This window comes from Shewanella chilikensis (assembly GCF_002836945.1).
In the GTDB taxonomy this organism is placed as follows: Bacteria; Pseudomonadota; Gammaproteobacteria; order Enterobacterales; family Shewanellaceae; genus Shewanella; species Shewanella chilikensis.
On sequence record NZ_NIJM01000029.1, the window covers coordinates 1 to 57,350 of the forward strand.

45 protein-coding genes and 1 riboswitch are annotated in these 57,350 nt (G+C 52.7%); of the genes, 31 read left to right on the top strand and 14 right to left on the bottom strand.

Features of this window, described 5'->3' with window-relative positions; translation table 11 throughout:
- The first annotated feature begins 549 nt into the window (after positions 1-549).
- The gene (locus tag CX651_RS12220; RefSeq protein WP_101056277.1) at positions 550-1,743 is read left to right on the top strand and encodes an amino acid aminotransferase; all 1,194 of its coding nucleotides are present in this window, start codon (positions 550-552) and stop codon (positions 1,741-1,743) included.
- Between the two features lie 81 nt (positions 1,744-1,824).
- Here the strand turns inward: CX651_RS12220 and yvcK are convergent, their stop codons facing one another.
- Complete coding sequence (gene yvcK / locus CX651_RS12225; RefSeq protein ID WP_101056278.1) at positions 1,825-2,727, bottom strand: uridine diphosphate-N-acetylglucosamine-binding protein YvcK; 903 nt, start codon at positions 2,725-2,727, stop codon at positions 1,825-1,827.
- Between the two features lie 150 nt (positions 2,728-2,877).
- On the opposite strand from yvcK, the gene CX651_RS12230 reads away from it, so the two are divergent.
- Together CX651_RS12230 and CX651_RS12235 are read left to right on the top strand one after the other, a co-directional pair.
- A complete protein-coding gene (locus tag CX651_RS12230; protein WP_101056279.1) occupies positions 2,878-3,705 on the top strand; it encodes a glucosaminidase domain-containing protein in 828 nt (275 codons plus the stop codon).
- Positions 3,683-4,312, top strand: a complete 630-nt coding sequence (locus CX651_RS12235) for a DUF2987 domain-containing protein (protein WP_101056280.1) — start codon at positions 3,683-3,685, stop codon at positions 4,310-4,312. The genes CX651_RS12230 and CX651_RS12235 overlap by 23 nt, the downstream gene beginning before the upstream one ends.
- A gap of 157 nt (positions 4,313-4,469) precedes the next feature.
- On the opposite strand, the gene CX651_RS12240 is transcribed toward CX651_RS12235, so the two are convergent.
- The gene (locus CX651_RS12240) at positions 4,470-4,955 is read right to left on the bottom strand and encodes a LabA-like NYN domain-containing protein (protein ID WP_101056281.1); all 486 of its coding nucleotides are present in this window, start codon (positions 4,953-4,955) and stop codon (positions 4,470-4,472) included.
- On the bottom strand, positions 4,952-5,467 hold the full coding sequence (locus CX651_RS12245; protein WP_101056282.1) for a GNAT family N-acetyltransferase: 516 nt from the start codon (positions 5,465-5,467) through the stop codon (positions 4,952-4,954). Before CX651_RS12245 ends, CX651_RS12240 begins: the two co-directional genes overlap by 4 nt.
- Positions 5,468-5,963: 496 nt before the next feature.
- On the opposite strand from CX651_RS12245, the gene CX651_RS12250 reads away from it, so the two are divergent.
- Complete coding sequence (locus CX651_RS12250) at positions 5,964-8,186, top strand: GGDEF/EAL domain-containing response regulator (protein ID WP_101056283.1); 2,223 nt, start codon at positions 5,964-5,966, stop codon at positions 8,184-8,186.
- Positions 8,187-8,296: 110 nt separating this feature from the next.
- Positions 8,297-10,138, top strand: coding sequence for a sensor histidine kinase (locus CX651_RS12255; RefSeq protein WP_167398140.1), 1,842 nt, complete (start codon positions 8,297-8,299; stop codon positions 10,136-10,138).
- Between the two features lie 280 nt (positions 10,139-10,418).
- Here the strand turns inward: CX651_RS12255 and CX651_RS12265 are convergent, their stop codons facing one another.
- A complete protein-coding gene (locus CX651_RS12265; RefSeq protein WP_025009626.1) occupies positions 10,419-10,676 on the bottom strand; it encodes a GrxA family glutaredoxin in 258 nt (85 codons plus the stop codon).
- 50 nt (positions 10,677-10,726) lie between these two features.
- Complete coding sequence (locus tag CX651_RS12270) at positions 10,727-12,475, bottom strand: DEAD/DEAH box helicase (protein WP_101056309.1); 1,749 nt, start codon at positions 12,473-12,475, stop codon at positions 10,727-10,729.
- Between the two features lie 365 nt (positions 12,476-12,840).
- On the opposite strand from CX651_RS12270, the gene pheS reads away from it, so the two are divergent.
- The 4 genes from pheS to lpxM all read left to right on the top strand — a co-directional run bounded on the left by pheS (position 12,841) and on the right by lpxM (position 17,624).
- Complete coding sequence (gene pheS, locus CX651_RS12275) at positions 12,841-13,821, top strand: phenylalanine--tRNA ligase subunit alpha (RefSeq protein ID WP_101056286.1); 981 nt, start codon at positions 12,841-12,843, stop codon at positions 13,819-13,821.
- Between the two features lie 15 nt (positions 13,822-13,836).
- A complete protein-coding gene (gene pheT, locus CX651_RS12280; protein WP_101056287.1) occupies positions 13,837-16,224 on the top strand; it encodes a phenylalanine--tRNA ligase subunit beta in 2,388 nt (795 codons plus the stop codon).
- Between the two features lie 3 nt (positions 16,225-16,227).
- Positions 16,228-16,524, top strand: a complete 297-nt coding sequence (gene ihfA, locus CX651_RS12285) for an integration host factor subunit alpha (RefSeq protein WP_025009628.1) — start codon at positions 16,228-16,230, stop codon at positions 16,522-16,524.
- A 146-nt stretch (positions 16,525-16,670) separates the two neighbouring features.
- Positions 16,671-17,624, top strand: coding sequence for a lauroyl-Kdo(2)-lipid IV(A) myristoyltransferase (gene lpxM, locus CX651_RS12290; protein ID WP_101056288.1), 954 nt, complete (start codon positions 16,671-16,673; stop codon positions 17,622-17,624).
- A 156-nt stretch (positions 17,625-17,780) separates the two neighbouring features.
- Here the strand turns inward: lpxM and nikR are convergent, their stop codons facing one another.
- The gene (nikR, locus tag CX651_RS12295) at positions 17,781-18,191 is read right to left on the bottom strand and encodes a nickel-responsive transcriptional regulator NikR (RefSeq protein ID WP_101056289.1); all 411 of its coding nucleotides are present in this window, start codon (positions 18,189-18,191) and stop codon (positions 17,781-17,783) included.
- A 592-nt stretch (positions 18,192-18,783) separates the two neighbouring features.
- On the opposite strand from nikR, the gene CX651_RS12300 reads away from it, so the two are divergent.
- The 4 genes from CX651_RS12300 to CX651_RS12315 are packed head-to-tail and all read left to right on the top strand — an operon-like array spanning position 18,784 to position 23,973.
- Positions 18,784-20,340 carry an ABC transporter substrate-binding protein gene (locus CX651_RS12300; RefSeq protein WP_101056290.1) on the top strand — a complete coding sequence of 519 codons (1,557 nt, stop codon included), beginning with the start codon at positions 18,784-18,786 and terminating at the stop codon, positions 20,338-20,340.
- The gene (locus tag CX651_RS12305; protein WP_226563994.1) at positions 20,331-21,392 is read left to right on the top strand and encodes an ABC transporter permease; all 1,062 of its coding nucleotides are present in this window, start codon (positions 20,331-20,333) and stop codon (positions 21,390-21,392) included. Before CX651_RS12300 ends, CX651_RS12305 begins: the two co-directional genes overlap by 10 nt.
- Positions 21,389-23,269: an ABC transporter permease subunit gene (locus CX651_RS12310; protein ID WP_101056291.1), complete on the top strand. Its 1,881-nt coding sequence runs from the start codon at positions 21,389-21,391 to the stop codon at positions 23,267-23,269. Before CX651_RS12305 ends, CX651_RS12310 begins: the two co-directional genes overlap by 4 nt.
- Complete coding sequence (locus CX651_RS12315) at positions 23,266-23,973, top strand: ATP-binding cassette domain-containing protein (protein WP_229839793.1); 708 nt, start codon at positions 23,266-23,268, stop codon at positions 23,971-23,973. Before CX651_RS12310 ends, CX651_RS12315 begins: the two co-directional genes overlap by 4 nt.
- Before the next feature lie 73 nt (positions 23,974-24,046).
- Here the strand turns inward: CX651_RS12315 and asnS are convergent, their stop codons facing one another.
- A complete protein-coding gene (gene asnS / locus CX651_RS12320; protein ID WP_039035280.1) occupies positions 24,047-25,447 on the bottom strand; it encodes an asparagine--tRNA ligase in 1,401 nt (466 codons plus the stop codon).
- Between the two features lie 201 nt (positions 25,448-25,648).
- Between asnS and CX651_RS12325 the strand changes: the two genes are divergently transcribed.
- A complete protein-coding gene (locus CX651_RS12325; RefSeq protein WP_039035279.1) occupies positions 25,649-25,984 on the top strand; it encodes a hypothetical protein in 336 nt (111 codons plus the stop codon).
- A 19-nt stretch (positions 25,985-26,003) separates the two neighbouring features.
- On the opposite strand, the gene CX651_RS12330 is transcribed toward CX651_RS12325, so the two are convergent.
- Together CX651_RS12330 and pabB are read right to left on the bottom strand one after the other, a co-directional pair.
- Positions 26,004-26,573 carry a CoA pyrophosphatase gene (locus CX651_RS12330; RefSeq protein WP_100143750.1) on the bottom strand — a complete coding sequence of 190 codons (570 nt, stop codon included), beginning with the start codon at positions 26,571-26,573 and terminating at the stop codon, positions 26,004-26,006.
- A gap of 96 nt (positions 26,574-26,669) precedes the next feature.
- Complete coding sequence (pabB, locus tag CX651_RS12335; RefSeq protein WP_101056292.1) at positions 26,670-28,079, bottom strand: aminodeoxychorismate synthase component 1; 1,410 nt, start codon at positions 28,077-28,079, stop codon at positions 26,670-26,672.
- Between the two features lie 255 nt (positions 28,080-28,334).
- Between pabB and CX651_RS12340 the strand changes: the two genes are divergently transcribed.
- Together CX651_RS12340 and CX651_RS12345 are read left to right on the top strand one after the other, a co-directional pair.
- Positions 28,335-29,852 carry a fumarate hydratase gene (locus tag CX651_RS12340; RefSeq protein WP_039035276.1) on the top strand — a complete coding sequence of 506 codons (1,518 nt, stop codon included), beginning with the start codon at positions 28,335-28,337 and terminating at the stop codon, positions 29,850-29,852.
- A 66-nt stretch (positions 29,853-29,918) separates the two neighbouring features.
- Positions 29,919-31,964: a dipeptidyl-peptidase 5 gene (locus tag CX651_RS12345; RefSeq protein ID WP_101056293.1), complete on the top strand. Its 2,046-nt coding sequence runs from the start codon at positions 29,919-29,921 to the stop codon at positions 31,962-31,964.
- A 421-nt stretch (positions 31,965-32,385) separates the two neighbouring features.
- Here CX651_RS12345 and fadE read toward each other — a convergent pair whose 3' ends face one another.
- Positions 32,386-34,836, bottom strand: coding sequence for an acyl-CoA dehydrogenase FadE (fadE, locus tag CX651_RS12350; RefSeq protein WP_101056294.1), 2,451 nt, complete (start codon positions 34,834-34,836; stop codon positions 32,386-32,388).
- Positions 34,837-35,088: 252 nt separating this feature from the next.
- Between fadE and CX651_RS12355 the strand changes: the two genes are divergently transcribed.
- A complete protein-coding gene (locus CX651_RS12355) occupies positions 35,089-35,889 on the top strand; it encodes a class II glutamine amidotransferase (RefSeq protein ID WP_025009668.1) in 801 nt (266 codons plus the stop codon).
- On the opposite strand, the gene CX651_RS12360 is transcribed toward CX651_RS12355, so the two are convergent.
- Positions 35,833-36,561: a DUF3108 domain-containing protein gene (locus CX651_RS12360; RefSeq protein ID WP_229839794.1), complete on the bottom strand. Its 729-nt coding sequence runs from the start codon at positions 36,559-36,561 to the stop codon at positions 35,833-35,835. The two genes, CX651_RS12355 and CX651_RS12360, sit on opposite strands and share 57 nt — an antisense overlap.
- Before the next feature lie 19 nt (positions 36,562-36,580).
- Positions 36,581-36,943 carry an MGMT family protein gene (locus CX651_RS12365; protein ID WP_224866581.1) on the bottom strand — a complete coding sequence of 121 codons (363 nt, stop codon included), beginning with the start codon at positions 36,941-36,943 and terminating at the stop codon, positions 36,581-36,583.
- A 176-nt stretch (positions 36,944-37,119) separates the two neighbouring features.
- Here CX651_RS12365 and def point away from each other — a divergent pair, with 176 nt between their 5' ends.
- Entirely contained in the window at positions 37,120-37,614 is a 495-nt protein-coding gene (gene def / locus CX651_RS12370; RefSeq protein ID WP_093982982.1) for a peptide deformylase, read from the top strand.
- On the opposite strand, the gene CX651_RS12375 is transcribed toward def, so the two are convergent.
- Positions 37,611-39,038, bottom strand: a complete 1,428-nt coding sequence (locus CX651_RS12375; protein WP_229839792.1) for a HAMP domain-containing sensor histidine kinase — start codon at positions 39,036-39,038, stop codon at positions 37,611-37,613. The genes def and CX651_RS12375 overlap by 4 nt on opposite strands.
- 152 nt (positions 39,039-39,190) lie before the next feature.
- On the opposite strand from CX651_RS12375, the gene CX651_RS12380 reads away from it, so the two are divergent.
- From CX651_RS12380 to CX651_RS12400, 5 genes are read left to right on the top strand one after another with little or no spacing between them, the layout of a single operon-like run.
- Complete coding sequence (locus CX651_RS12380; protein ID WP_101056297.1) at positions 39,191-40,303, top strand: ImuA family protein; 1,113 nt, start codon at positions 39,191-39,193, stop codon at positions 40,301-40,303.
- Between the two features lies 1 nt (position 40,304).
- Positions 40,305-42,014: a Y-family DNA polymerase gene (locus tag CX651_RS12385; RefSeq protein ID WP_101056298.1), complete on the top strand. Its 1,710-nt coding sequence runs from the start codon at positions 40,305-40,307 to the stop codon at positions 42,012-42,014.
- Positions 42,014-42,283, top strand: a complete 270-nt coding sequence (locus CX651_RS20360) for a PHP domain-containing protein (protein ID WP_101056299.1) — start codon at positions 42,014-42,016, stop codon at positions 42,281-42,283. Before CX651_RS12385 ends, CX651_RS20360 begins: the two co-directional genes overlap by 1 nt.
- Positions 42,283-45,234, top strand: a complete 2,952-nt coding sequence (locus CX651_RS12395) for an error-prone DNA polymerase (RefSeq protein ID WP_380667778.1) — start codon at positions 42,283-42,285, stop codon at positions 45,232-45,234. Before CX651_RS20360 ends, CX651_RS12395 begins: the two co-directional genes overlap by 1 nt.
- A 30-nt stretch (positions 45,235-45,264) precedes the next feature.
- Entirely contained in the window at positions 45,265-45,861 is a 597-nt protein-coding gene (locus CX651_RS12400; RefSeq protein ID WP_229839791.1) for a tRNA-uridine aminocarboxypropyltransferase, read from the top strand.
- A gap of 74 nt (positions 45,862-45,935) precedes the next feature.
- On the opposite strand, the gene trhA is transcribed toward CX651_RS12400, so the two are convergent.
- Positions 45,936-46,616, bottom strand: coding sequence for a PAQR family membrane homeostasis protein TrhA (gene trhA / locus CX651_RS12405; protein WP_101056302.1), 681 nt, complete (start codon positions 46,614-46,616; stop codon positions 45,936-45,938).
- A 605-nt stretch (positions 46,617-47,221) separates the two neighbouring features.
- Here trhA and CX651_RS12410 point away from each other — a divergent pair.
- The 8 genes from CX651_RS12410 (at position 47,222) to CX651_RS12445 (ending at position 57,138) form a co-directional block, all read left to right on the top strand.
- On the top strand, positions 47,222-48,115 hold the full coding sequence (locus tag CX651_RS12410) for a hypothetical protein (RefSeq protein ID WP_146226009.1): 894 nt from the start codon (positions 47,222-47,224) through the stop codon (positions 48,113-48,115).
- A gap of 164 nt (positions 48,116-48,279) precedes the next feature.
- Positions 48,280-48,379, top strand: a riboswitch (TPP riboswitch).
- Positions 48,380-48,607: 228 nt separating this feature from the next.
- The gene (gene thiC, locus CX651_RS12415) at positions 48,608-50,710 is read left to right on the top strand and encodes a phosphomethylpyrimidine synthase ThiC (protein ID WP_101056304.1); all 2,103 of its coding nucleotides are present in this window, start codon (positions 48,608-48,610) and stop codon (positions 50,708-50,710) included.
- A gap of 1 nt (position 50,711) precedes the next feature.
- Entirely contained in the window at positions 50,712-53,267 is a 2,556-nt protein-coding gene (thiE, locus tag CX651_RS19865) for a thiamine phosphate synthase (protein WP_110691255.1), read from the top strand.
- Positions 53,257-53,457, top strand: a complete 201-nt coding sequence (gene thiS / locus CX651_RS12425) for a sulfur carrier protein ThiS (RefSeq protein ID WP_039035260.1) — start codon at positions 53,257-53,259, stop codon at positions 53,455-53,457. The genes thiE and thiS overlap by 11 nt, the downstream gene beginning before the upstream one ends.
- A gap of 1 nt (position 53,458) precedes the next feature.
- Positions 53,459-54,238, top strand: coding sequence for a thiazole synthase (locus tag CX651_RS12430; RefSeq protein WP_101056305.1), 780 nt, complete (start codon positions 53,459-53,461; stop codon positions 54,236-54,238).
- Complete coding sequence (thiH, locus tag CX651_RS12435) at positions 54,231-55,388, top strand: 2-iminoacetate synthase ThiH (protein WP_101056306.1); 1,158 nt, start codon at positions 54,231-54,233, stop codon at positions 55,386-55,388. Before CX651_RS12430 ends, thiH begins: the two co-directional genes overlap by 8 nt.
- A gap of 124 nt (positions 55,389-55,512) precedes the next feature.
- Positions 55,513-55,767, top strand: a complete 255-nt coding sequence (locus tag CX651_RS12440; RefSeq protein WP_101056307.1) for a chemotaxis protein — start codon at positions 55,513-55,515, stop codon at positions 55,765-55,767.
- Positions 55,768-56,169: 402 nt separating this feature from the next.
- A complete protein-coding gene (locus tag CX651_RS12445) occupies positions 56,170-57,138 on the top strand; it encodes a putative metalloprotease CJM1_0395 family protein (RefSeq protein WP_157822683.1) in 969 nt (322 codons plus the stop codon).
- Positions 57,139-57,350: the final 212 nt, after the last annotated feature.

Consider the following 57,350-nt stretch of genomic DNA (forward strand, 5'->3'; position numbering starts at 1 on the left):
AACAGGCGGGCTTTTTCGCATCTCAGTTTTGATGATAGCGATTAGCCTGGTATAGGCGGTTAGCGGATTGCTGGCTTTCTCGCGCCGTCATCCAGGGTTGAAATCCCTGCTCCTTTGCCATATTCAGAGAAGCCCGCTTGTGTAAACAGGCGGGCTTTTTCGTATCTCAGTTTTGATGATTGTTATTCGTTTGGTGTTGTTTGGGGAGATTTCAGGGGATTGCTGGGTTTATAGCCCTAGCTACGGGGCAGTCCCAGCATATTTTCCCACCTAGATTGATAATGACCAATTCAACTCGACCACTACAGGGGCTGGATTACAGAGGTTACAGTTTTTGATTATGGTTCTAAGTTGGTGTTACTGCAGCTTCCACTCAATCAGCTAGCTATTTTCTTATCATATCCATGGTAAATCCGGTTTTTGAGTGAATATCCTTCAAGTAATAAATTAAATGACTCAGAATCTGCCAAGGAGACTATAACCTGGGAGAGGACAATGGTATAAATGGAGCCGATTTGTCCCTACATGTCCAATTACAGGAAAGCTGTCATGATTTTTTCTCAGATTACCGCCGCGCCGGCCGATCCCATTCTTGGTTTAACTGAGGCTTTTAAAGCCGATCCCCGCACGGATAAAGTCAACCTGGGTGTTGGCATCTATAAGGATGAGGCTGGCCAGACCCCGGTACTCAAGTCGGTCAAGTTGGCAGAGGCCAAGTTGCTCGAAGAGGAAAAGACCAAGAGCTATCTCGGTATCGAAGGGGTTGCCCTGTATAACCAAGCGGTTCAACAACTGCTATTCGGTAAAGATAGCGCCATAATCGCCGCTGGCCGGGCAGTAACGGCTCAGGCTCCGGGAGGTACAGGCTCATTGCGGGTCGCTGCGGAGTTTGTCCTTAGCAATACAGACAGTAAAACTATCTGGATCAGCAACCCAACCTGGGCCAATCATAAGAACATCTTTGAAACCGCCGGGCTTGAGATCAAAGAGTACAGCTATTATCAGGCAGAAACCCATGATCTCGACTTCGATGCTATGATGACAGATCTGCAACAGGCGAGTGAGGGGGATCTTGTGCTGCTGCACGGCTGTTGCCACAACCCGACCGGTATCGATCTGAATATCAATCAATGGCAACAAGTTGCCAAACTGTGTGCCGAAAAGGGCCTTGTCCCCCTGTTTGACTTTGCCTATCAGGGCTTTGGCACTGGAATTGAAGAAGATGCCCAAGGGCTCAGAGCCGTTGCCGCCATGGTGCCTGAGCTGCTGGTTGCCAACTCTTTCTCGAAAAACTTCGGGCTTTATAATGAGCGTATCGGTGCCGTGACTCTGGTGGCCAAAGACAGTGAGTGCGCTGCACGGGCTTTCAGTCAGGTTAAGCGCACCATTCGTGCCAACTACTCCAACCCGCCGGCTCATGGCGCCATGATTGTCAGCACTATTCTTAATGACGGTGAACTGAATGCCCTGTGGCAGCAAGAGCTGACTGAAATGCGCCAGCGCATAGCCAGCATGAGAACCCTGTTCGTTGAGAGCCTCAAGGCCGAAGGCGTCGATCGCGACTTCAGCTTCATTTCTCGTCAAAACGGTATGTTCAGCTTCTCTGGCCTCAACAAGGAACAAGTTGCCAGGCTTAAAGATGAGTTCGGCGTCTACATTGTCGGCTCTGGCCGTATCAGTGTTGCCGGGATGACCAAGACCAATATGCCCGTTATCTGCAAGGCGATAGCCAAGGTGCTCTAAGCCTGTTGGATTTTATCCACGCTTAAAAAGGACAGCTGCGGCTGTCCTTTTTACTTATCCTCCATTAACCGTTAATTTGATTTAGGCAATGAGTTTCTTCGGCTGCAGAGCTTGCACCAGCGCGTTGACCAAGGCGTCTCTGTCGTGGCAGCCACTCTGGATTGGGTCGGCTAGCAGCGAGCGATAAATCAATTCGTCCTGATATGGCTGGCCATGACACAGCACAGCATCAATACGCCCCGGGCCTATTAGTTGCTGGCACCAATCCAGTTTGGCATTGAGACTGAGTTCGCCTGCCACTGACGCCTCAGGTTTCAGATTATCGATAAATACCACTCTGGCTTGACTGCTTTTAATCGCTGTTGCCAGTTCTGGCAATAACAAAGGTGGCATCAAGCTGGTGAGAAAACTGCCCGGGCTTAAAATTATCAGTTCGGCAGCTGTCAACGCCGCTACCGCTTCCTCTGTGGCCCGAACCATAGGTTCAAGACTCATCGCCACCGGACGCTCAGCCATGCTGTCGACTTCCAGCTCACCGAACACTTTGCTCCCTGAGGCGTCAAGCGCCAGTAAGTGGGTAGGGTGTTCAGACATGGGATATAGGCGGGTGTCTATTTTAAGTAGGCCGCGGATAAGATTTATAGCCTCAAGGGGCCTGACACAGAGTTGATCCAACGCAGTCAGGATAAGGTTGCCCAGGTTATGGCCACAGAGTTCATCCTGACTATCAAACCTGTACTCGAACAATAAGGAACCGACTGAGGGTTTATGCGCCAATTGGCTGAGACAATTACGCAGATCGCCCCAGGCGATACAGTCATTACTGTTTCTTAATCTGCCTGTGCTGCCACCGTTATCTGTGGTCGCAACTATGCCTGTTAGTCGATCGCCCAGAAAAGCCAGGGATGATAGGACTCTTCCTAATCCATGGCCTCCACCAATAGCAACAACTTGCTGATATTGACTGAATAACTGCCTTTGCATAGCTGATCCTTGCCGTCGCTTTTAACTTGAACATTCTACACCAGTGCTGCATAAGAGTCAGAGAGCTATTTTGTGAAAAGTGATATCTGACATATAATGCGCGGAAATTTTCCCCTTCACTTTTGGGTAACCGGCAAAAGGAAAGACTGATTGAAAACCGGAAAACTTGGCTCATTTACCCTGGCTTTGGCTTTGGTAATACTGTCAGTATTGGCACTTAGGGTGTACCTGATACCCAGTTTGAAAACCGCCGAGCAGACTTCAGCGCCACTGATAAAGAACCAATTGGGTATCAGCTTGATCCCAGATTTCAGCAGCATAGGTAATGTCAGCGATAAGAAACAGGCGTTTTTTGACTTCTTGCGTCCGGCGGTGCAAAAGCAAAATAGCATTATCGCCGAGGAGCGTAAATTTCTCGAACAGGTGCAAAAGCACTTGCAAAACCAGCATCAGCTCAATGATGCCGAGCAATATCGTATTCAGCGTCTGGCAGAAAAGTATCAATATGCCATGCGTGCTATCGATAGCGACAGCATCAATAAATTACTGCGTCGGGTTGATGTGATCCCGGAATCTATGGTGCTTATCCAGGCAGCCAATGAAACCGGCTGGGGCAGCTCTCGGTTTGCCCGTGAAGGACTCAATTTTTTCGGTCAGTGGTGTTTCAAGAAAGGTTGTGGTTTGGTTCCGCAGTCGCGCTCTGAAGGCATGTCCCATGAAGTGGCCGTATTTAAATCGGTCGATGACTCTGTAGCTTCTTATATGCGTAATCTCAATTCTAACGCTGCCTATTCTTTGTTTCGTTCCATACGCGCTGATCTGCGTAGTCAACAGGAACCCCTTACTGCAGAGAAGTTGGTTTACGGCTTGGTGAATTATTCAGAACGCCAGGAAGCCTACATTGACGAATTATTGGATATGCTGCGTCATAACGAAGAATATTTGGTGGAGAACCATGTCGAAAAAACTGCTGTTTAGTACGCTATTATTGCTGTCCCCCTCTTTGATGGCCAGTCAGGTGTCTTTGAACTATGCCGACTTTTACGCGCGGATGAAAGTGATGAATAAAGGCAATTATCCGCTTATCGATCTGGCTTTTACGGTTCCTGAAACTCAAAACTGTCAATTAAAAAATGGCAGTATCAGCACAGAAACTGAACGCTTTCCTCTGACATTTGATGCCAGTCAGAGGTTGTTTATTCCTTTCGATGAAAAACTCAAGAGTGCCAGAGCTTTGATTAACCTTGAGTTGGCAGGAGAGGGGCAAGGCTGCGGCATTGGCATGCAGCTCAGGGTTCGTACTCCCAAACAGGAGTACAGTGGCGATGAACTGAGAAACATCAGCAATCAAATGAATGAAGCCCTGAAGCAAATGCAAGGATTTCCGATGAAGTATTTTGCCAAGCCTATTTCAGGTCTTAATATTGAATTTATCGGCAGTGAAAATGGTGCTTGGCTTGATGGGCGCTATCAAACGATCGGTAAACGCCACGAGCTCAGTAATGAGGAGATCAGTCAAATTGAAGTATTGAAATTTGACTCGGCTCCTGCAGTGATCAGTCCATGGGTCATGCCAGACAACTAACTACTTGCTTTTTATTAGGATGAGTTTCAAAGGCAGGCTATCATTTGGAATGATGTTGCTGGCAGTTTGCTGACGGTCCAGTTGCCCGGCAACTTGAGACTAGCTCTAGCTTACTGCCAATATTCAAGCTATTTATCTGCCCGTTTTTTGCTCTTTTTTATTTGAGTAACAAATCGTCGTCAATGGGACAGTAGTCGCTGGCCGCATTGAGTAGGCTCAACGAGGTTAATTCAGTAACGGAATAGATTTCAACTCGTTTGCCTTTTTGACGTAGTTTTTCGGCCAACAAGGCAAAATCACCGTCCCCGGACACCAGTACCACAATGTCCACAGCATCGGCATATTCCAGTGCATCTATGGTTATTCCCACATCCCAATCACCTTTGGCTGTACCATCAGCGCGTTGGATAAAGGGCTTCAACTTCACCTCAAAGCCAATGGCCCGTAGGATATTTTGAAACTCGCGCTGTTTTTTATCACCTCTATCTATAGCGTAGGCAAATGCTCTAACCAATTGTTTCTGATCAGTGACTTTGGACCAAAGCCGGTTGTAGTCCAGGTTTCGCCCGAAAGCTTGTCTGGTGGTGTAGTAGATGTTTTGAACATCGGCCAAGAGAAGCACTCTGCTAGGCTGATCTTTCATTGTTTATGTTCCTTATCTTCTGAACTCTGTCTCCCTTTAGCTATGGCGAGGGAAAAGCTCTTTTTTGTGTGAGCACTTAAGCCTTTTAAACCTGTTAGTTGCATTTTGTACTCTTTGTGACCTGTATGAGGACAGATTTGTTCGCCGATTATTACAGCGCCCTTGTGCCGGTAAAAATTGACACTGGCTTGGTTGTCACAATAGACGTTTAACGTCAGTTGCTCTCTTTGTTGCCTGGCATGTTCAAGTAAATTACCGCCGATCCCTAACCCCTGCATTTCGGGTTTAACAAATAACGCCGCCAACTTGTTCTCATAGAGAGAGTAGAAGCCAAGCACTTGGGTACCATGCTGATAGAGATAGTTTTCTGCCGCAGGAATATAAAATAGACGCATGTCATTCAACTGCTCTTGCCAAAATTTTGCGGCAATAAAATGATGTGCGTCGATAGAGGCTGTTAGCCAGATCTTCAATACAGCTGGCATGTCTTCCATGGTAAATGCGCGGATCATATGACTTCCTTGTGGATGGCTGGACAAAAGAGGGGATTTAACGGGTTTTGCTGCTTTTATTGACTCGCAGGCCAGGCTAAAAATTCAAAATAATATGCAGAATAACAAAGTAGGTTGAATAAAAAAATGATAAGGCGCTCAGAGTGTTGCTTTGCTTCTCCTTTGTTTACAAGCTGATGGGTGTTTGACAGCCATTTGAAGCTGTTGAGTCAAAGGCCTGCGCCGCAGATGAAAAATTTACACTGTTATTCCGATGGTTAACCGGCACTAAGGCAAAAGTGGATTACACTTTAAATCAAACATAGCGTACTGTATTGAAAAGGGCTTAATGCCGCATTGAACTATAACAGCCTTAGCATCGAATGAGCTGGATTGTACACTCGGGAAGAACTAAACCGAGAGCTAAACAGTGCTGAATACCGGGCAGGGGAAATGGTCTCCTGTGGGGTTTTGTCCTAAAGCAAGTGCGGACAAAGTGACTGAGGGATTAGTAACTATGCTAGATGATTTACTGTTTTCATCTGAAACATCACCGGAAGAAACTCATCAACGCGATACCATGTGGCGTATCTTGGCGGTGGATGATGATGTCAAATTCCAGAATTCGCTGAGTTTTGCCATTAATAAAATGACCTTGATGGGGCGTCCCCTTGAACTCATACAAGCCTACAGTATGGCAGAGGCATCCAGTCTATTGGGAAAAGATGCCGACTTTGCTGTGGTGTTGGTTGATGTCGTGATGGAAACCGAAGATGCCGGTCTCAGGTTAGTCAAAGCCGTGCGGGATTTGCTGGGAATATCCGATACCCGTTTTGTACTCTTGACCGGCCAGCCAGGAATGGCTCCGGTCGAATCTGTGATGCAGGACTATGACTTGTCTGATTATGTGCTCAAGTCAGAGCTCGCCAACCGTGGGATACGCAACATACTCACAGGTGCAGTACGTAATTATCATCATCTCAAGACAATTTCTTCTGCTCGTCGTGGTTTGCAGCTCATTGTGGAGTCCAGCAATCGTTTGTTGGGGCTGAGAACGCTTACGCAAATAGCCTCGGTTACTTTGAGTGAAATTGCTAATCTTATCAATGTCGCCGACGAAGGCTTGGTTTGTGTTAATCGCGGCCCTCACACAGTGGATAGCTCAGGTCGGGAGATCTACGAACCCCTAACCATAGCCTGTAGTGGTCGCTTTCGTCAGTATATTAATCGTGCATTGAGGGAATTGCCGGATCCGACTATTCAATCCATGGTTGAGCAGGCACTCAGGGAAAAGCGTTTTGTCAGTACCGATGAAAGCCAGGTGCTATTCTTCCCTAAATCGGCAGCACTGGCTGAGTTTGCCATCTATGTGGCTACCAACCGCACGCTGGATGATACAGAGATGGAGTTGCTTAAAGTTTTTGCGGCCAATGTTTCCAAAGGCTTTGGCAATGTAGCCTTGATTAGCCGGCTCGATAAAGTGGCGTATCTGGATGAGTTGTTGAGAATTCCCAACCGCAGTGCCCTGCTGCGTGAATTGTCCAGGTTGCAGGCTATGTCCAGCGCTGATGCCCATAATCTGCTGCTATTGGATCTCGATCATTTTTCCGGGCTTAACAATTTATTTGGCTGTGTATTTGGCAATCAGGTATTACAGGCTGTGGCTCAAAGGTTACAGGAGGCATTTCCTCAACCGATAGTCATAGGAAGATTGCACTCGGATCTGTTTGCCATTATCGGCCATAAAGAACAGGTCAATATTGACAGGGCCCAAGAGGTGTTTGGCGCGCCCTTTGAAATTGATAATAGTCGCCATATTCTCACCGCCTGCATGACGGAAGTCTCTTTGGCTATCAGTCGTGGGCAGGATCCCGCGGAGTTATTACGAACAGCCGGAACAGGGCTGAGGAATGCCAAGTCTCGAGGCCCTGGAAGCATACAGGCGTTTGATCCTGAATTTGAACATCAAGCCGCCCACAGGTTTAAGTTGATGCAGCGTTTACACAGCGCCATTCAACGTCAGGAGTTTGTGTTGCATTATCAGCCACAGATCGACCTCAATACTGGTGAGGTTGTTGGGGTTGAGGCTTTATTACGCTGGCAGACCGAAGAGGGTATGGTGCCACCCGGCACCTTTATTCCGCTGGCAGAACAGTCGTCCTACATTCACGGGATAGGCGACATAGTGGTTGCTTTGTCCTGTCAGGCTGTGCATGCACTGGATCTGGCAGGGTTTAGCGACATTCTTATCAGCGTCAATTATTCAGCCCGGCAACTGGATAAGCCGGATGTTTTAGAGAGGCTCAAACAACAATGTCGTCTGGCCGGGGTAGAGGTGAGCCGGCTGTGTTTGGAAGTCACTGAAACCGCTATGATGCAGTCTTTTCAACAGGTAGCCAATATTCTCCAGCGTCACCGAACTTCGGGAGGCACAGTGGCGATAGATGACTTCGGCACCGGGCTTTCATCACTCGAATATTTGCTGCAACTGCCGGCCGATCACCTGAAGATTGATATGACTTTTGTCGCCAGGTTGGATGAAGATGAACGTAGTCGCTTCCTGGCATCAATGATTATTGAACTGGGAAGGCGACTGAATATTTCGGTTGTTGCCGAAGGGGTTGAGACTCACAGCCAGGCTAATTGGCTCAGAGAACATGGTTGCCACATAGGTCAAGGATGGTTGTATGGAAAGGCCATGCCATTGGATGAGTTATTGCAGTGGCTCAATAATCGCTGAATGGAATCTTGCTAATGTCGATAGAGTTGCCCGAACAAGCTTTAATGGCACCGCTGAACTCTGAGGGCGTATCTTCAGGACGAACAAGGCGAAATTCTTGGCTGACTTGGGTGAGTTATTTGCTGCCCTGGTGGTTACTGGTGCCACTGGGTAGCTGGCTTATGTATCACTATGCCTCCCAATGGCAGATAGATCAGGTGCGTTATGCCCAGCAGGAGTTGGTAGACAGAGATACTCTGGTACTCAGCGCTACACTTACCAGAGTTCATCAGGACGTCAGTTTACTATCACAGATGATCGCATCGGTATTAGCAGATAACAGGCTCGGTGAGACTGAACAGCTGGAACTATTGCAGCGTCTATTTGTTGACTTCAGCAGCGCCTATCCCAGCTATATGCAAGTGCGCTGGATTGGAAATTCCGGCGTTGAGCGGGTGAGGGTTGACTATATAGATAATCAAAGGCGAGTTGTCGCTGCTGATGCATTACAGGATAAATCATCGCGTTATTATGTCATTGAGGCCAAGCGCTTGGCTTCGGGGGCGGTTTATTATTCTCCTTTTGATCTCAATATCGAAGCCGGTAAAATAGAGATCCCCTATCGACCTACCTTACGTGCTGCTACCAAGGTAATGGACAGCAACGGCAAGGCACTCGGGCTGGCACTATTGAATCTGGATGGCAGTGGTTTACTCGAACGTTTGCGCCAATCCGGTAAGACTATGTTGTTGAACGCTGAAGGCTATTGGTTGCTGTCAACTTTGGGTCACAGAGAGTGGGGCTTTATGTTCGACGCTCCTGAACAGCGTCTGGCAGTTATTCATCCTGAAGTTTGGCGGCGTATACAAGAGGAACCACAGGGGCAGTTCATCGATGAAACCGGGATGTGGACTTTCTCCCGTGTGGCGCCAATACTGAATGGTGACAGCAAGGTCCCCATGCTTTACGCCCTATCTCATGATGAACAGCCACTGCTCATTCAAGCCAGACTACAACGGCTTTATGCCGGTGTTGGTGCAGTAGTTTTTTTATGCATGACTTTGCTGGGGGCGTTTTTAGCGCGCTCCAACCTGCGTTTGGAAGACAAGGCTCATGAGTTACAGCAAAGTAACGCGGCGCTGGCAATGACGTTGGCTCAGTTGAAGACATCGCAGCAGGAGTTGGTTCGTACCGAGAAATTATCATCCTTGGGGTTGATGGTGGCCGGGGTAGCTCACGAACTCAATACACCTATTGGTGCGGCAATGCTGTGTGTCACCGCACTGAATGACAGGCTAGGTGAACTCATGCGGGATTATCACAACGGTACTATCAAACGCTCGCAACTGGAGGAATTTATTCAATACCAGGAGGAAGGTTTGACCCTGGCTGAACGCAACCTCAAACGCTCGGCGCTACTCATTCAACAGTTTCGTCAGGTAGCTGCCGACAGAGCTAATGCTGACCGGCAAGCCTTTTGGTTGCATGAGTTGGTGACGGACATTCTGGCGCTGAATCATGGTCAGTGGAAGCACAGTCATCATAAGCTGACCACTGATATTCCCTCGGATATCCATATGCACAGTTATCCCGGACCTTTGGGTCAGGTACTTCAGAATTTGGTGCACAATGCACTCATACATGCTTTTGAAGATACTGAGCGGGGAGAGATCCATATCTGTGCCCGTAAACTTCAGCATAAGGTTGAGATCTGTGTGATGGATAATGGTGTAGGGATTGAAGAGCAGGATTGTCAGCGAGTGTTTGATCCCTTTTATACCACCAAGCGCAATAGCGGCGGCACCGGGCTTGGCCTGCATATAGTGCATCATTTGACCACTGAAGTATTGGGGGGAAGTGTGCGGATTTCAAGAGGAGTCAATGGTATAGGTACTTCGATGATTTTGTTGTTGCCGCTTGAGCAGGTCGATGGCAAATCGGAAAAGGCGGCTAACGGGAGTATGGCTTCCTGAACAAACCGCATAGATGTCGAGATTTATAGCGCTTGAGAGTGCTTTAAAAACAAAATTGGTGTCTATCTACTCCTTGGTAAGGAACATACTGACAACACCCTGTGTAACGAAACGGGCATACATAATCGCGGGGTCACTCGCAGTGGGTTGGCTTAACGGTTTGGCTGTTGAAGTGTTGTTCGATCGAGGTAGGGTTGAGGCAGACAAGGTTGGATGCAGGACGATACCGTTTCTATTGAGCACAAAAGGTATCGTCCTTGATGGAGAAGTTTAACTTGGATTAAAGCAGGTTGTTTTCTCTGACGTAGGCTTCAAACTCTGTGCAGCCGCCAACGTGCTCTTTGTCGACAAAGATCTGTGGCACAGTCTCAACCGGCTTGCCTACGGTTTTTTCCAGGTCGGCCTTGGTGATGCCTTCGGCGTGAATATCGACATACTTAAACTTGAAATCATCACGTTTTTCTGCCAGTTGCTCAGAAAGTTGCACTGCACGTACACAATATGGGCAACCTGGACGACCGAAAATAACTACAAACATATTGACTCCCATGGACTTGATTTGCAGCAGTTATACCACAGCTTAAAGGCCTATGCTAAGTTGCTTGATCCCAAGAATGATTTTTCGGTTTGAAACCTGCCTTGATAATCAAAGAAAGATTGTAATAAATCCCAGCGTCGCGCTTGTTTTTTCAGCAGCAGCATATCCGGTGCCCGAAACCGCGCCGCGTCATCGACCAGTTGTTGTGGTTGACTGTATTTCGGCAGTTTCAGCCCAGGAGTTTTACTGTGGGGATGGATAAAACAAGCAAACAGTGCCCGGCGTTGAGCACTGGTTTCCATTTTAAAATACTGGTTGAAGTCATTGCCGTCATAATCCAGATACTGAACTCTTAGGCGCCCCTCTTCGGCGTGCAGCAACATTTGCTGCACCTTGAACAGGTGGTGATGCTGTTTTGACAACACCTCTTTGAGGCGTTTGTCCGGGTCGACCAGAGTCGATTGGCACTGGTGGCAAATCTTGGCGGCGATATCGTTTTCGGCGCCGCAATCCGGGCATGACTTGGCGCGATAGCGATAACTGCATTGACTATTGTCCTGTAACAGTCCCTGGCAGCGGCGGCCGAAGTGCTCGATGATGTCGCCATCCTCATCCGTCTTGCCCCAGAAGATATTGGCAAAACCGCACTCGGGGCAGGGAACCTGTACCGGCACCGAGTTTGCAGCGGGCTTGGGAGTGCCAACCTCGGGATAGAAGAGATCAAAGCCGCTGGCGGCATAATCTATGACCAGGCAGTCCTGTTTGCCTTCGGCCAGCCTCAGGCCGCGGCCAACCATCTGTTGAAACAGGCTCACAGATGCCGTGGGCCGCATGATGGCAATAAGGTCCACATGGGGCGCATCAAACCCGGTTGTGAGCACGGCCACATTGACCAGAAACTTAAGTTCCTGAGCCTTAAAGGCACGGATGATGGCATCCCTTTGTTGCATCTCAGTGGTCGCTGTGATGAGCGCTGCCTGTTCGTCAGCCAGCAGCGTTAACACTTCTTCGGCGTGACGCACAGTGGCGGCAAAAATAATCACTCCCTTGCGGGTGTTGGCCAGTTGCCTTAGTTGGTTAACAATGGCCTTGGTCGCGCGGCCACTGTGACTGAGCAGGGCATCGACCTTAGCCTCATCGTACTCCCCATTGCTGTTACTCGGCAGGCTGCTGAAGTCATACTGAGCGCTCAGGCCATCGTAAAGCCTGGGCGGCGTCAGATAGCCTTGTTTAATTAGGGGCCTTAAGGGCAACTCAAAGATGCAGTCATCGAAAATCCCTCGGTCGGGATTACCGACCCGGCCGTGATAGTGGCGGCGATAAATAAAACCCAGTCCAAGGCGATAAGGGGTGGCCGTCAACCCCAGCAGCTTAAGTTTGGGGTTATGGGATTTGAGGTGTTCAAGCAGTTGCTGATACTGGCCGTCCTGCTCAAGGCTCACTCTGTGACACTCGTCTATGACCACCAGGGAGTAGTGGCTGTCAAAGGCTTCCAGGTTGCGCCCGGCGGATTGCACGCTGGCGACAACGGTTTTGCCTTGGGTGAGCTTTTGCCTCAGGCCGGCCGAGTAGATACTGGCTTCATCGGTTAATAGGGCAACTTTTTCGGCGTTTTGGGCGACCAGCTCTTTGACATGAGTCAGTACCAGTACCTTGCCTTTGGCGATGCGAGCCAGTTCAGCAATCACCAAACTCTTACCGGCGCCAGTGGGCAGCACTATAACAGCCGAGCCTGATTGAGCGCGGAAATAACGTACCGCAGCATCTACGGCTTGCTGCTGATAATCACGTAGGCGAATGCCGGTCTTGGCGGTATCTTCTGCCTGAGTGTTTGTCGTCGCTTTCTGAGTTGCTGGCTTTTTACTATCTGTTGACACTGACTTGCGAAGAGGAATTGACCATGGGGCGAGCTTATCACAGACGCGTCTGGGTACTGTGGTTTTCCGGCTTTATTGGCGACTTTTTATTCTCGGGCACTACTGCTCGTCCGGCTCAAGACATCAATGGTTAAAAAAAGCACTTTTTCTAGGCAATTCATTTGCTAAAATACCTCACGCCACTGGTCAAAGACCCGTGGCTAACGTAAAATTCCACTCTTTTACTGTTTTAATTCAAACAGACACCAAAATCGCCGCCTACGGGCCGGCATGCACTGGAAGAGAAGATGCAGCAGTTAACTGAGATCGTAGAACAGGCCTTAGCCGCCATCGAAGGGGCCAGTGATCTGAAAATCCTTGATGACATCCGCGTCGATTATCTTGGCAAGAAGGGCAAGATCACCGACATGATGAAGTTGATGGCGACCCTGAGTCCACAAGAAAAGCCCGCCTTCGGCCAGAAGGTCAACGAAGCCAAGCAAAAGGTACAGCAGTTCCTTAATCAGCGCATTGAAGGGCTGAAAGCTGCCGAGTTGGAGCAGAAGCTCCAGACAGAGAAAATCGATGTTACCCTGCCGGGACGTCGCCTGGACAACGGTGGTTTACATCCGGTCACCCGTACCATAGAACGAATTGAAAGCTTTTTTGGTGAGTTGGGCTTTAGTGTCGTACAGGGGCCGGAAATCGAAGATGATTATCATAACTTCGATGCTCTGAATATTCCTGAGCATCATCCAGCCCGGGCTGATCATGATACTTTCTACTTCAATCCCAAGTTAGTGTTGCGTACCCAGACTTCAGGGGTGCAAATTCGCACCATGGAAGTGGAAAAGCCGCCGTTGCGAATCATCTCTCCCGGCCGTGTCTATCGTAATGACTATGATATGACCCACACGCCAATGTTCCATCAAGTGGAAGGTCTGCTGGTGGACGAGAATGTAAACTTTGCCGAACTGAAAGGCATTTTGCACGACTTCTTGCGTAATTTCTTTGAAGAGGATTTGGAGATACGTTTCCGTCCTTCATACTTCCCCTTTACTGAGCCGTCTGCCGAAGTGGATGTAAAAGGCAAGAATGGTTGGCTGGAAGTGCTCGGTTGCGGCATGGTGCACCCCAATGTGCTCCGTGGTGTGGGAGTCGATCCTGATAAATACTCCGGTTTTGCTTTTGGTATGGGTGTCGAGCGTCTGGCCATGTTGCGCTATGGTGTCAACGACCTGCGTGCCTTCTTCGAAAACGACCTGCGTTTTCTCAAGCAATTCAAATAACGGAGCTTTAGTATTATGAAATTCAGCGAATCCTGGCTTCGTGAGTGGGTTAACCCTGCGATTAGCCGTGACGAATTAACTCATCAAATCACCATGGCTGGCCTGGAAGTGGACGACGTCATTGCCGTTGCCGGTGACTTTTCCGGCGTGGTAGTGGGTGAAGTGGTTGAATGTGGTCAACACCCGGATGCCGACAAGCTAAGGGTCACCAAGGTCAATGTCGGTGGCGAAGAACTGCTGGATATTGTTTGCGGTGCCCCTAACTGCCGTCAGGGACTCAAGGTTGCTGTGGCCGTTGTCGGTGCCGTGCTGCCCGGTGACTTCAAAATCAAGAAAGCCAAACTGCGTGGACAGCCTTCACATGGCATGTTGTGCTCTTATGGCGAGCTGGGCATAGAGATAGAAAGCGACGGCATTATTGAGCTGCCGCTGGACGCGCCTATTGGTACAGACATTCGCGAATATCTGCAGCTCAATGACGTGATTATCGATGTGGATCTGACCGCCAACCGCGCCGATTGCCTGGGTATGGTGGGACTGGCCCGCGAAGTGGGCGTGCTCAACCGTCTTAACGTGACCGAGCCAAGCTGGGAAGCTGCCAACGTCAGTAGTGAGCGTACAGTTGAAATAGAGGTCGCTAACCCGGAAGCTTGCCCAAGATATTTGGGCCGGGTGGTCAGCAATGTCAATGTCAAGGCGCAAACGCCTGACTGGATGGTGGAAAAACTGCGCCGCAGCGGTATTCGCTCGATAGATCCTATCGTGGATATCACCAACTATGTGTTGGTTGAGTTCGGCCAGCCGATGCATGCTTTTGATCTGGATAAGATTGACGGCGGCATCAAGGTACGCCTGGGTAATGGTGAAGAGAAACTGACTCTGCTCGATGGCAACGAAATTACCGTACCGGCAGATACGTTGGTGATTGCCGATAACAGCCAGGCATTGGCCCTGGCCGGTGTCTTCGGTGGTGAGGCTTCCGGTGTCAGCGAGCAAACCCGCGATATCATGCTTGAGTGTGCGTTCTTCGCGCCGCTGGCTATCATGGGCAAGGCCCGTCGTCTTGGACTGCATACCGACTCTTCGCATCGTTTTGAACGCGGCGTTGACCCAGAGCTGCAGCATAAGGCTATGGATAGAGCCACCCGTTTGGTGCTGGATATCTGTGGCGGCGAAGCCGGTCCTGTGGTTGAGGCCAAGAGCGAAGCGCATCTGCCAAAGGCTGTCGACATTAAACTGCGTCGCAGCAAACTGGATAAATTGCTCGGACATCATATCGATGACACAGATGTTGAACAAATTCTGACCCGCTTGGGCTTCCAGGTTGAAAACCAGGGCAGTGACTGGCAGGTGAAAACCGCCACTTACCGTTTCGACATGGCAATTGAAGAAGACCTTATCGAAGAAGTTGCCCGCATATACGGCTATAACAATATCCCCAATACGGCGCCACTGGCGCGCCTCTTTATGACAGATCATAAAGAAGCGGATCTGAAATTGAGCCGGGTAAGAGCTTTGTTGGTGGCACGGGGTTTCCAGGAAGCCGTCACCTACAGCTTTGTGGATCCCAAGTTGCAAAAACTGGTTCACCCCGAAAGCGAAGCTATGGTATTACCTAACCCGATTTCCAGTGAAATGTCGGCCATGCGTCTGTCCATGTTCACTGGATTGCTGAATGCCGTGGGTTACAACCAGGCTCGTCAGCAGGCTCGTGTACGCCTGTTTGAGACAGGTTTACGCTTTATTCCTGATGCACAAGCAGAATCCGGCGTAAGACAACAGACCATGCTGGGCGCGGTGATCGCCGGCCCTCAGAGTGATGAACACTGGAGCATGGAGTCGAAAACCGTTGATTTCTTCGATCTTAAAGGTGATTTAGAAGCCATTATTGGCTTGACAGTTTCCGAAGCTGAATTTAGTTTTAAAGGAGCGCAGCATCCGGCTATGCATCCGGGGCAATGTGCTGAAATATTGAGAAATGATCGGGTCATAGGCTATATAGGTGCTGTCCATCCCAGCCTCGAAAAGCCTTTTGGGCTGAATGGCAAAACCATAGTATTTGAGCTGGAATTGGACGCTTTATTGCAGGCTAAATTGCCGCAAGCCCAGGCTGTATCTAAGTTTCCAGCCAATCGCCGCGATATCGCCATAGTGGTTGATGAAGAAGTCGCCGCAGGTGAAGTGATGACGCTGATAAGAAAAGTTGGCGAAAATCAGTTGGTTGGCTTAAACTTGTTCGATGTATACCGAGGTAAAGGTGTAGAGCAGGGCAAAAAGAGTCTGGCGATCGCACTTACGTTACAAGATAACGCTCGTACACTTGAGGAAAAAGAGATTGCTGAGATGGTTGATACAGTGGTTTCTGCGCTCAAGTCCGAGTTCAACGCATCGTTGAGGGATTAAAGTATGGCACTTACCAAGGCCGAAATGGCAGAGCATCTTTTTGAAACGCTTGGCATTAACAAGCGGGTAGCAAAAGAGATGGTTGAAGCGTTTTTCGAAGAGATCCGAACCGCGCTTGAAAATGGTGAGCAGGTCAAGTTATCTGGCTTTGGCAACTTTGACCTTAGGGATAAGAATCAAAGACCGGGAAGGAATCCCAAAACAGGTCAGGATATCCCAATTTCTGCCCGTCGGGTGGTGACATTCCGTCCGGGACAGAAACTGAAGAGTCGCGTAGAAGCCGCTAACAAAGGCAAATAACTGCTCGGTCAGTAATTTAGAACAGGGAAGCCGCTCCTGTGGGTGGCTTCCCTGTTTGTGTCTATAGAAAGTGCTTCTACCCTGTTGTGTCGCATTTTTAATGCCTGGTTTGGCATTGCATTGGGATTAAACCCAGGGGTTAAACCTTGTCAAATACACCTTCCAAGCCTAAGAAAGGCAAATACTTCGATAGGCGCTTCCGTTGGTCATTGCTGCACCCCAGATTTTGGGGTAGTTGGTTGGCGATTGGCGTACTGGTTTTGTTTGGTCTCTTGCCGGCTCTCATTAGAGATCCTATTGCCCGCGGGTTGTCGCGTTTGGTTAAACGTGTCGCCCATAAACCGATAAGTGTAGCCAGAGCCAACCTTAAAGCCTGTTTCCCCGATAAGAGTGAGTTGGAAATCGAGCAGTTGCTGGAACGCAATACCGAAGCTTTTGTAATGACGCTGCTGGCTCAATCTGAGCTGATTTTGATGCCAAGCGCTTATATTCGCAAAAGAGTGCTGGTCGAGGGTGAAGAACATATCGCGGCTGCCCGTGAAGCCGGGCAGCCGATTATCTTTATCATGCCTCATGTTTGGGGCATAGAGTATGCCGGTCTGAGACTTAATTTGGACTTGCCCATGGTGTCCATGGCCAAAGCGCATCGAAATGAATTGTTCAACTGGTTCAATAACCGTATGCGTAGCTCGCAAGGCGGCAATATCTATATGCGTGAAGCCGGGATCCGGGCCTTGTTGGCTGAGCTGAAACAGGGCAACAGTTTCTTCTATCTGCCGGATGAAGACTTGGGACCGGAGCAGAGCGTATTTGCGCCATTTTTAGGAACAGTCAAGGCTACTTTGCCTGTGGTTGGCCGCTTGGCGCAGGCAGGTAACGCCCAGGTGATGCCGGTGAAAATTGGCTATGACGACCAAGCCAGGTGTTTTCGCTTGACGGTTATGCCGGCGATTGCCCCCGAGTCGATGCAAGGTAAGGAAAATGAGGCCATTGCATTAAACAAGGCCGTGGAGCAGGTGATTACCGCCTATCCCGAGCAATATATGTGGTTTCTTAAGGTGCTGCGTACCCGCCCGGAAGGCATGCCGTCTATCTATTGAGTTCAACATAGGTTTGGAGTACCAAGGAACTTAACGTCAGCATTTGCATTAAGACTTGCGTCTCATGCGGTCATTGCCATAGCAGGATAGTGGCTTATGGCAATGACTTTGCAGGCAATACAAGAAGGTGTGCTTGACAGTGGGCGCTATGCAATATCAGATAATTCCGGCACGACTTAAACGCGCGAGATTAACCCCTTTCAGTGCTGCTATTTGATTGACCAACTTATTCACTTCAAAAGCCTGACCTTTGAGGATAATGGTTTCCAGGCACCTATGATGGTCTACGTGGACATGGGTACTGCAGAGCACGTGTACTAAATGATTGTGCTGGATTTCAATCAGCTTTTCTGACAAACCTCTCTGATGATGATCGAAAACCAAGGTCAGTACACCTACAACATCCTCTTTGCTGTTGTTCCATTGCTTATCAACTATCCTGTCGCGAAACAGATCGCGAATATATTCTGAACGGGATTGATAGCCTCGCTCGCGGCTATCATTTTCTATCTCTTCAAACAGTGATTGGGGTAGGGATACGGTAAAACGTTGAGTCTCATCTGTCATGACTGTTTCTTCAGAAAAACACTATTGGTTAGTAGAGCTTACACAAGCTTTGCCACAAAATGTCCTTTTCCATTTTCAATGGGTGTGATCTACCGCAAACTTTTTATCTTTGTCTGTTTTTTGTGCTGTCACACTGAGAGGAATCGGGGTAGTGTTACTAAAAATAAATAAGTAACATCGGCGGGTAGCGTTAGGTTCCAGTCGAACATAACACTGAAAATGCTTTGTGGGCGTTTAATAAACAAGCCTAGTTAAGCAATTACGCGAGCTTTATCATTTCCTGCTGTATCCATTGGCCGGATCTGTAGCTTATATAAATAATTCCGGTTCGGCTCAAATAATCTGGTTATGCACTGAACTTGAATTGCGATCTTCTCCTTGGCAAACCAACATACAAGCTAATATCACTTTGCCACGGAACCGCCATCATATCCGTCAACGAGTCTAAAATTTTAGCCAGGTTCGGGAGTTTCAGGTGTTGTTTTCATCTGCTTATATCAATTCCAAGAGCAAACCCATTTGCCGCTCCAATCTGCAAAGGTTAGAGAAACTTGCACAGTCAAAACATGTATTCAGGTCGACAACATCAACTATGGGACTGGTGCTGTTTACTCTGTTGACGGCAGCTTTGCCTTTCCAATTGATAGCGAAAGCTATCCCGGAGCCTTTGGTCATGGTGCTGGGCGCGGAGCCCGATGGTGGCTTTGACCCCATCCTAGGTTGGGGGCGCTACAATAATCCGCTCATTCAATCTGCCCTGTTGCGCCGCTCTGGTGGCGGTGAGTTTATCGGTGATATCGCCAGCGATTGGACCTTGAGCCCCGACAGGCTCAAGTGGACAGTAACCTTGAGGCCCAATCTGGTCTTCAGCGATGGCAGTTCGCTTAACTCAGAAGATGTCGCCTTTACTTTTGAGCAGGCCAGCAAAGCGGCCGGTATGCAGGACTTGTCCAATTTGGTCAAGGTGGAACAAAAGTCTGAACTGCAAGTCGAATTCACCCTTAAGCAGGCAGATATTGGCTTTATCGATACCTTGGCTGAGCTCGCGATAGTGCCGAGCGACAGTTACGGCCCGGATTATGGTCAGCATCCCATAGGCTCGGGGCCTTATAAAATGCGCCGCTGGGATAAGGGGCAGCAGCTGATCCTGGAAGCCAACCCCAAATATCAGAGTGCCGATCCCGACCATCCGCTGCTGAAAAAACCCTATTTCGACAAATTGGTCATCGTCTTTGCCGACGAAGACAGTCGTTTTGCCATGCTCAGGACCGGGCAATTGCAGCTCTCGGCGCTGGCGCCCAGATATGCCGATGCTTTGATGGCGCAGGGCAATTATCGCCTGTGGTCACAAACCAGTGTCGATAACCGCGGCATTGCCTGGCCGATGCGAGCGGAAGATAACCCGGTCACCAGTGAACTGGCGGTGCGCCAAGCCTTCGATATGGTCATCGACCGCCAGCAACTGGTTGATAATCTGCTGGGGGGCTACGCAAGAGCGGCCTGGTCAATTGCTGATGACTTGCCATGGGGCGGCGCGGCTCCAGGTTGGGCTGATTGGCAGATGAAGCAGCGTTTACTGAAAGCGTCAGAACTCTTGGCCAACGCCGGTTGGTTGCTTGGCGCGGACGGCATTCGCGAAAAGGATGGGCAACGGCTGACATTCCCGCTCTACTATCTGGCCGGTGACAGCATACGTGAGCAGTTGGCGCTGGCCAGTGCCCAGATGGCCAGAATGGCCGGATTCCAGCTGGAGCCCAAGGCGGACAGCTGGGAAAATATCTATCGGGTGATGCATCAGGCGCCGGTGCTCTTTGGTTTTGGCAGCCTTTCGGCCAATGAAATGGCGCTTATCTACGACAGTCGCAATGCCGGCAAAGGTTATTTCAACTCCGGCTACTATCAAAACCCGCTGGTCGATAAGGCGCTGGAAAAGGCTCGCGAGGCCGACTCTGTCGAAACTGCGATTGCATTCTGGCAACAGGCACAGCAACAGATAAGTCGGGACGTGCCCTGGAGCTGGCTGGTGAATCTGCAGCATCTCTATGCCGCCAACCCTTGTCTCGATTTGGGGCAACCCTTGGTGGAACCTCACGGTCATGGCTGGCCGATCACCAATAATATCAACCAGTGGCGCTGGCAATGTCCATGAAACCAATGTTGTCTGCCAACAAGCCGATAGCACCTCAAAACTGGTCTTCAGTCTGCTGGCAGGGGGCTTTTTTGCGGTCTCTGCGGCTGGCGCTGCTATTGCTGTTTGCTTGTTTGCTGGCCTTTGTGCTCTTGTCCTTGTCGCCGCTCGATCCCTTAATTCACTACCTGGGCGGTAATCTGCTGGCGGTATCCGATGCCCAGCGCACCCAGATGATCCGCGAGCTGGGGTTGGACACAGGACTTTGGCAGCAGATCAGCAGTTACTTTTCCGCGCTACTGAGTGGCGATCTGGGCCAGAGCCTGGTGTTTCGCCAGAGCGTTTCCGAAGTGATTGCCGAGCGCTTGCCGCTATCCTTGCTGTTGATGGCGCTCTCCTGGGGGTTGGCTCTGCTGCTTGGTTATGGCCTGGGGCTACTGTGTGCCATCACCGAAGGGAGTTTCTGCGATCGCTGGCTGCGACGCTTTGCCTGGCTGCTTTCGAGCATTCCGTCATTTTGGTTGGCGATGATCATGATAAGCCTGTTCTCTGTCACTCTGGCCTGGACGCCCGTGTGCTGCGCTGCGCCGCTGGGGCTGAGTTTTACCGAGCAGAGCCTTGGCAGCATGTTGTTACATCTCGCTTTGCCGTTGACTGTCCTGACGCTGAGCCAACTCTCACCCTTGGTGCTGCACACCCGGGAAAAGGTGCTGGATCTCTACCACAGCGAATATGTGGGATATGCCCAAAGTCACGGTAAAGGTCGTCTGGCGGTATTCAAGAAGCATATCTTTGCCAATAGTCTAAAGCCCGCGATAGTGCTGCACTTTGCTTCTTTTGCCGAGCTGTTTGGCGGCTCTATTCTCGCCGAAACCGTGTTCAACTTCCCCGGACTCGGTAGTGCCTTGGTCAAGGCAGGACTCGGCAACGATGCGCCCTTGCTGATGGGGATCACCCTGTTTTCTGCGCTGTTTGTGTTTTGCGGTAACCTGGCCGCCGAGCTTATCAGCGCCAGATTGCAGCGCGGCAGGCTCAGTGGACTTTCGGCTCATGCCTCTGGAGTACAGGCATGATGGGCGGTTTAAGACTCTATTTGAAAAGCCTTCAGGCCAAGGATGGCAGTCACGCCACCATCTGGTTTTGGCCGATGTGCGGACTTCTGTTGCTGACGGCACTATGCCTGCTATTTGGCAACCATGCCAGTGAGCTTAACCTGCTGGCCAAGAGTCAGGGGCCATCCTGGACTCATCTCATGGGGACGGATTGGCTTGGGCGCGATATGGCCGAGCGTAGCGGCGCGGCTATGCTCAAAAGTCTGTGGATAGGCGCACTGGCGGTACTGCTCAGCAGCTCGCTGGCACTGCTGCTGGCCTTGCTGGCGCAAACCGGCTCCAAGTGGCGTCAAGCTGTATTGCTTTGCTGCGATCTCTGTATGTCACTGCCACATCTGTTGCTGCTGATCTTGCTGGCGTTGGCCTTCGGCGGACAGGAATATGGGGTGATTGCGGCCCTGGCTTTGAGTCATTGGCCGAGACTGACCCGTTTACTCTTACTGGAAATGGATGAAATCCTGGCTCAGCCTTATGTCAGTTTGGCTCTGGGGTTTGGCGGCTCCAGATTCAGCACCCGCATGCGCCATTTATGGCCTCACATCATGCCACAGTGGCTGATTGGCGGGCTCAACTTGTTTCCGCATGCCTTGCTTCATGTCGCGGCGCTGAGCTTTCTTGGTTTTGGTCTCGACAGCAATGCGCCCTCCATGGGCGAACTGCTGGCTGAGGCCAATCGCTATCTCTTGCTTGGCCAATGGTGGCTGGCGCTGTTTCCCGGGATCTTGCTGCTGAGCTTTGTTTTGCTGCTGTCTAAGCTTGCCGAAAATCTGATCCAGTTTGCCAGAGATGGTATGGCTGCGCCTAAGTTACCGGGCACCAATGCCTTGAGATCTAAAGGTGATTTACTTTCCTCAAGCGATGTTAAACCCGTCGTCGCCATTCATACCCAAGTGACAGATTTAACGCTCAAGGATAGCAGTGGCAGAACTTTGCTGGATGGGCTCAATATTGAGGTGGTTCCAGGACAGGTTACCGCAGTGCTCGGTGAGAGCGGCGCCGGTAAGAGCTTGCTGGCGCTGGCTATCATGGGCAGTTTGCCAAAGGGCATAGCCATGCAATGCGCTGGTTTGATGCGGCCACAAAAGACGGCGCTCTGCGCTCAGAGTACCCAGGTGCTGGACGCCAACATTAAGATAAGCGAATTGCTCGACTGGTACTGTGATGATGCCATGCTCCCTTACCGGCAGGCTCTGTATGACGAGCTGGGTATTACAGCGGAGATCCTGGCGGCTTATCCCCCCATGCTCTCCGGCGGTATGGCCCGGCGGGTATTATTGGCCCAGGCCCTATTGCAAGCGCCGGATCTATTGCTGGCCGATGAGCCTTGTTGCGGTCTGGATGAGCTTGCTGCCACTGAGCTTTACGCCTTACTCAGCGACTTTGCCAGCGGCGCCTTGCAGCTACGATTGGGATTAGACGCCAGCCCCAAGGCGGTACTGGTTATCAGTCATAACCTCAGGGCCGTGCTGGCCTTGGATGCCGAGTTGTATCTGCTGCGCCGCGGCCGGCTCGCCGAGGTGACGGATAGCGCCAGTCTGCGGGCGAGTATTGCCGGGCATAAGCCGGGAGATGAATGTGAGAGTGACGGCTGCTATAGTGACGGTTGCTATAGTCACACCTTGCTGGCGGCATTGCCGGAAAACTGGCCGGCAGGCAGCTGTCGCTTGGCTGATGCTGAACCAAAGAGCGAGCTCAAGAGTCAACTTAATAGCCGACTCGATAACCAGTCTGCTAGTCCATTCGCTGGCCAACCCGCTAGTCAACCTGCTAGTCAACAAAAGCCCCATGGTGACAGCCTGGAGAGTTTCAACAACTCGCCTTGTCGGAGGCGCGCATGAGTCTAAGTTCTTTGCAAACAAAACCGGCTCAATCCGGCTCTGCTTTGGAGCTTGAAAGCGCGCTTTTGCCTTCTGCATCATTATCGCCGCTGCTCTCGCTTAGTGGCGGTTTGGCTTATCGGGGCCACAAGGTGATTGAGCTGCCTGATATAGCCATTAATCACGCCGAAATTCTCGGGATCTGGGGTGACAGTGGCTGCGGCAAGTCCACCATGGCGGCGATACTCACAGGCTTGATGCCGCTTGCGGCGGGAAAGCTTGAGTGCAGTCAGGCGCTCAGGCAGTTTCGCGGCCGACCTTCACCCATTCAGTGGGTTATTCAGCAGCCGGAGCAGGCGTTCAACCCAAGGTTGACCCTGGCGCAATCCTTGAATGAGAGTTGGCAGGGGCGTGATTATGCTCATCTCTTGCCCATGCTCGGCGTGGCCGAGTCCGAACTCAGGCGCTGGCTGGCATCACGCCCCGGCGGCCTTTCCGGCGGTGAGCTGCAAAGGCTCAATATTCTAAGGGCTGTGGCGCCGGAAACCCGGCTGCTTATCTGTGATGAAATCACGGCCCAGCTGGATATGGTGAGTCAGCAAAGGCTTTGGCAACAACTGCTGCAGATTGCCGGTGATAAACAGTTGACCCTGCTGGTGATCTCCCACGACAAACCTTTGCTTGGCGCGGTTTGCGACAGAGTGCAGCCCTTTAAGCCGGTGTGAAAATCCACAGTCAAACTTGATATTCAACCAATAAAAAACGCGCCCGAAAGCGCGTTTTTGGGATAAGAACTCGTTAGAAGTTGGCACTTCTTGGGGCGCGAGGGAAGGGGATCACATCGCGGATGTTGGACACACCGGTAACGTAAGACACCAGACGCTCGAAGCCCAGACCGAAACCTGAGTGAGGCACAGTGCCGTAACGGCGCAGATCTCTATACCACCAGTAATCTTCCTTGTTGAGATTCATCTCGGCCAGGCGCATATCCAGTACGTCCAAACGCTCTTCACGCTGTGAACCACCGATAATCTCACCAATGCCGGGGGCCAATACGTCCATCGCCGCCACTGTCTTGCCATCTTCGTTGAGACGCATGTAGAAGGCCTTGATATCTTTTGGATAGTTCTTCACGACCACAGGAGCCTTGAAGTGCACTTCTGCCAGATAACGCTCATGCTCGGATTGCAGATCTATGCCCCATTCGACATCGTACTCAAACTGCTTACCGCAGTTTTTGAGGATTTCAACGGCATCAGTGTAATCCACCTGGGCAAAGTCACTGCTGACAAAGTTCTCCAGACGCTCAATCACGCCTTTATCGACGCGCTGGGCAAAGAACTGCAGGTCGTCCATCCGCTCTTCCAGCACCGCCTTGAAGGCGTACTTGAGCATGGCTTCTGCCAGACCGGCAATGTCGTTCAGATCGGCAAAAGCCACTTCCGGCTCAACCATCCAGAACTCGGCCAAGTGGCGGCTGGTGTTGGAGTTTTCGGCGCGGAAAGTTGGGCCAAAGGTGTAAATCTTCGACAGGGCACAGGCGTAGGTTTCACCGTTGAGCTGACCCGATACGGTCAAAAATGCCTCTTTACCGAAGAAGTCTTCTTCGTAATTTACCTTGCCATCGGCGGTGCGTGGCAGGTTTTCCATGTCCAGCGTCGACACCCGGAACATTTCACCGGCGCCTTCACAGTCCGAGGCGGTGATCAGCGGGGTAGAGACCCAGATGAAGCCGTTTTCGTGATAGAAGCGGTGAATCGCCTGTGACAGGCAGTTACGGACCCGGGCCACTGCGCCGATGATGTTGGTACGTGGACGCAGGTGCGCCAGTTCCCTCAGGTGTTCAACCGAGTGACGCTTGGCCGCCATAGGATAGGTATCAGGATCTTCCACCCAACCTGTGACTTCAACTTGGGTGACTTGCAGTTCAAAGTCCTGGCCTGAGCCAGGGCTTTCAACCACTTCACCTGTGACAATCACGGAGCAGCCGGCAGTGAGCTTCAGCACTTCGTCATTGTAATTGGGTAAGCTATTTGGCACCACGCCCTGGATAGGATCGAAACAGGAACCATCATAGACGGCAAGAAACGAGATGCCGGCCTTGGAATCACGACGGGTTCTTACCCAGCCACGTACAGTGACCTGTGAACCGACCGCATGCTCGCCTTTAAATACAGATGCGACAGATGCAATGCTCATTATTGCTTAGTTCTCCAATGAAACGTTTTATGCTTCAATTCGGCCCCGAAAATAGTTCGAGAGCAGAAATCAGGCAAATCCCTGACTATATTGATGACACAGGAAAAAATTTGGAGGTTAATATTACCTTGCTGGTGGCTTTTCTCAAGCTGAAAAAGGTATTCTGGGGACAATATCCCCCTTCAGACGGAAGGAGTTTGGATGAAAAAGGTCAAAATCTTTCAATATCTGTTGGCGAGCCTGTCGATTATTGGTTGGTCACTGGCGATTTATGCCCTGCTGATATTTGATAAGGCGCGGCCGGACAGGGCCGTAGGCTATTTCTTCAGCAAGGGGGCGCCGGTGCGTTTGTACTGGGACCCTCAGCAAACCATGTTGCTGGAATATATCATCTGGGCTTGCGCCGCCATAAGTTTCATTAGTCTTGCCTTCAACTGGTATGTGGCTCATCACAGCCGTTTGGGTTACTGGTTCAATATTCCGCTGCTGTTGCTTTCATCCACTGCCGCCGGCTTGTATCTGCGTTTCTTTATCTAACTGCCTTTATGCTGTGCTGTTAGCGCAGTTGCCGACAGAGCATATCGATAATCGCCGCGGTGGCGCCCCAGATAAAGTGTCTGCGATAAGGAATAAAGGTGACAGGGTAGAAATGGCCGCGGCGCTCGAACATCGCCGTGTGACGATTTTCCTCTTCGAGTAAAAACGCCAGCGGCACCCGAAACAGCTCCTGCACTTCGGCCGGGTCAATTTGTGCCTCAAAGGGCGATTTTACCCAGCCAAGTACAGGGGTGATCTCAAAGCCGGTAAAGGTGGGATGATTGGGAAGTTGGCCTATGATTTCGACATTGTCCGGCGCCAAACCTATCTCTTCTTCGGCCTCTCTGAGGGCTGTCATGATAAGGTTCTGATCTTCGGCTTCCGGTTTGCCGCCGGGAAAGCTCACCTGGCCGGGATGAGCCTTAAGATGCTTCGGCCTCTGGGTCAGGATAAGCTCCGGTCCCTGCACACCCGGCTCCAGTGCGATAAGTACTGCGGCGGCCCTGAGTTTGGCCGGGGTCAAAGGACTCGAATGGTATCGACTCAGGGCTCTGAGTTGAAAACGGGTCAACAGCTCGTCTTTATCCATAGTGTCCTTGAAGTCGATTGAAGTAATCAATAACCAAAGCCATTACTGTCCCGTCTTCGCAAAAACTCTCAATCAGCATAAATAGCAAGCTTCAGGCTAAGGCTTGTCTGGTTCCGGGGTCAATAGCGGCAGTATTCGACTCACTTTATCATAGGTTTCCTGGTATTCGGCATCCACGTCTGAGTCGGCCACTATACCGCCACCGGCCCAGCAATAGAGCTGCCCGGAATCGGCAACCAGGGTACGAATGGTGATACTGCTGTCCATTTTGCCATCCTGGCTCAGATATCCGATGGAACCGCAGTAGAGTGAGCGGCGACTGGGTTCGAGCTCTTCGATAATTTCCATGGCGCGGATCTTGGGCGCGCCTGTGATAGAGCCGCCGGGGAAGGCGGCCCGCAGTACGTCTGTGGCCTGATAACCCGCTGCCAGTTCGGCGGTCACTGTGCTGACCAGATGGTGCACCGCCGGAAAGCTTTCTATGGCAAACAGATGCGGTACGGCCACACTGCCTGGGCTGGCGACCTTGCCAATATCGTTGCGTAGCAAGTCCACTATCATCAGGTTTTCGGCTCGGTCTTTTTCCGACCCAGCCAGCTGTTTAGCAAGCTCCCTGTCTTGCTGTTCATCGGCACTTCGAGGCAGGGTGCCCTTGATGGGCTTGGTTTCAATATGGCGATTGGAATCCAGGGCAATAAAACGCTCGGGTGAGATGGACAGGATGCAGTTGTGCTCCAGGCGGATAAAGGCAGAAAAGGGCGCGCCGTTGGCTTGTCTGAGCTTACGATAGGCTTGCCACTCATCACCTTGATAGTCGGCCTGGAATCTTTGGGTCAGATTGATCTGATAACAATCGCCGCTGTGAAGATATTGCTGCACTTTGGCAAACTTGTCGCCATATTGCTCGCGGCTGAGCTGCGAGCGCCACTCACCGCTGAGTCGGAACGCTTTTTGGTCAAGGTGCTTATTGGGGCTGTTTGTGACTTTGGACGTCAGCCGCGACAGGGTTTCAGTTAGCGCCTTTTCGCCGCGATAGTGCACCAATTGCCAACACCTTAATTCCTTATCGCGAATAAGAGCCCAGTCATAAAGACCGACATTCATTTCCGGCAGAGCGATATCGGCTGCGGCCAGTTTGGGCAGTTTTTCCAGTCTGCGGCCAAGATCGTAGCTGAAGGCGCCCACCGCACCGCCACTGAAAGGCAGATTGACTGGCATGGCATTGGGAAAATACTGTTGCAGCAGTTGTTGCAGCAAGGCAAAAGGATCGTCATTTGAGCGCCGCAGGCCGCTCGCCTCAGTGATTTGGGTAGTGTCACCTGTGGTGACTAGAGTGGCAATCGGCTCGGCAACTATGATGTCGTATCTGGCGTCACTGTGCTTGGCATCGGCCGAATCCAGCAGCATGGCCCAAGGCTCATCGCTGAAGTGGGAAAACAGCTCTAAGGTTGATAATTGCCAGTCAAGAAGGCGAATGGCGGGAGGGCAAATAGCCTGCTGGTACATCGAACGACCCTATCTGAAAATGTGATGTAGCCCAAAAAGGAACGAAAGAGTATCATAACGGCCACAAAAAACTAATAAAACCACCCCTGGCCCTTGGTGAAAACGCGTTGTATCACGGCTTTGCTGTCGTTTTGAGCATTTTTGTGTCGCAAAACCGGCAAGAGGAGCCTGAAATTCAAGGCTTTGGCTTGAATCTCTGTTGAGCGTTGATCCTGAGCTGAAGGGGCGGATCCTTAGGCTAATGGAGCGCCAAACATGTCTGTAATCAAGCAAGCTGACTTTATCGACAGCATCACTGATGCCCTGCAATATATCTCCTATTACCATCCCAAAGATTTTATCGACGCCATGGCCGCCGCCTATGAGCGTGAGCAGAGTCAGGCCGCCAAGGATGCAATTGCCCAGATTTTGATCAACTCGCGCATGTCCGCTGAAGGACACAGACCCTTGTGTCAGGATACCGGCATTGTGACTTGTTATGTCTATCTGGGAATGGGCGTGCAGTGGGACAAGACAGATATGACAGTGCAGCAGATGGTGGATGAAGGCGTGCGCCGCGCTTATACCAATCCAGATAACCCGCTGCGGGCCTCAATAGTGGCCGATCCGGCCGGCAGCCGTAAGAATACCCGCGATAACACACCTTCTGTGGTGCATATTCAGATGGTTCCCGGCGATCATATCGAAGTGGCCATTGCCGCCAAGGGTGGCGGCAGTGAAAACAAGGCCAAGATGGTGATGCTCAATCCATCTGACGATATCGCCGCTTGGGTTGAAAAAACACTGCCAACCATGGGCGCCGGCTGGTGTCCTCCGGGTATGCTGGGAATAGGTATTGGCGGCACCGCCGAGAAAGCCGCCGTGCTTGCCAAGGAAGCCTTGATGGAGAGCGTCGATATTCATGAACTGATGGAACGCGGCGCCGAAACCACGGAAGAGAAGCTGCGTTTGGATATCTTCGAGCGCGCCAACAACTTAGGCATTGGTGCCCAGGGCCTGGGCGGTTTGACTACTGTACTGGACGTTAAAATCAAGACAGCGCCCACCCACGCCGCCTCCAAGCCTGTGGTGATGATCCCCAACTGCGCCGCTACCCGTCATGTGCATTTCCATCTTGATGGCAGCGGCCCAGCCGAGCTGACTCCGCCAAGCCTTGATGACTGGCCGGAAATCACCTGGGAAGTGGGTGAGAGCGTGCGTAGGGTCAATCTCGATACCGTTACCCAGGAAGAGATTGAAAGCTGGAACAGCGGCGATACTCTGCTGCTCTCGGGTAAGATGCTCACCGGCCGTGACGCGGCTCACAAACGGATCCAGAGCCTGATCGAAAGCGGTGAAGGCTTGCCTGAAGGAGTTGATTTCACTGGTAAATTCATCTATTACGTAGGTCCAGTCGACCCGGTAGGTGATGAAGTGGTTGGCCCGGCCGGCCCGACAACCGCTACCCGTATGGATAAGTTCACCGATCTTATGCTGGATAAGACAGGGTTGATGGGCATGATAGGCAAGGCCGAACGTGGTCCGGCCACAGTTGAATCTATCCGCAAGCACAAGGCGGTATATCTGATGGCCGTCGGCGGCGCCGCTTATCTGGTGTCCAAGGCGATTAAGCAATCCCGCGTGGTGGCGTTTGAAGATCTCGGGATGGAAGCCATCTATGAGTTTGACGTTAAGGATATGCCTGTTACTGTAGCGGTTGACTCCAACGGGGTGAATGCCCATGAAACCGGCCCGGCAATCTGGAAGGTGAATATCCAGAACGCCAAGGCTTAAGCTGAACCTTGAGGGGCCAATTGGCCCCTTTTGCATTGCAATCAACAACCAATAAGAAGATTTATAATGAAAACCAACCCACTATTGATGGCGCTGCTCGCCGCAGGTCTGGCTTTGCCGGCGCTGGCTGCCGATAAAGCCCCTTTTACTGTCCAGGATCTGGTCAAGCTCAACAAACTCCATTCTGCCGCTGTATCCAATGACGGCACCAAGCTTATCTACGGCCTGAAGAAGGTTACCGACGATGGCAGCAGCTCAGATCTCTATCTTTTGGATCTCAGCGACAAGAACGCGGCGCCCAAGCAGCTGACTTCTGCACCGGGTACAGAGCACGATGTGGCCTTCAGCCACGATGACAAGCAAGTCTATTTTATTGCCGCCCGTGATGGCAGCAGCCAACTGTATCGCTTGCCACTGGATGGTGGCGAAGCCCAGGCCGTATCTGATTTGCCTTTGGGTATCGACGGCTACAAATTATCGGCCGATGGCAAGCAGGTGGTGATGAGCATTCGTGTTTTTCCCGAGTGCGACACCCTGGAATGTTCAAAAGCCAAGTTTGATAAAGAAGCCGAGCGCAAGAGTACAGGTCGTGAATACGATCAGTTGATGGTGCGTCACTGGGACACCTGGTCTGACCATGCCCGTAATCACCTGTTTGTGGCGCAGCTTGAAAACGGCAAGCTGGGTAAGCCGGTCGATGTGACCAAGGGCCTGGATACCGAAACCCCACCCAAGCCATTTTCCGGCATGGAAGAGGTGACATTCAGCCCGGATGGCAAACACATAGTCTACAGTGCCAAGGCTCCGAGCAAAGATCAGGCCTGGATCACCAACTACGACCTCTGGCAGGTGCCGGTCACAGGTGGCAAGGCCAAGAATCTCACCGAAGATAACCAGGCCTGGGATGCTCAGCCGGTGTTTTCCGCCGATGGTCGCTATCTGGCCTATCTGGCGATGAAAAAGCCCGGATTCGAGGCCGACAGATACCGCATCATGCTCAAAGACACAGTCACGGGTCAGAGCAAGGAAGTGGCGCCCATGTGGGACAGAAGTCCGGCCTCGCTGAGCTTTGGTAAAGATAACAACACCCTGTATGTGACGGCTCAGGATCTGGGCCAGGTGTCTGTATTTGCCATCAACACCCAGTTTGGTGATGTGCGCGCCATCTACAACGATGGCAGTAACAGCCTGGTGGGTCTGGCGGGCGATCGTTTGATCATCAATCATAAGTCTTTGGTGGAACCGGGCGATCTCTACTCCATCAACATGGAAGGGCAAAACCTGACCCGTTTGACTGAAGTCAACAAGGCCAAGCTGGACAAGGTCAAGTTCGGTGAGTTCGAGCAGTTCAGCTTCAAGGGCTGGAACAACGAAGAGGTTTATGGTTACTGGCTCAAGCCGGCCAACTTCAAGAAAGGCAAGCAGTATCCGGTGGCCTTCCTGGTACACGGCGGCCCACAAGGTTCATTCGGCAACAGTTTCAGCTTCCGCTGGAATCCTCAGCTGTGGGCCGGTGCCGGATATGCAGTGGTGATGGTGGATTTCCACGGCTCTACCGGCTATGGTCAGGCCTTTACCGATTCCATCAGCCTGGACTGGGGCGGTAAGCCTTTGGAAGATTTGCAAAAAGGTCTGGCTGCGGTTGCTAAACAGCAGAAGTGGATCGATGCTGATAACGCCTGTGCCCTCGGTGGCTCCTACGGCGGTTACATGATGAACTGGATCCAGGGCAACTGGAACGACGGTTTCAAGTGCCTGGTTAACCACGCCGGCTTGTTTGATATGCGCTCCATGTACCATGTGACCGAGGAACTCTGGTTCCCTGAGCATGAGTTTGGCGGCAGCTACGAGCAGGCCAAGGATCTTTATGAGAAGTTCAATCCGGCTAACTATGTGGAAAACTGGAAGACTCCTATGCTGGTCATCCACGGTGAGAAAGACTTCCGGGTACCTTACGGTCAGGGTTTGGCGGCGTTCAGCTATATGCAGCGCAACAATATCCCTTCGGAGTTGCTGATCTATCCGGATGAAAACCACTGGATCCTCAACCCCAATAACCTTGAGCAGTGGTACGCCAAGGTATTGGGCTGGATGGACCGCTGGACCAAATAAAATAGGGAAAAGCCGAACCATAAAGAGTTAAATCCGACGACTTCAGGTTGTCGGATTTTTTGTGTCTATAAGTAAAAATTTGATATCAGCGACGGTTAATAGCCGTTTTTAATAGGATGTTTTGCTAACAGAGAAAACGCTATCTATACGACAAGCATAAAGGCGTCATTTTCTTGGGAATGAGATCTACTGTTAACTTCCGAATAAGGGGCCAATCATCTGATTGTTTTACCTATTTTAATGCTGTGTAGACTAATTTTTACGCCTGGGTTAATAATGTCCCCATTTATTCTTTAAGTTTTGATGCTAGTTATCTTGAATGAAGACCAACTATTGAAGTGAAGAATGGGAAGGGCAATAAAAATGCCGCTCACAATTGCGAACGGCATTTTATTTTTCCGCTGAATACTATCGACAGTCTTTATGCGGCTTGTTCTTCGCGGTTTTCCGGCTCCAGGCTCTGGGCCTTGAGTTCGGCGGGGTCAAAGTCATCCACGTTGATGGATTTCATTCGGCCGATTTCAGCGCGCTCCAGCAGGGCCACTTCAGCATCGCTCAGAACACCCAGCGCCTTGCCTTCGGCGGCCACTTTATCCAGCCACATGAAGGGCAGACGTTTGCCGGCAGCCTTACAGACTTTGTCATACAAGGGCTCTGCCGCCAGTATGTCTTTGAAGGTCTGCTCCTGAATACCTACGGCATTATTGTCGCAGGCTTCCCAGAATTGTCCCTTGCCCAGACGGTCACGGCTGGCGCAAGGGGTCTGCATTATCTTGGCTACCTTGTGGTCCAACACATCACTTGGGCGCTTCAGTGGTCGACCGAAGGGGAACAACACCAGGCGCAGCAAGCCGCCGAGGCCAGCAGGGAAGTTATCCAGCAGATCATCCAGAGAAGACTGCAACTTATAGAGCGCGTCTTCAACCGCCCACTGTACCAGTGGCAGATCTTCACTCTGACGGCCTTCATCCTGATAACGCTTGAGGGTTGCCGATGCCAGATACAGCTGGCTGAGCAAGTCACCCAGGCGGGCAGAGATCCGCTCTTTCCGTTTGAGGTTACCCCCCAAGGTCGCCATCGCCAGATCCGACAGCAAGGCCAGGTTGGCACTGAAGCGGTTCATATGCTGGTAGTAACGCTTGGTCTTGTCGGCAAAAGGCGCATTGGAGAAGCGACTGCCGGTGAGGCCCATCCACAGGCTGCGGATAAAATTACTTGTGGTAAAGCCGATATGACCAAACAGCGCCGCATCAAAGTTATTCAGGCCGCGGTTTACGTCGCTATCAAAGGCCGATTCCATCTCTGCCAGCACATACGGATGGCAGCGAATGGCGCCTTGACCATAGATAATCATGGAGCGGGTCAGAATGTTGGCCCCTTCAACCGTGATGGCGATAGGTGCCGCTTGATATCCGCGTCCCAGATAGTTGTTGGGGCCAAGACATACCCCTTTACCACCGTGAATATCCATGGCGTCGATAACGCATTTCTGCATTCTGTCGGTCAGGTGATATTTGACTATCGCCGAGATGACGGAAGGCTTTTCACCCAGATCAATACCTGTGGTGGTCAAGGAGGTTACAGCATCCATCAGATAGGCATTACCACCGATGCGCGCCATTGGCTCTTCAATGCCTTCCAGCTTACCGATAGGCAGCTTAAATTGACGACGAATGCGGGCATAGGCACCGGTTGCCAAAGCCGCGGTTTTAACGCCACCGGCTGAGTTGGAGGGCAGGGTGATGCCGCGGCCAACCGACAGGCATTCCACCAGCATGCGCCAGCCTTGTCCCGCCATTTTCGGGCCACCTATGATAAAGCTCAGAGGAACAAACACCTCTTTGCCTCGGGTAGGACCATTTTGGAACATACAGTTGAGCGGGAAGTGGCGACGGCCGGTTTCCACACCTTCAACATCGGTCGGGATCAAGGCGCAGGTAATGCCCAGCTCTTCCTTATCGCCCAGCAGATGCTCGGGATCTTTAAGCTTGAATGCCAACCCCAAAACTGTGGCAACAGGTGCCAGGGTGATATAGCGCTTGTTCCAGGTCAGTTTCATCCCCAGAACTTCTTCACCTTGCCATTGGCCTTTGCAGACCACACCGAAATCCGGAATGGCGCCGGCATCTGAACCGGCCTCAGGACTGGTCAGGGCAAAGCAGGGAACTTCCAAACCTTTGGCCAGGCGGGGCAGGTAGTGATCCTGCTGCTCCGGGGTACCATAGTGCTGCAGCAGCTCGCCCGGGCCCAGTGAGTTGGGCACACCTACGGTCGAGGCCAGTTCACTGCTGACACCGGCCAGCTTTTGCAGTACCCGGGATTGGGCGTAGGCAGAGAATTCCAGACCACCGTACTTCTTCTTGATGATCATCGCAAAGAAGCCTTTGTCTTTGAGGAACTGCCATACTTCGGCAGGCAAGTCCGCCAATTGATGGGAAACCATATGCTGGTTAACCATGCGGCAGACTTCCTCCACAGGTCCTTCCAGGAAGGCGTGTTCTTCGGCGCTCAGACGGGCAACCGGATAGTTGTGCAGCTTCTTCCAGTTGGGATTACCGGCGAAGAGATCGGCTTCCCACCAGGTAGTACCGGCTTCAATCGCCTCTTTTTCGGTAGAAGACATCTCCGGCATGATGCCGCGATAGAGTTTAAGTAATGGCCGGGTTATCACACTCTGCCTGAAGGCACTCAGGTTCAGCGGCAGGGCAATAACCAGGAAAATTATCCAGCTAATCAGTCCAGTTACATCCAGCAGGCTGCCTGCTGCCATGACCACTGCGGCGGCTATGGTTGCGGTCAGCAGGGATACTCTGAGGTACGCTGCTGCTCCTAAAACCAAGAGCAATGCCAGGATCCATAGTAGGGTAGTCACTGTTTGTTCTCCTTAATAAAACGACCACTTTATTCAGTGTAGAACGCCTCGCTTGAGGGCGATCAAGATCACAATTATAGTATGTGGTCAGACCTGTGTCGCAATAAAATTAAACCTAAGCGAAATCGAATACAAGCATTTTTCAAACAATTGTTTAAATTTTTTATTGCAAGCAATAATTCCCCTGCCGACACGGCTTGGCTACAATGCCGCAGATAATGAAATAACAGATTCAGTGACAGGAAAAACAAGATGTGTGAGCTGCTGGCGATGAGTGCCAATGTGCCAACGGATATTGTCTTCAGCTTTACCGGGCTGGCGGAGCGAGGCGGGGTGACCGGCCCCCATGTGGATGGTTGGGGGATCACCTTTTATGAAGGTAAGGGCAGCCGCACCTTCAAGGATGCCAGCCCCAGCAGCCAGTCCCATGTGGCAAGCCTTATCAAGTCATACCCGATCAAGAGTGAAGTGGTGGTCAGCCATATTCGGCAGGCCAATCGCGGTGAAGTCTCGCTGGAAAATACCCACCCCTTTACCCGCGAGCTTTGGGGCCGTTACTGGACCTATGCCCACAACGGCCAGTTGTCTGACTATGAGCAGAAGTTTCAAAGCGGCCGCTTTCAGGCCGTGGGTGACACAGACAGTGAACAGGCCTTTTGCTGGATAATGAGCCGTCTGGTCGAACGTTTCGGCGAATCCGAGCCGGACGATATTTTGCCCGTGTTTGAGTATGTGGCCCAGCTTGCCGAGGAGATCCGCACGCTTGGGGTGTTTAATATGATCCTCAGCGATGGCCGTTATCTGATGAGTTATTGCAGCAATAACCTCTGCTATATCACCCGCCGGGCGCCCTTTGGCCGGGCGCAGCTGATAGACACGGATGTGGTAATTGATTTCGACACCCAGACCACCCCCAAGGATGTGGTCACTGTCATAGCCACCCGGCCGCTGACCGGCAACGAAAACTGGCAGCTGTTGGCGCCGGGGGATTGGAAATTATTCCGTCTTGGCGAGCTGGTTATTGACTTCCGAGCCCAGGCTCAGCTTGGCTAACTTGATATCGAGCTGCTTGCTGCCTGACTCAAAGTGGGTCAGGCGCACCGGCAGCCAGCCGAGATCCGGCGCCATCCAAATAAAGGTCTGCCGCTTGGTGCTGTCGCGGACCACTTCCAGTTTCACCGTGTTATAGACGCCACTTGCCAGTGTCATCCGCTCCTTGCCGACTATCTTGAAACTATAGTCATCTATCTCGTTGTCCTTGACCAGCTCATAGGCCAGTGGCTCCTTGCCGGCGGCGAGATCCAGCCGAAACTGCAGCTGTACCATCAGGGCATCGTAGAGGGCGCCTGAATAGTCCAATTTGCTCTTTTCATCCTTGTAGCGACTGAAAATTTTGCCCTGCTCTTTGGCAAAGGCTATCTGCTCATTGAAGTTGGGGCCTGTACCGGTTCGCTGATGGCTGAAGCGCAGCGGCGTCAGTTGACCATCCTGATAGGTAAATTCACTGCGGATATGGCGTTTATCACTCAGCACCAAGAGGCTGAGATCGCTGTCCAACTTGTATTGATAGAAGTCGCCCTCTGGCGGCAACAGCATAAAACGGGCGCCACCGAGATTGATTTCGCCATAATTGACCTGATATTCGGCGGTATGGGGTGCCAGGGGGCTGGTCTGCGCCCATAACGGCAAGGGCAGTAACAGTATCAAGAGTAGAAGTGAACGGATCAAAGGCAGTCTCCTGTGGTTAAAACGGCATGGACAAGACCAGAGTGGCCATGTCCGGCCGCCACTCATATTCAGACAGGGCAATTCTGCCTTGGTTCACTTGTACGCCTTCGCTGCGCAGCAGGCTCATCTGTAGCTGAAATGCCTGGGTATCCTTGGCAAAAGAGATTTTCCCCTGACTGTTGATAACCCTGTGCCAGGGCAGCGCCAGGCTGTCTGGCGCCTGTTTCAGTGCCCGGGAAACATAGCGTGCCCGTCCAGGCAGGCCGGCATAGTCGGCAATTTTGCCATAGCTTGCCACCCGACCTTCGGGGATCAATGCAACTATGTGCCAAATCTTCTGCATTGGACTCAGTGGCGGGGCGCTCGTTTCCGGGGTCATCTTGGCTCCTGATACTATTGGCGCAAATTATAATACCATTCCATAGCTGAGGTTACTCACTTGGCAAAAGTGCCTCGGCGGCTCTGTGCTGCACACCCAAGGTTTGCCTTTTGATGCTTTTTCGCCATAATGGCGCCCATTGAACGCCAAGTCGAGTAAATTGAGAATATAACCCTATGGCAATTATGGATATTTTGACGGTTCCCGATCCCAGGCTCAAGCGTAAAGCCAAGCCTGTTACCGAAATAGAAGCCGTGCAGCCTTTCATCGATGATCTGTTGCAAACCATGTATCACACCGACGATGGTATCGGCTTGGCCGCGACCCAGGTGGGTAGTGAACACGCGATAGTCGTCATTGATATCTCAGAAGAGCGCAATCAACCTCTGGTGCTGATCAATCCGCAGATCACTGAGTCCAGCGGCGAATTTATCGGTGAAGAGGGCTGTTTGTCCATTCCCGGTTATCGCTCCAAGGTAAAACGCTTCGAGTCGGTCACTGTCAGCTATCTGGATCGCCAGGGCCAAGCCCAGACGATCCACAGTGATGATTTCCTGGCCATAGTGCTGCAACATGAAATCGATCATCTGCACGGCAAGGTATTTATCGAGCATCTCTCCCGCCTTAAGCAGGAGATGGCACTGAAGAAGGTGCGTAAGTATACCGCCTAAGCGATAGACTTAAGTTGGGCTTCGCTGCAGTTTGGCAGTTGCAGCGGCAGCTCAAGCAATATGCTCAAACCGCCCTGAGGCCGGTTAACCGCTTGGGCCGAGCCGCCCAGGAGCTGCATACACTGGCGCACAATCGCCAATCCCAGCCCATAACCTCCCTGAGAGCTGTGACGCGCTTCATCCAAACGGGTGAAAGGGTTGAACAAGGCTTCCAGTTGCTCTTTGGGGATCCCGGGTCCATCATCGCTGACACTCAGCTGCAGTCTGCTATCACCCAATTTGTCGTCACCCAGCTGAGATACCTGGATTTCCACCCGGCAGGTTTCACCGGCATATTTGAGGGCATTGCGGCAGACATTTTCCAGCGCCCGCTTCAAGTAGGCCATATCGGTATGCAAAGTTTGCTCATCAATGGGGGCCTGTGCCCAGACTATGCTTTGCTTGGGGCCAGACTCAAACTCCAGATCCTGCAGCAGTGAGCGGCGTAATTCTGTCAGGGTAAAAGGCGCTGCCGTCAGCTTAATGAAGCCGTTGCTCAGGCGGCTGAAGTCTAAAATGGTGTTGATCAATTGCGCCATCTCTTCGCCCTGGCGTCTTAGCCTGGCAAGCGGTTGTTGATGTTCCTCCCCCAAGCGATTTTCCAGCAGGTGTAAGGCCAGCTCCTGCCGGGCAAGGGGAGTGCGCAGTTCGTGGGAGACATCCCTCAGTAACCGCTGCTGGGTCTGAATGCTCTTTTGCAGCTGCTCGGCCATATGGTCAAAGTCGGTCGCCAACTGGAAAAATTCCGGCTGCTTTAGTGAAAAATGGCCGGCAATCCGGGTATCGAGTTGGCCCTGTGCCAGCTGACGGGTGGCGCTGCGCAGTAAACTCAGCGGCTGGATCAGATAGCGGCTCAGCAGACGACTGAACAATAAGAGCACCAGTAGTCCTACCAGGATACGGATAAGCCAGAGGCTTTTATCCAGTTGCTGCGCCGGATGTAAAGAAGCGTTGAGTTGCACCACCAAGAGCAGGGGATTGTCCGGATCCAGGCTATTGCGTAGTGGCAGGCCTATCAAAGGTTTTTGCACCCTGTCCCCCATAGGTTGCTGCAACTGCCTGAGGAAATTGAGTTTGTAAACAAAGTGCGGGTGCATTTCCCGCTGACTCACCGCCTGCTGCTTGCTATCCAGTACATAGAGTACAAATGCCTGACGCCCCTCCCAATCCGCCAGTCCGGCTAGATCGCCCCTGAGGATATAGTCGTTGGCCTCATCGGCCAGTTGCTGTAACTGGCTTTGGGTCTGCTGGGGCAGCAGTAACAAGCGGTTTAGCAACATGGCTTCAATACCACTGGCGAGCAGCAGGATAAGCAGTAATGACACACCAAAATAGCCAAACAGTCGCCATTGGAGTTGGGAAAACAGGCCGGAAAAGGGCAGCAAGGCAAGCTCCTGAATTATTCGCTGAAGTCGAGAATATGTTTCGATAATCATTCTCATTTATTCTATCTCGGGTTAAGGCTTTGGCGCCAGCACGACTTGTCAGTTGGCTAAAGTTAGTTATACTGTATAAAAATACAGTATCGGTGTTTTTCATGTCTCTTTCAGCCAAAACTCACTCTGTAAAATCTGATCCAGCCAAATCTCAGGCCTTGAACGGTCTGCTGGAGCGTCGGGATCTCTGGTTGGGGCCGGGCAGTCAGGGCAAAATATTGGGGTATCCCAGTGGTTTTGAAACATTGGATGCGCAGCTCAGTGATGCCGGGTGGCCAAGGCAGGGCATTTGTGAGCTTTTCAGTCAGTCTCCTGGGCACGGGGAACTCAGCCTGTTGCTGCCTTTGATGCGTTATTTACTGCCGGCTCAGTGTGGCTCTCATTCGGAAATAAATCATTCGGAAAGAAGTCAGTCCAAAAGAAATCAGTCCAGAGGGGATGAGTCCAAAGATGCCATGATAATGCTGATAGCGCCGCCACTGCAGCCGCTGGCACAGAGTTTTGCCCAGCACGGTATTGCCGCCGAGCGTATTTTGTGGCTGGAATTAACCCAGCGTAAAGAGGTGCTCTGGGCCATGGAGCAAGGGCTGAGCAGCGGCGCCTGTCCCCTGGTGCTGGCTTGGCTGGACAAGCTGACACTGAGTGAGGCCAGAAGGTTGCAACTTGCCGCAGAGCAGGGCAAAGCTCTGGGAATTTGCCAGTTGCCTATGGCTCAGGCCGACAGCAATCATCCTGTCACCCTAAAGCTGGCTATCAGCGCGGCGGGCGTTAATACCGCCAAGCTGCAAATTTTAAAGCGTCGTGGGGGTTGGCCCGTCCCTGAATTGCATCTGCGTGGCTTGCCGGCACTGGCGCTTGAACTGCCCCATGTCGAGCCGGGCGTGGTAACCCTGAGAAGCGGCAAGGCGGCTCCCAATCATAGCTTCAGTAACTCGACTTGCTCAAATCATTCAAACCATTCCGGCAACAAGGTTAATGGCACTGTGCTTCACGACTCTGGTTTTCATGGCACTGTGCTTCACGGTCCTTGGGGGATGGCGCAGTCAAGGATTGCTGCCTCCAATGAATGCGCGCCTAATCCCTGGACGGCACGGCAAGTGTCAAACAAGCCCGCGGGGCTTTCCCCAAGCGCTAATCCGCAAACGGCCAATTCTCAAACTACTCAAAGCCAAGCCACTCAAAGCCATACTGCTCAGAGTCAAGAGGCTATCTGAGATGACCCAGGTATGGATGGGAGTCTGGTTTCCACAGCTATTGCTGCAATATCAGCGTTACCGCCTGGCTATGCTGGGCAATATGGCGGGCACTATTACCGGTACTATGACAGGTACTATGACCGACACTATGACTGGAAGTATGGCAGGCAGTGGTGCGGCTCAGGTTCAAACACGCGTTCAAACTCAGTTCCAAACCCAAAATCAACCAAAAGCAGTGCCAACCGCTGCGGCGTCAGAGCCTTTTGATCCCCAAGTCCCCATGGCCTTGTATGACAGCCGGAAGCTGGTCATACATTCGGCCTGTCCCGCCGCTCAAGCAAAAGGCGTTACAGCGGGGATGAGTGTCGGCAGCGCTCAGTCGCTGCTCGGAGAGTTGCAACTTTGGCCACTGCAGGAGGTGGACAGCGAGGCGTTGCGGGATTGGTTGTGTCAGTGGAGCTATGATTTCAGCGCCAGAATCTGGCCGCCGTTGTTATCCGGGCTTACTGAACAAGCTGCCCCATATGTGGCCGATGCGCGCTGGCCTACAGATACACTGCTGCTGGAAGTGGGATCCATGGTTAAACTGTTTGGCAGTTTGAGTGCCATTGTCGAGGCTTATCTCAACAAAGTCGCCGACTATGGTCTGGAATGCTCATTGGTGCTGGCACACAGACCGCTGGATGCGGCGATATTGGCGCGGCATACTCACGTCGGCATCAGCGCGGTATCAGCTGCCTTCATGAGCTCACCCACAGCTGAAAAAGCCGGGCGCCTCAAGGTGCATCACGGCTTACCGCCGGATTTACCACTGAATTTGCTGCCATTAACCCAAGAGGAGCGGCAACGACTCGGCGCGCTTGGCCTGACGACTCTAGCCATGCTTGATGCCTTACCCCTTGCCGAGTTGGGGCGGCGCTTTGGTCAAGGTTTGCTGCAGCTGCTGGCACAAATCCAGGGGCGCTTGCCCTGTTGCCGCAAGGGATATGAGTTACCCGAACAGTTTCAGGCAAGGTTGACCTTGCTGCATGATGTTGAGTGGGTTCAGGGATTGCTGTTTCCATTGCAAAAGCTGCTGGGGGAATTGGCAACCTATTTGCGGATCAGGCAGTTGGCGGTGCAACAGTTGGAGTTGTGGCTGAAGTTTCGCGAGCCAGAGCCCCCGGCGCTGCAACTGACACTCAACTATCCCTTCGGGGAATATCAACTGCAGGGGTTGTCTCAGCTCTGCCGTTTACAGCTGGAAGGATTGCAACTGCCGAGCCCGGTCGTCGATATTGAGCTGCGATCCAGGCAGTTTGTGTCGCAGCAGCTGGGCAGTCGAGAGTTGACCGAGTCCAGAGAAGGGCAGCAACAGGATGCCAATCAATTACTCGCCAGATTACAGGCCAGGTTAGGTAGCCATAAGGTGCGCTCTTTGGTGTTGGCGGCCGATCCCATGCCAGAACTGGCCAGCACTGCGGCTTCCCTGACTTGCTGGCCGCCACCGGCAAGGCCGCCCGTTCAGCCGTCGCTGGCATTGCGGCCTCTTTGGCTGCTGCAAGAGCCGCAAGCCATTGCTCCTGAAGCTGTGGAGCTGCTTAGGGGACCGGAAAGGTTACAGAGCCCCTGGCATTCAGGGCCTTTTCCCTGCCGGGATTATTTTCTTGCCCATCATAAGGAGAGCGGTGGTCTGTGTTGGCTGTTTCGCACCGCTAATGGGCTCTTTCTTCATGCTTGGTTCAGCTGATGTACGCCGAATTGCATGCTATTTCCAATTACAGCTTTTTGCGCGGGGCTTCTCACCCGGATGAGTTGGTGCAGCAGGCCGCCAAACTGGGCTATGAGGCCATAGCCATTACCGACGAATGTTCTCTGGCGGGTGTGGTCAAGGCGCATGAGGCCGCCAAACAAAGCAGTATCAAGCTGATTGTCGGCGCCGAATTCCACCTGCCGGAAGGCTGCCTGGTGCTGCTGGCAAAAAAAATCGCCGGGGCTATGGTCTTATCAGCACTCTGATAACTAAAGGGCGGCGCCGGGCCGAAAAGGGCAAGTATCGGTTAACCCTGGATGACTTTGCGACCATTGACCGCGGCTGCTTTTGCCTGTGGCGGCCGCCATCAGTGAGCGAGTTGCTGGCGCAAGCCGACTTGCAAAGCACTGAGCACCAGAGTCTTGGTCAGCAGAATGTCGATCATCAGAACTCTACAAACCAGGGAATAGGCAACCAGAGCCCAAGTCAGCAAACCCCTTGGCTGACGCAGCTGCAGCAGCGCAGTCTGGCACAGTTGAATATCCTGGCGGCACGGGTCAAAGCCGCGTTTTCACTGCCGCTTTATCTCTTGATGGAGCGGCAACTGCAACCCGGAGAGGCCTGGTATCTCGAGGCCTGTGAGGCGCTGTCGAGTCATTTTTCCCTTCCTTGTGTCGCCGCCGGTAATGTGCAGATGCATCTTGCAGAGCGGCAAAGGCTGCACGATGTACTCAGCTGTATCCGCCATGGCTGCGCCGTGCCCATGGCCGGCGAGCTGTTATCAGGCAATGCCGAAATGGCGCTTAAGCCGATAACCGCTATGGCCAGGCGTCACCCTCAAGCCTGGTTGGCAAGGAGCTGTGAGCTGGCGTCCCGGTGTCATTTCAGTCTGGATGAACTCAAGTATGAGTACCCGGCCGAGTTGGTGCCAAGCGGCCTAAGTGCCAGTGAATATCTGGCGCAAGAGGTGGAAAAGGGCGCCCGCAGGCGTTTTGGCGAGGCGGTTCCACCTGAAGTGCAGACTCAGTATCGGCGCGAGCTCAAGCTGATTGCCGAGCTCAATTACGAATACTTTTTCCTGACTATCTATGATCTGGTCTGTTTTGCCGCTAGGCAAGGGATACTGCATCAGGGACGAGGTTCGGCCGCCAACTCTGTGGTCTGTTATTGCCTCGGGATCACCGAGGTGGATCCCACCAAGGTCAACATGCTGTTTGAGCGTTTTATTTCCAAGGAGCGCCATGAGCCGCCGGATATCGATGTCGATTTTGAACATGAACGCCGCGAAGAGGTGATCCAGTATATCTACCAAAAATATGGCCGCGAGCGTGCAGCCCTGGCCGCCAGTGTGATCAGTTATCGTTTCAAGAGTGCCATGAAAGATGTTGGTAAGGCCCTGGGGCTTAGCGAGCAACGGCTGGATGAGCTGATAGGCGCTGTCGATCGCCGCGATCCGCAAGTGTCTTGGCAGCAGCAGTTGCAACAAGGCAAGCTGTTGCCACAACAAGGTTTGGGGCAGTGGTTGTTGCCGCTGGTGGAGACCCTGATGGGTTTTCCAAGGCACTTGTCGCAACATGTCGGCGGCTTTGTGATTTCGGCCGGGCCATTGGCCGAGCTGGTGCCGGTAGAGAATGCCGCCATGGCCAAGCGCACTGTGATCCAATGGGACAAGGATGATCTCGAGAGTCTGGGGCTGTTAAAGGTCGATGTATTGGCGTTGGGAATGCTGACCGCGATCCGCAAATGTTTCGAGTTGATCTCCCGTCACATTCGTCCCTTTGCCATGTCGGATATTCGCTGGGAAGATCTGGCCGTCTATCGTATGTTGCAGCAGGGCGACAGCATGGGGGTGTTTCAGGTGGAGTCGCGAGCCCAGACCAGCATGCTGCCCAGGCTTAAACCCGCCTGTTATTACGATCTGGTAATACAGATAGCCATAGTGCGCCCGGGTCCGATTCAAGGAGACATGGTGCATCCCTTTCTGCGCCGCCGTGATAAAATCGAGCCGGTCACTTTTCCTTCGGCCGAGGTGGAAGGCGTGTTGTCACGCACTATGGGGGTGCCCATTTTTCAGGAGCAGGTGATCCAATTGGCCATGGTCGCCGCCGGTTTCAGTGGCGGGGAAGCCGATCAGCTGCGCCGCGCCATGGGAAGCTGGAAACGCAGTGGCGAGCTGGAGCAATTTGAACACAAGCTGCTTCAGGGGATGACGGCCCGAGGCTACAGTGACACCTTTGCCAGGCAGATATTCAGCCAGATCCGCGGCTTCGGCGAATATGGTTTCCCCGAGTCTCATTCGGCCAGCTTTGCGCTCCTGGCCTATGTTTCGGCCTTTCTCAAACACTATTACCCGGTGGCGTTTTGCTGCGCCTTGCTCAACAGTCAACCCATGGGTTTTTACAGCCCGTCACAGCTTATTCAGGATCTTCGCCATCATGGTGGTTTGGTGTTGCCGGTTTGTATCAACCTCAGCCAGTGGTACAGTACGCTGGAGCGACAAACCGATGGCTCCTTGGCACTGCGCCTCGGGTTCAGGTTGGTCAAGGGATTATCCGAGCACAGCGCCGCCAAGATAGTCGCGGGCCGGGGCGAGGGCTTTACTCACTTGTCGCAGTTGGCGGCTCTGGCACTGCCAAGGCGTGAGCAGGAGGCGCTGGCCAGCGCCAACGCCTTTGCTACCCTGGGCGGCGATCGCCATCAGATCAGGTGGCAGTTGGCCGCTCGTCAGCAGAGTTTGCCCTTGTTTGAGCAGCCGGACGAGGCCGATTTTCGCCCTGAAACCGCCTTGCCTGAGGTCACTGAAGTCGATGCCTTGCTGGCCGACTACGCCTGTACCGGGCTGACCCTGGGGCGTCATCCTCTGGCACTGCTCAGAGAGCAGGGGTTACTCGGCAAGTGTCACAGCGCCGCCTCTTTGTGGCAGTGCCGTCATGGCCAGAATGTAACTGTGGCCGGGCTGGTGGTCGGCAGGCAAAGGCCTGGCACCGCCAGTGGAGTCACCTTCATCACCCTCGAAGATGAAACCGGTAATGTTAATCTGGTGGTATGGAGTGATACGGCCAGGGCCCAGAGACAGGCTTATTTGAGCGCCAGGATCCTCAAGGTGAGCGGGGTTGTGGAATTTTCGTCCGGCGTATTGCATCTGCTGGCTGGTCGGCTGGAGGATATCTCGGGCAGTATGCTCGCGCTGGTGGTAAACTCGCGGGATTTCCATTAGCCGATAACCCATTTTAAGCTGCTGTTGCCTGTGAAAATAATCCTGCTGACCCATGAAAGAGAGCTGAATCGAGCCAGTAACACAGCCACCCTGGCGCTTAATGCTTATCCGACTCTCTGTAAGCGGGTACTGTGGGCGCGTAAAGCCCCGGATGCTTGGTTAATGGAGCACTTGTCTTTGGGGCGAACCGCCTTACTCTATCCGCAAACCGAAGAAAATACTTCCGAAGAAAGCATTTCGCGAGCTCAAGCTGCAAATGAAAGCCCAAACTTAAGCCAAAACCAAAGCCCAAGTTCAAACCCAAACCAAAGCCCGGTTCAGGGCGCAACCTGGCCTCAAGACGTTGCTCAGAATTTAAATTCGCTGGTCATACTCGATGCAACCTGGCAGGAGGCCGGCAAGATGTATCGCCAAAGCCCCTATCTGCAGTTGCTTGCCAGAGTCGAACTGCAAGCAGAGCAGGGCTCGGCGTTTCGCTTACGGCGCAATCAGCGCCAGGGCGGGTTATGTACCTTGGAATGTATTGCGGCTGTTTGGCAAAACTTGGGGGGAGACTATAGTATCGCCGCCAGGCGGTTACTCAGTGAGTTTAATCAATGGCAGGCTGAAATAAGAGCTCCGGCCTAGCTGCACTAGAGTTGGCACAGCAAGCCGGAAGCCGTCTCTCTACGGCGGCACTGAGTTAAGTCTATTCGCCTGCGTTAGATCACCGTCAGATAAACACACAGGAAATGGCAAACGGCGCCGCCCAACACAAACAGATGCCAGATGGCATGATTGAAAGGGATCGCCTTGGTAGCGTAGAAGATCACCCCCAAGCTGTAGCTCAGCCCCCCGGCCAACAGCAAGTTGAACCCGGCTGTTGACAGGTTATCGATAAGCTCAGGCAACACGGCGACGCAGAGCCAGCCCATGGCCAGATACAGCACCAGGCTCAGCGCCTTGAATCTGTGAATAAAGCAGCTCTTGAATACTATTCCCCCCAGTGCCAACGACCAGATGGCCACCAGCACCCATTCTTCCTGGGCATCGGCCAAAGTAATTAACATCAGCGGGGTATAGGTTCCGGCGATCAACAGATAGATGGCGCAGTGATCCAGCATCTTGAGGCGTCTTTTCCACACTGGGTGCGGAATACTGTGATACAGGGTTGAGCAGAGAAACAGCAGGATAATACTGCTGCCATAAATAGTTACACCTGTTAACTGAATGGCATCCAGCGAATGCCAGCCTTTGAGCAACATCAACACCAAGCCCAGAATGCCGGCAATCACCCCCAAACCATGGCTGACGGCATTGGCTATCTCTTCATTTAGACTGTATCCGCTTGAAAATTGGCTATTAAATTGAGATGCAGTGACTGAAGCTTTACTGTTGGACATGATTGACTCTTCTGGTTCGACCTCATTGAAAGTGAGTCTAACAGCACCACAGGACTCTGGCTAGATAAAAATGTACAGCTGTTCGCTGAGATAAATTTATTTTTTGAACCGTATCGTCTGCATTTTTTACCAACGTCTAATGTTGCACCTTAACAACTCATTGCCCGGCTTCCAAGTCGCTTTTTACAGTTATTTTGTTCAGAGGATCCCGTCAGCCTTATTAGACAAAGGGATTACCTGTTTTGCTTGAAGCCATCGATTTGAGTTTGTAGCGTAAATTGCTTTTCAAACAAGGGAATGAACTTTTTGCCGAGGGTTTTCTCTAACACTGAGTTTACATTTGGCGACGGATAAATCAGCGGCTTATGCCTCATCTTCCAGACAAGTTTATTGCCCGCCGAGACAAAAGCTCAGCGGCAATGGCAAGCTTGAGCATCAGTATTCCGTCTAGGGATGCTGCCTTTGAGCTTGGTCTGGCTGAAATCATTAATCCCTGTTCCTGCCAACCAAGCCATTCTCAATCACATTCGATTGCCCCTTTCTTTGCCCAATCGCCTTTTAGTCAACAGCTTGGGTTTCAACCCCAATGCCTGGCGCAAGTTGGCATGGCTAAAAAAGCAGAGCAGGGGGATGGTGAGGTAAAGGGCAACGCCTTCAGCAGTTGGACTGCGGCGGGAGCCGCGCACTTATTACTATTGCTGGGGTTATCCTGGTTTTGGCAGCAGGCCGAATGGCGAAGAGTGGTGACAGAGCCTGCCAAACCCAAGGCGTTGCAATCCTATCTTTATTTCAGTCAGCCCAGCCCCAAACCGTTAACGCCAGTGCCGGAAGCCTTGGCCGAAGAAGCAATAATCCAGTCCAAGGAAGCGATAGAGGTTCAAAAAGCTGAGCCACAAAAAACCGAGCAACAAAACACTGAGCCACAAAAACAGGTCGCCGAAGAGTCGGTGCAAGAGACTGAACAAGTGGCTGTGCAAGACCTGAATGAGCAAAGCATCCCCAAGACTCGGGAGCAAAGCGTTAAGCCTATTGGTAGAGTCATTGAAGAAACGAAAAATGCAGCCGTATCTGCGCCAGAGCGAGCAAATGACTTTAGACCGCAGCCGGCAGAGCAATCTCAGCTGGACTTCAGTTCAAACGCATTAAAGTCTGCCCGAAAAGTATTGCAACACTCGCAACAGCAGGCGCTGCAACAGTTATCACAGCAATATGCGGATAAGGCCACGGGACGTAAGAGCCTCAGTGAAATGGATGGGGAGATGGAGGTGCTTTGGGTCAATGACGCCGATGATTTCAGTAAAGTGGCCAGTCTGGATCTGCCGCTCGACCCCAACCGTATCGTCAAGGATGGTGATACCTGCTATCGGGTCGTCAAGGTGCCGACTCCGCTCAATCCCAATGCCGAAAACTTGGGTTTCCCATTTAAGTGCGGTCAGACAGAGATGGAAAAAGCACTCAAGGAGGCGGTGGCCAGCCGTCTAAAGCGGCTTGGTAAGTGAGTTTTGCAATCAATTTATTTGATTTAAAATAAATTTACAGTCCAATTGTTTTAAATATTTTCATTTAATTCAAATGATTAAATTGTGATTTTAATGGATTCAATCCTGTGGCTCATTTTGCCATTGGGCTTGTTTCCCGCTTCGGCTTGTGCTTATACTCGGCAGCAATCTTGTCGGAGTGCCCTCTGGGCTGAGACCGTTTATTCGGGATCCGTTGAACCTGATCAGGCTAGCACCTGCGAAGGAAACAAGCATTCAGCTGCAGCATTACCGCAGCCACTGCGAGCAAAAATCTATGCCAAAGGCTTTAAAGAGCCGAGGCGATATCTGGCTTCTCAAGCGGACATTGAACTGACCTGAAACCACGAGGTCAGTCTGCCAACACCGCCGGATGAGGACTCCAAATCAAGGAGTTTAACCAGTCAGCTCGCGCCGCTTATTATTCAACTCTCCTGACAAGCAATTTCATTTTCCAAAAGAGTGAGCTTGCTTATGTCAAATCGTCAATCCAATCGTCGTCAAACCCGTGAGGCCGCCCAGGCCTTTATCGATAACCTTAAACCCTTGCAGCATCCCAATTCACAGAAGCTGTTTGTTCAGGGCTCCCGGGCCGATATTCAGGTAGCCATGCGCCAAATCAGGCAGACAGACACCCGAATACCAACCCAAGATGGCAGCGAGCAATTTGAACCCAATCCCGCTGTATGTGTTTATGATTGTGCCGGCCCTTATTCAGATCCTAACGCGGCTATCAATGTGCGCCAGGGCCTGGATAAATTGCGCCAGGGCTGGATCTTAGAGCGTGATGATACGCAAGAGCTGACTTCGGTCAGCTCCAGTTTTACCCAGCAGCGGCTGGCGGATGAAGGGCTGGATCATTTGAGATTCGACGCTTTGCCCAAACCGCGCCGGGCCAAGCCGGGTAAGCGGGTGACCCAATTGCATTACGCCCGCGCCGGCATTATCACTCCTGAAATGGAATATATCGCCATTCGTGAAAATATGGCCCGGGTCAACGAAGCACTTGCCAAAGATCCGCAACTGGCCCGCAAGGCCAAAGGAGAAGCCTTTGGCGCTATAGTTGCCACGCCGATAACCCCTGAGTTTGTTCGCAGCGAAGTGGCCCGTGGCCGCGCCATCATTCCCGCCAACATCAACCACCCGGAAGCCGAGCCTATGATTATCGGCCGCAACTTTTTGGTGAAGGTCAACGCCAATATCGGTAATTCGGCGGTGACCTCTTCCATCGAGGAAGAGGTGGAAAAACTGGTGTGGGCCACCCGTTGGGGCGCCGATACGGTAATGGATCTGTCCACCGGCCGTTATATCCACGAAACCCGTGAATGGATAGTACGCAACTCGCCTGTGCCCATAGGTACCGTGCCCATCTATCAGGCGCTGGAAAAGGTCAACGGCATTGCCGAAGATCTCAGCTGGGAAGTGTTTCGCGACACCCTGATAGAGCAGGCCGAACAAGGGGTGGATTACTTCACCATTCATGCCGGGGTCTTGCTGCGCTATGTGCCCATGACGGCCAATCGGGTGACCGGCATGGTGTCCCGTGGCGGCTCCATTATGGCCAAGTGGTGCCTGAGCCATCATAAGGAAAACTTCCTCTACAGCCATTTCCGCGACATCTGTGAGCTTTGCGCCGCCTATGATGTTTCTCTGTCGCTCGGTGACGGCATGCGCCCCGGCTCGATTGCCGATGCCAACGACGAGGCTCAGTTTGCCGAGCTGGAAACCTTGGGTGAGCTGGTGAAAATCGCCTGGGAATACGATGTGCAGACCATAATCGAAGGGCCGGGCCATATTCCTATGCAGCTGATCAAGGAGAATATGGACAAGCAGCTTGAGTACTGTGATGAGGCGCCTTTCTACACCTTGGGGCCCCAGACCACGGATATTGCGCCCGGCTATGATCATTTCACCTCTGGCATAGGCGCGGCGATGATTGCCTGGTACGGCTGCGCCATGCTCTGTTATGTGACCCCCAAGGAGCATCTGGGCTTACCCAACAAAGAAGACGTTAAACAAGGGCTTATTGCATACAAAATTGCGGCGCATGCCGCCGATGTCGCCAAGGGACATCCTGGTGCCCAGCTGCGCGACAATGCGTTGTCAAAGGCCAGATTCGAGTTTCGCTGGGAAGATCAATACAATCTGGGGTTGGATCCCGATACCGCCCGGGCGTTCCACGATGAATCCCTGCCTCAGGAGTCTGCCAAGGTGGCGCATTTTTGCTCCATGTGCGGCCCCAAATTCTGCTCGATGAAAATCACCCAGGATGTACGCGACTATGCAGCGTCTTTGGCTGCATCCTTGTCTGCATCTCAGCTAGCTTCGGGGGATTCGTCAGGGGCAGACGCGGCAGAGCGCCAAACCGAGCCTGTGCAGGCAGAAGAATTGACGGCACAGCCGCTGGAAGTACTGGATGCCGAGGCAGGGATGGCGCGGATGTCGGCGCAGTTCAAGGCCGCTGGCAGCGCCCTGTATCAACCGGCAACAGTAGGCGAAAAGTCCGAGTCCAATCCCAACCCAAAGCCTAAGTCCAAGTCCAAGCCAGAGGCTACACGCTATGAAGAGGAAGCCTGAAATGGCGGCTGATAAAAGGCCGATAGTCTGGAGCATAGCCGGCTCAGACAGTGGCGGCGGCGCCGGTATCCAGGCCGATCTTGCCACCTTGAGTAATCTTGGCTGCCATGGCTGCTCTGTCATCACCACTTTGACCGCCCAAAGCAGTGTGGCAGTGACGCTAACCGAGGCGGTGAGCGAGGAGATGTTGCTGGCGCAGCTCAATGCTCTGCTCGGTGACTTGCCGCCCAAGGCGATAAAAATCGGCTTGCTCGCCAATCAAGTGCAGCTGCAGCTGCTTTGTGACTGGTTGGCTCGGCACCTGCCTGATGTTCCTTTGGTGGTCGACCCTGTCATGGTGGCCAGTTGCGGCGATGCACTCTCAAAGAGCACTGCAATGGGCGCAGCGCGGCTGGATTACCGGCCGCTGGCGGCGCTTTCCACTGTGCTGACCCCGAATATTCACGAGCTGGCGTTGCTGAGTCGCAGCGATATTCATGACTTTCCTTCCTGGCAAGATGCGGCAACTTGCCTGGCAAACGAACTGCCTTGCCATCTCTTGGCCAAGGGCGGAGATTTCGAGGCGGGGATCGCGCGCGGCCTGGCAGAAGACTTACTGCTTTTTAAAGACTTGCCTCACAGCTCCGGGTTGCATCAACGGCAGGGGTTTGTGTTGGCGAGCCCAAGACAAGCATCCAGCAACAACCATGGCAGCGGCTGCACGTTATCCAGTGCTATAGCGGCATTTTTGGCCCACGACTGGATCTTGCCCGATGCCCTGATCCTGGCCAAGGCCTATATCAATGGCGCCTTGGCGCAAAGTTATCGGGTAGGCCGTGGTCCCGGCCCCTTAGGTCGCCCCGGGGCTTGTCTGGCCGCCGAGCTTATGCCTGTCATCTGGCCGCTGGAGGATTATCCCTGGGCCAACCCAGCCCAGGTGCTCGGCGCCCCTTGGCTTGCAGCACCAACCTCTGCTGATGCTGTTAGTGTTAAAGGCGTTAGTGCTGAAGGCTTTAAAACACTGCCCCATAATCTGGGTATCTACCCGGTCGTGGCCGATGTCGAATTGCTGGAAGCCTTACTCAAGGCAGGTTGCCGCACTATTCAATTGCGGCTCAAGCAGGAAGTACAACCAGGTTCGAGCGCCGAGCAGGCGATCATTCGCGCCATCGCGCTCGGGCGCCAATATCAGGCGCGGGTGTTTATCAATGATCACTGGCAACTGGCCATTGCCCACGGCGCCTTTGGCGTGCATTTGGGCCAGGAGGATCTCAGCCAGGCATCCCTTGAGGCCATCCAAGGGGCCGGTCTGGCGCTGGGGTTATCCAGTCATGGTTATTTCGAGGCGCTGCTTGCATTGCGCCACAGGCCCAGTTATCTGGCCCTCGGACATATCTTTGCCACCAAGACCAAAGTGATGCCGTCTCTGCCCCAGGGACTGACGCGCCTTGCTGCCTATAGCGAAACCTTCGGCTCCTTGCTGCCGACGGTCGCCATTGGCGGCATTGACGAGCATAACCTTGATGCCGTCAAACATACCGGTGTTGCCAATGTCGCCGTGGTGCGGGCCATTACCGAGGCCGCCGAGCCGGTAACGGCCTTCAGGCGCCTGACACAAAGCTGGTTAGGGCGAGCAGCTGCTATTGCAAGTGGGATTAGCTATGCTCAACAAAATGGCGGGGGTCAGGATGATGTCGGGGTTCAGGAAGGTGCAGCTGAGCAGGAAAATACTGGAGTTCAGGACTATGCCGGGCTGAGCGACCGCGACTTTATCCGTTACGGTAGCCAGTTGCTGCTGCCCAGAGTCTCAGAAGCGGGGCAGCTTGCCTTACGGGCCAAGACGGTCGCCATAGTGGGGCTCGGAGGCCTTGGTCATCATCTGGCGCACTCTTTGGCCGCCGCCGGAGTAGGGCGTCTCATTCTTATCGATCCCGATATTGTCGAGCTGGGTAATCTGCCGAGACAACTGCTCTACAACGAGCAGGATATTGACCGTTTGAAGGTCGACGTGGCCAAGGAAAAGCTGGGGCGCGATTATCCAAACTGCCTGATTGAGATTGAGCCCGAACTGTTTGGCCCCAAGAGCGCGGAGCTTATTCGTGAGGCGTCACTGGTATTGGATGCCAGCGATAATTTCCTTTGCCGTCATAACCTTAATCAAGCCTGTGTGAAGCTGGGCAAAGAGTTGATTGCGGCGGCGATCAGCGCCGATTCTGGCCTATTGTGTCATACATCCCCTTGGCTTAACCCCGAGGCGGGCTGTTATGAATGCCTGTTCCCGCGCGATAGCACAGGCTCCGGGCGCTGCCGCGACATGGGGGTGTTGGGGCCTGCGGTGCAAACCCTGGCGGCGATGCAGTCGCTGGCAGCCATCAATACTCTGCTTGGAGAGCGCAGCACCCTGGGACGGCTCATCAGCCTGGATTGCCGCACTTTAAGCGTGCGTGAGGCTGCGCTTTGCGCCGACCCGGCATGTCTTTGCTGTCAAACCCACACTGAGGCTGAACTTCAAACCGAAGCCCAATTTATGACAGGGCGCCCAGAGCTTAGCCGTGAGGAGAATTGCGATGCAAATTAAGATAAACAATCAAGTCAAAGAGTTGCCTGAGGCTATGACGCTGTTACAGCTGCTCGAGTGGTGTGAGATAGCGCCTGGCAGCGTGGCGCTGGTGCGTAATGGCGCCGTAGTGCCCAGATCTCAGTGGCCAGAGCTTGAATGTCAAAACGGAGACAGCCTCGAGCTGTTTTCCGCCGTTGCCGGAGGTTGATATGTTGCAAATTGGCGAGTTTGAGTTTCAATCCAGGCTGTTTGGCGGCACCGGCAAGTTTGCTTCGGCAGAGCTGATGCAACGCTCGCTCGTGGCCAGCGGCGCCGAGTTGGTTACTGTGGCGATGAAGCGGCTCGATTTTAACCAGGGCAGTGATGAATTGCTGGCACCGCTCAAAGAGCGCGGCATGCAGCTGCTGCCCAATACCGCCGGGGCCCGCAATGCCAGGGAGGCGATTTTTGCCGCCGAGCTGGCGCGGGAGATGCTGGGCACCCAACTCTTGAAGCTGGAGATCCACCCGGATCCCCGTTATCTCTTGCCGGATCCGGTAGAAACACTGGAAGCGGCCCGGGTCTTGTGCAGCGATGGCTTTACCGTACTGCCTTATGTGCATGCCGATCCCGTGTTGTGCTTGCGCCTCGAAGAGGTAGGCTGCGCTGCCGTGATGCCGCTTGGCAGTCCCATAGGTTCCAATCAGGGGCTGGCCACAGAACCCTTTTTGAAGATCATCATAGAGCAGGCCAATGTACCTGTGGTGGTGGATGCCGGGATCGGCGCGCCGTCACAGGCGATGCGGGCGATGGAGTTGGGCGCCGATGCCGTGCTGGTTAATACTGCCATCGCCTCCAGCTTGGATCCCGTGACCATGGCGAGTAGCTTCAAAGATGCGGTGCGCGCCGGGCGAGCAGCCTATTTTGCCGGACTCGGGGCCATCAGCAATCGAGCCCAAAACACCAGTCCGCTGACCGGGTTTCTCAATCTGGGAGAAAACCATGGCTGATTTTCTCGAGCGTTTTACCGCTATCGACAGAGATCTACTGCGCCTTGCTATTGCCAGTGTCAGCGCCGCCGAGGTTGAGCGTTGTCTGGCGCGGCCCGAGACGATAGCGCACAATCCCTCGGCCTTGCCCATTCTTTTGTCACCGGCGGCCCGGGAATTTCTCGAGCCTATGGCGCAGCTCTCTGCAGCGCTCACCCGCAAGAAGTTCGGCGCCAACATAGGTCTCTATGCGCCGCTCTATGTTTCCAATCTATGCGCCAATGATTGCGACTACTGCGGTTTCAGCATGAGCAATAAAATTCGCCGCAAGACCCTAAGCCAGGCCGAACTGGATGCTGAAATTGCCATTCTCAAGCAGCGCGGCTTTGATTCTGTGTTGCTGGTTTCCGGCGAACATGAAACCAAGGTAGGGCTGGATTATTTTGCCAAGGCGCTTTTGAGGCTCAAGCAGGACTTCAGCTATCTGGCGATTGAAGTGCAGCCCCTCGCAGAAGCGGGTTATCGACGCCTGGTTGATGAGGGGCTGGATGCCGTGATGGTATATCAGGAGACCTATCAGCCCGCCACCTATGACCGCCATCATCTCAGAGGCAATAAAAAGGACTTTGGTTTCAGGCTTAATACACCGGACAGGGCCGCCAGGGCCGAGGTCGACAAGATAGGCCTGGGGGTCTTGCTCGGGCTGGATGATTGGCGCCTGGACTCGGCACTGATGGGATTGCACCTGGACTATCTGCAGCAAAAGTACTGGCGTAGCCGCTTCAGCGTGTCGCTGCCAAGGCTCAGGCCTTGCGTTGGCGGAGTAACGCCGGCTGTGACTCTGGATGATGCCGGACTGGTGCAGCTAATCTGCGCCATGCGCTTGTTCAGCCCTGCGCTGGAGTTGAGTCTCTCTACCCGGGAGAGCGCCTCACTCAGGGACAATCTATTGCCCCTTGGGATCACCCATGTGAGTGCTGCCAGCTCAACAGAGCCCGGTGGTTACAGCAATCCCAAGTTGCAGCTGGATCAGTTCCAGATAAGCGATGAGCGCACCGTCCCTGAGGTGGTCAGCGCCATTCGAGCACAAGGCATGCAACCTGTGTGGAAGGATTGGGACGCGAGCTGGTTGGCGGGTACGTCCTTTACGGTAACCCATCAAGGTGCATGAACCTTTCAGGCTGTACATTTGCATCGAATTGACCAATAATCGTTCAAAGCTGTGGCTAAAATGGTAGTAACTGATTTTAACCACAGAACGAAAATCCACAGTCCAATACAGACAAGGGGCAATCATGCAAATTCCATCGGCTTTTTCGGCGGGAGTTCAAGGGCTGCAAAGCGCCCAGTCCGGCCTGACTCAGGCAACAGTGGATATCGCTCGTCCGGCACCTGCGCAGCAGGCCGATTCGGCCCGCCCGGTTGAGGAGGCAGACAAAACCTCGGCACTGGTATCGGCATTGGAATCCAAGGCCCAGGGTCAAGCTTCAGTAGAGGTGATTGAGCGCGCATCCGACACCTTGGGCAGGATCATAGATATCGAGGTGTAATATATGGTTGGCGCGCTGGCCGGCGCGGGGCTGACGGCAACAGCCGTGTCCCGGCGGCCAAGCTCGTCAATTGCCAACTTAAGCAGTGGCAGCTCCATAAACCAATCGCCTCTCAGCGCCAACCCTGCCGGTAAAATCTCCGCCACTCAAAATCCCTCTCAGGTCAATGGTGTAAAGCCAAGCCTAATAAACCTGAACCCATTAAACCCTAGCTCGGGAAATCAAAGCCCAGTCAATACAAGTTCAGTTAATCTGAGCCCACTCCAAGGTTCAGCTGCACAACATTCAGAGCCACAAACCGTAAAGCTGCCGCGGGAAGCACTGGTCAGTTTGACTAAAGGAGCCCTTGGGGCAGCGGCCTTGTCCAGCTCCGGCCATTGGCATGGAGAGGTTCAAGCATCGATGCCGCTCGTGGAGACATCGGCTCAAGCATCTGCCTTTTCCGGCCAAGGGGCTGACATTGCCGGCGGCCCTGCTATACCAGTAACTTTAGCGGGAGAAGCGCCTGATGTTCCCGCTTTTAATGGCACAAATACTTCCGCCAACTCTATGGGTGGGGCAGAGCAGGCTTTTGACAACACTTCCGGCAGCTCATCGAGTCGCTCATCAAGCCAGTCAGGCAGCGACGTAAAAGAAGGGGACGACGGGGCGGCTCGCCAGTCAACCGGGGAGCCGAATACGGCAAGATCCGCCGAACCCAAGCCGGATGAGGCGCAACAGAAACAGCAGCAGAACCGTGAGAGTCGTGAGCAACAGGCGCTTGAGCGGGAAATTGACTCCCTGATGAAGCGCGATACCCAGGTGCGCTCCCATGAACAGGCTCATGCCGCAGTAGGCGGGATCCATGCAGGACAACCGGCATTTGAATTCGAGAAAGGACCCGATGGCAAACGTTACGCGGTGGAAGGTGAAGTTCAGATAGATGTCTCTGTGGTGAACGGCGATCCGCTGGCGACCATGGCGAAAATGAAACAGGTCTATGCGGCGGCGATGGCACCTGTCGATCCTTCCATGGCCGATATCCGGGTTGCCGCCGAGGCGATGCGTAAATATAACCAGGCAAGGGAAGACGCCGGGATCCAGAGACTTGCCGCCGCGCCAAAGCCTGAGCTGAGTCAAAACCTGTTGGGAGCCGCGGATCCGGCGGCTGAAAAGTCCGGGCCTTCCTTTGAACCCAAGGCTGGCGACTCTGCAAATTTCCCCATAGGCCTGTCTCGTCTGATGGGCGCCATAGCGCAGCAGTCAAATGCCTTGAATGAACAGGCTTTCAGTCCACCCAAGGCCGAGTTGCAGCTCGAGCCGGGTTCAGTTGCCGAAGTGATAGCCGCTGAACAGCAACAGGCGCAGCGCATTCGGGATGAGAGTCGTTAGTGCTTCACATATCTTCAAGGCTAATTTGAGTTCGGCGAGAGCGCGGCATAATAACCTCCTTGTTAAATGCTTAAACAAAGGATAGTCGGAGGCTAACTACTGCGCTATTAATACTGGGAGTCCATATTCTCGTGGCCTTGTTAACCAAAATTAGCGAAAAAAAATTAAGCCACCCACTGTAAAACAATAACTTAATCTTCTTTCTGTCTGTA

Coding starts and splice junctions, on each gene's coding strand:
- CX651_RS12300 (WP_101056290.1), top strand. CDS start 18,784: ATGGGACTGGTGCTGTTTACTCTGTTGACGGCAGCTTTGCCTTTCCAA.
- def (WP_093982982.1), top strand. CDS start 37,120: ATGGCAATTATGGATATTTTGACGGTTCCCGATCCCAGGCTCAAGCGT.
- CX651_RS12345 (WP_101056293.1), top strand. CDS start 29,919: ATGAAAACCAACCCACTATTGATGGCGCTGCTCGCCGCAGGTCTGGCT.
- trhA (WP_101056302.1), bottom strand. CDS start 46,616: ATGTCCAACAGTAAAGCTTCAGTCACTGCATCTCAATTTAATAGCCAA.
- CX651_RS12355 (WP_025009668.1), top strand. CDS start 35,089: ATGTGTGAGCTGCTGGCGATGAGTGCCAATGTGCCAACGGATATTGTC.
- CX651_RS12410 (WP_146226009.1), top strand. CDS start 47,222: ATGGCTAAAAAAGCAGAGCAGGGGGATGGTGAGGTAAAGGGCAACGCC.
- CX651_RS12340 (WP_039035276.1), top strand. CDS start 28,335: ATGTCTGTAATCAAGCAAGCTGACTTTATCGACAGCATCACTGATGCC.
- CX651_RS12385 (WP_101056298.1), top strand. CDS start 40,305: ATGACCCAGGTATGGATGGGAGTCTGGTTTCCACAGCTATTGCTGCAA.
- thiC (WP_101056304.1), top strand. CDS start 48,608: ATGTCAAATCGTCAATCCAATCGTCGTCAAACCCGTGAGGCCGCCCAG.
- thiS (WP_039035260.1), top strand. CDS start 53,257: ATGCAAATTAAGATAAACAATCAAGTCAAAGAGTTGCCTGAGGCTATG.
- nikR (WP_101056289.1), bottom strand. CDS start 18,191: ATGACAGATGAGACTCAACGTTTTACCGTATCCCTACCCCAATCACTG.
- CX651_RS12310 (WP_101056291.1), top strand. CDS start 21,389: ATGATGGGCGGTTTAAGACTCTATTTGAAAAGCCTTCAGGCCAAGGAT.
- CX651_RS12265 (WP_025009626.1), bottom strand. CDS start 10,676: ATGTTTGTAGTTATTTTCGGTCGTCCAGGTTGCCCATATTGTGTACGT.
- CX651_RS12445 (WP_157822683.1), top strand. CDS start 56,170: ATGCCGCTCGTGGAGACATCGGCTCAAGCATCTGCCTTTTCCGGCCAA.
- thiH (WP_101056306.1), top strand. CDS start 54,231: ATGGCTGATTTTCTCGAGCGTTTTACCGCTATCGACAGAGATCTACTG.
- CX651_RS12330 (WP_100143750.1), bottom strand. CDS start 26,573: ATGGATAAAGACGAGCTGTTGACCCGTTTTCAACTCAGAGCCCTGAGT.
- CX651_RS20360 (WP_101056299.1), top strand. CDS start 42,014: ATGTACGCCGAATTGCATGCTATTTCCAATTACAGCTTTTTGCGCGGG.
- ihfA (WP_025009628.1), top strand. CDS start 16,228: ATGGCACTTACCAAGGCCGAAATGGCAGAGCATCTTTTTGAAACGCTT.
- CX651_RS12305 (WP_226563994.1), top strand. CDS start 20,331: ATGTCCATGAAACCAATGTTGTCTGCCAACAAGCCGATAGCACCTCAA.
- pheT (WP_101056287.1), top strand. CDS start 13,837: ATGAAATTCAGCGAATCCTGGCTTCGTGAGTGGGTTAACCCTGCGATT.
- CX651_RS12220 (WP_101056277.1), top strand. CDS start 550: ATGATTTTTTCTCAGATTACCGCCGCGCCGGCCGATCCCATTCTTGGT.
- pabB (WP_101056292.1), bottom strand. CDS start 28,079: ATGTACCAGCAGGCTATTTGCCCTCCCGCCATTCGCCTTCTTGACTGG.
- thiE (WP_110691255.1), top strand. CDS start 50,712: ATGGCGGCTGATAAAAGGCCGATAGTCTGGAGCATAGCCGGCTCAGAC.
- CX651_RS12315 (WP_229839793.1), top strand. CDS start 23,266: ATGAGTCTAAGTTCTTTGCAAACAAAACCGGCTCAATCCGGCTCTGCT.
- CX651_RS12240 (WP_101056281.1), bottom strand. CDS start 4,955: ATGAAAGATCAGCCTAGCAGAGTGCTTCTCTTGGCCGATGTTCAAAAC.
- CX651_RS12430 (WP_101056305.1), top strand. CDS start 53,459: ATGTTGCAAATTGGCGAGTTTGAGTTTCAATCCAGGCTGTTTGGCGGC.
- yvcK (WP_101056278.1), bottom strand. CDS start 2,727: ATGCAAAGGCAGTTATTCAGTCAATATCAGCAAGTTGTTGCTATTGGT.
- CX651_RS12380 (WP_101056297.1), top strand. CDS start 39,191: ATGTCTCTTTCAGCCAAAACTCACTCTGTAAAATCTGATCCAGCCAAA.
- CX651_RS12235 (WP_101056280.1), top strand. CDS start 3,683: ATGTCGAAAAAACTGCTGTTTAGTACGCTATTATTGCTGTCCCCCTCT.
- CX651_RS12245 (WP_101056282.1), bottom strand. CDS start 5,467: ATGATCCGCGCATTTACCATGGAAGACATGCCAGCTGTATTGAAGATC.
- CX651_RS12325 (WP_039035279.1), top strand. CDS start 25,649: ATGAAAAAGGTCAAAATCTTTCAATATCTGTTGGCGAGCCTGTCGATT.
- CX651_RS12365 (WP_224866581.1), bottom strand. CDS start 36,943: ATGACCCCGGAAACGAGCGCCCCGCCACTGAGTCCAATGCAGAAGATT.
- CX651_RS12440 (WP_101056307.1), top strand. CDS start 55,513: ATGCAAATTCCATCGGCTTTTTCGGCGGGAGTTCAAGGGCTGCAAAGC.
- pheS (WP_101056286.1), top strand. CDS start 12,841: ATGCAGCAGTTAACTGAGATCGTAGAACAGGCCTTAGCCGCCATCGAA.
- CX651_RS12250 (WP_101056283.1), top strand. CDS start 5,964: ATGCTAGATGATTTACTGTTTTCATCTGAAACATCACCGGAAGAAACT.
- asnS (WP_039035280.1), bottom strand. CDS start 25,447: ATGAGCATTGCATCTGTCGCATCTGTATTTAAAGGCGAGCATGCGGTC.